This is a genomic window from Mesorhizobium sp. B2-8-9, from assembly GCF_006439475.1.
In the GTDB taxonomy this organism is placed as follows: Bacteria; Pseudomonadota; Alphaproteobacteria; order Rhizobiales; family Rhizobiaceae; genus Mesorhizobium.
Window position 1 is genome coordinate 1 of the sequence record NZ_VFTQ01000034.1, and the last position, 57,671, is coordinate 57,671.

The window sequence follows — 57,671 nt, forward strand, 5'->3', positions numbered from 1 at the left end:
CCACTTTCAAGCAGCTGTCGACCCAATGATCTGTGGTGCGCCGACTACAAGGGCGAGTTCATGCTCACCGATCGGCGCTATTGCTATCCGCTGACGATCACTGACTTCGCCAGCCGCTATCTCATTGCCTGCGAGGCGCTGTCGACCACCAAGGAAGCCTATGCCTTCACCGTGTTCGAGAGCGTTTTCAAGGAGTTCGGTCTGCCCCGCGCCATCAGGACCGACAATGGCGTTCCCTTCGCCAGCCCCAACGCGCTCTTCAACCTCAGCAAGCTGTCGGTCTGGTGGCTGCGCCTGGGCATCGACATCGAGCGCATCCAGCCGGGCTGCAAACCGTAACCTATGTGTCCGGAACGGACCCCAAGAGAGGATGGTGCCAGAGGCGGAATCCAAGTCAAGGAAATTTTGTTTTGTTTCCAGATACTTGACCATAGACCCCTGGCCGTTCTAGCCAACAAAAATACCAACAAAATATTTCTGTGGATTGGTTCGGTTCCCGAATATTAATTCGCTGGCCCGGGCTCGGCGCAGCTTGAAGCGCTCAAAAAGCGAACTTGGGCCCAAGTTCATCCTAATCACGCGGGACTTCCCACAGCAATCCATCCTTGACGTTGCCGACGCGAATTTTGCCGGGCTGATCAGCCCCCGTTGCGCACCCTTGTTTTCTTGCTATGATAAAAAGCATCATAGATGGAAATTAAATGAAAAAAAACTTCACAACAGACCGGGCGACCACACAGGATGTGGTCGATATCGCCAGCCTGCTAAGCTGGGCTTTCGGGTTCAGCAAGGCACGTTCGCACGAATACATCGCCAACATCGGCCTCGAAGCGATGCGGCTCATTCGAGGCGAGGATGGCCGTCCAGCGGTGTGCGCGGGGCTGCTTCAGACGGCGCATGTCTTCCACCGCAGATCTGTGCGCGCGGCAAACATCGTGCATGTGGCGATTGCGCCGGAGTGGCGCGGACAGGGACTCGCTGTACCTTTTGTGGATGCTCTGTGCGATGAGGCGAAGAGCAATGGGGCGACGATCGCCACGCTCTTTGCCTCGACGCGGCCGGTCTACCGCAAGGCCGGATTCGAGCTTGCCGGCCACGAGATTATCTATGAGGCAGCGACGGCGGCACTGCCTTCGGCAAGCAAGCTTGCGTTCGATCGCGTCGAGCTCGACGATCCACGCCTAGCCATAGCTTATCTCGCAAAGACGCTTCCCGAATCCGGGCTGCTTGAACGCGGTGCCGCGCACTGGAACGAGTTGCGACGCACGCCGACTGACGCTCTCGCGGCCTACCTCGCTGACGGCGAGGCCGCCTATCTGATCCTCGACATGGGCAACGAGGCCTGCCTGACGGTGCGTGACTGGTTCGCCGCGACACCTGAAGCTGCACAAGGCCTGCTCTCCTTCCTAGCCCGCTTCCGCTCGGTCTATCCGGCGGTGAGATGGCACGGCGCGCCGCAGGACGATCTGGTGGCGGCCATGCCGGACAAGGGCTGGCGGCTTGCGCATCAGGAGGAATGGCTCTTACGCATGCTCGACCCCGAGGCCGCGCTGCGCCAGCGCGGCTACCATGTCGACGCCGCGCGGCTCGCGTTGCGCATCGGCGAGACATCGCCGCTCGCGATCGACATCCGCGCCGGCGCAGTCGAAATATGCGAGGCGGCGCACGCGTCGGTGTCGATGCAGCCGGCAGCCTTCGCCCAGCTCTTCACGGGCTTTCGCAGCGCATCGAAACTGGCGCAGTATGGCCTCGTTTCCGGCGACTCGGCGGACATTCGCCTTTGCGACCAGCTCTTTGCCGGACCGCCGCCTTGGGTGGCGGAGCATTTTTGAGCATGATTCCAAAGAGTGGGAACCGGTTTTGGACAAGAACATGCTCGCACCGAAAATCTTTTTGAGGGGTCTTGCATGACACACGCGCTGATAGCCTCGCTGAGAGCGGCCGCGGGCGACATGACGCCGGCGCTGGCACGCGTCGCCGAGACGGTGCTGGCGCAGCCCGACGCAACGCTTCGCCAAAGCATCACCGAGCTTGCCGAAACGTCCGGATCGTCGGAGGCCAGCGTCATGCGGTTCTGCCGCGACCAAGGCTTTTCCGGCTTCCAGGATTTCAAGCTGGCACTGGCCAAGGAACTGGCGACCGACGAGCGGGCGCGCGACAACGGCTCGCCATCCGATGACATCCAGCGGCTGGTCGAAACCGCAATTACCTCGCTGCGCGAGACCGAGCAACTGATCGTCCGCGACGACGTTACCACCGCATCGCGAAAGCTCCTTGACGCCTCCGTCGTCGAGTGTTTCGGCATCGCCGCCTCGGCCGTCACGGCGCAGTACCTCGCCTACAAGATGACCCGCATCGGCAAGCTAAGCCGCGCGTCGGGCGACGCGCATTTGGCGGTGATGGCGGCGGGAACGGCGCAGCCGGGAACCGTGCAGGTGGTGATCTCAAGCTCCGGCTCGACCATCGATGCCGTGCGCGTGGCAGAGCTTGCCCGCTCCAAAGGCGCCTTCGTCATTGGTATCTCCAATCGCTCGAAGAGCCCGCTGATCGCCGTCTGTAACCTGGCTTTAATAGCCTCCTGGCCGGAGACGCCGCTCACCGGCGGCGCCTTCCCGTCGAAGATCAGTCAATTGCTCATCGTCGACGCATTGGTCGCCGAGATGACGAGGCAGGATCCGAAGCGGCTGGTCGAGCTCAGCCGCACGGCGGAGGTCGTGAGTGACCGCAGCTTCTGATTTGCCGGTGCTCACCATCGATGTCGGCGGCACCAAGATAGCCATCGCCGAGGTGAGCGGCGACAGGATCGCCAACCGGCGGCAGGCACCGACGCCACGCGCCGGCCGGGGCGACGATTTGGTCGCGGCCATCGCCGATCTCGCGCCGAAAACAGGTTTCGGCGCCGTCGCCCTCGCGACCACCGGTATCGTCCGCGACGGCTCGCTCACCGCGCTGAATCCCGAAACGCTGCCGATCGAGGATGGCTATGTGCTGGCCTCAGCAATCGAACGCGTCTTCGGCATGCCGCCGCTCGTCATTAACGACGCGCAAGCGGCCGCCTGGGCCGAGTTCACGCTCGGCGCCGGCACGGGTTTTCGCAATTTCGCCTTTTTCACTGTATCGACCGGCATCGGCTGCGGCCTGGTGATAGACGGCCGGCTGCAAAGCGGCGCCAACGGGCTTGCCGGCCATGTCGGGCACACACGCTCCGAGCCCGGCGGTATCCTCTGCGGCTGCGGCAGGCGCGGCTGCCTGGAGACGGTCGCCTCGGGTACAGCGCTGGCGCGGGCAGGCAGCGCGCGCCTTGGCCGCAAGGTTACGACGCCGGAACTGTTTGCGGCGGCGAAAGAAGGCAGCGGCATTGCCGCGGAAATTATCGCCGGCGCGGTCGTCGCGCTGGTCGACGCCTTTGCCGACCTGACGGCCTCCGTCGATATCGACTGCTTTGCTGTCGGTGGTGGAGTCGGCCTCGCCGGCGGCTTCATCGAGGCGCTGCAGGTGCGCTCGCTCGATCTGCCGCGCGTTTATCGGCGCCCCATTGTTGCCGCGCGGGCTGGCGCCGATGCCGGCCTGCTTGGCGCAGCTATGCTGGCACGACCAAAGAGCTCTGACGAAAATTTTCTTCAGAAATAAATTATTGACAAAAAGTTTCATCTACGCTTGGTTAGAGCGATAATGCTCTTCCAGGAGAAGCCCCGGTGCAGGCCAAGCAGGGCGATTTGCTCGCCACACTCGATCGAACGCTGGTTGTGTCTTGCCAGGCCGAGCCTGGCCTGCCGCTTGACGCTCCCGGCCACATCGCCGCGATGGCGCGCTCCGTCCTGTTGGGCGGCGCTACAGGCGTGCGCATTGAGGGCGCGGCCAACATCGCCGCCGTTCGCGCTGCGGTCGAGGTGCCGCTGATCGGCCTCATCAAGGCCAGGCGCGACGACACCGAGGTCTACATCACGCCGACGCTCGACGACGTCGCTTCCGTCGTCGAGGCCGGCGCCGACATCGTCGCTATCGACGCCACCGGTCGGCCGCGCCCGGTCGAGCTGACGGCGATGTTCTCAGCCATCGCCGCGAAAGGGCGGCTGTCGATGGGCGATGTCGCCACGCTCGACGAAGGCAGGCGCGCGCTCGATGCCGGCGCCGACGTCGTCAGCACCACTATGGCCGGCTACACGGATTACTCCAGCGAGCAGCGCGGCCCCGCCTTCGACCTGATGGAGGAATTCGCCCGCGCCGGCCTGCCTTTCGTCGCCGAAGGTCGCATCTGGACGCCGGACGAGGCAACCCGCTGCTTCGAGCTCGGCGCCCGCTTCATCGTCGTCGGCGGCGCGATCACGCGGCCCGACGCCATCACCCGCCGCTTCGCCGACGAGGTCGCCGCCTGGAGCGCCCGTCCGCAACTGAAAAGGAATCCATCATGATCAAGCGCCGTCGCGTGGCCGTCATCGGCGCAGGCTTCATGGGCTCCATGCATGCCGGCATCTTCGCCGGCATGGTGAGCTCCGAGCTCGCGGCTATCGTCGATCCCAACCGCGCGCTGGCCGAGGCCGTGGCGGCCAAGGCGCCGGGTTGCAAAGTCTACGACAGTCATCAGGCGTTGCTCGGCTCGGAGCGCGATCTCGACCTCGTCTCTATCTGCACGCCAGACAATCTGCATCTGGCGCCGGCGGTTGCGGTCGCCGAAGCCGGCATCAACGTCTTCGTCGAGAAGCCGATCTCCTCCAAGGTCGACGACGCCCGGGCCATCATCGCCACCTGCGAGACGGCGGGCGTAAAGCTCGGCGTCGGCTACCTGCTTCGCTTCGATCCGCGCTACGCCGCCGCCAAGGAGCTGATGACGTCGGGCAAGATCGGTGAGCCGATCCACATCTATGCTAGGCGCAACAGCGCCCGCACCGAAGGCCCGAAGCGCTATGGCGGCAAGCTGCCGCTGGCGCTGCATGTCACCGTCCACGACGTCGACATGGTGCTGTGGATGCTGGAGGACCAGCAGCCGGTCTCGGTTTATGCGCAGCAGACCGATAAGCTGCTTGGCGCCTCCGGCACGCAGGACAGTATCACGGCGATCGTGCGCTTTTCCGGTGGAACTGTCGTCAATTTCGAGAGCGCCTGGTCGCTGCCGTCCGGCGCGCGCCACATGATCGACGCGCGCATGGAACTTCTCGGCACAGATGGATCCTTCGAGGTCCAGTGCGGCGACAGCGGGCTCTATTTCGCTAGCAATGAGGGGTCCCGCGAGATCGACACCCAGCATTGGCCTTTGCTCAACGGCCGCGTCGACGGCGACCTCGCGCGCCAGCTCAGCGGCCTCATCGACTGGCTGGACGGCGCGGCGATGCCGATCGCCACCGGCCGGGAAGCCCTTCGTTCGCTCGAACTCACCCTTGCCATGATGCAGTCGGCGGAGAGCGGCGAAATCGTGCGCCTCGGTTGAAGACAATCAAACGAACAGCGCTGTTGCAACGAGGCCAGACGGCCCAAGAATGGGAGACGAAACATGCTGAACAGACGCAATCTACTTATGCTTGGCGCGGCCGCCGCCGCGCTGTCGCTGGCCGCGCCGGCCTCCGCCGAAGACAAGCCGTTCAACGGCGTTCAGATATCGGTGCTGCTCGAGGGTCATCCGACCACCGACGCCATCCAGAAGATGGTGCCCGAATTTAAGGACAAGACCGGCATCGACGTCGCGATCGAGGTCGTGCCCGAGCAGGACATCACCGCCAAGGAGCTGCTCGAGTTCTCCTCCAAGTCGGGCCGCTACGACGTCGTCCAGAACAACATCATCTATCTGCCGGGGTTCGTGAAATCCGGCTACATCGTGCCGCTCGACGATTTCCTGGCCAAGCACAAAGAAAATTTCGACAAGTCCGATTTCGTGCCCGGCTACTTCAACACCAATGTGCTGGACGGCAAGGTCTATGGCCTGCCGGTCTATGGCGAGAGCACCTTCGTCATGTACCGCACGGACCTGTTCGAGCAATACGGGCTGGCCGCGCCCAAGTCCTTCGAGGACATTGAGAACGCCGCGAAAACCATCTCGGAAAAGACGAACAAGCAGATCGCTGGCATCACCATGCGCGGCCAGCAGGGCATCCAGGGCGTCTATGTCTGGGCGGCCTATCTGTGGGGCTTCGGTGGCTCCTTCTTCGATGCCGACGGCAAGTCGGCGCTGGCCACGCCTGAGGGTATCGCCGCGCTCGACGCCTTCACTAGCGTATTGAAGAACTACGGGCCGGTCGGCGTCGCCAATTTCGGTTGGGAAGAGAACCGGCTGCTGTTCCAGCAGGGCAAAGCGGCGATCACTCTCGATGCCACCGTCAACGGCGCCTATAACGAAGACCCGGCCGTCTCGACGGTGGTCGGCAAGGTCGGCTACGTGCCGGTGCCGATGAAGTCGACCTCGCCCAAGGGCGGCTCGTCCTCGCTCGCGGTGCATTCGATGTACGTCTCGGCCGAGTCGAAGAACCAGGAAGCGGCAGCGCTTTTCGCCACCTGGGCGACCGCCAAGGAACAGCAGCTGAAGTCGATCGAAACCGATCCCAACTCCGGCGTGACCTCGCTGTCGGCGCTCAACAGCGACAGCTTCGGCAAGCGCTACGGCGCCTTCAAAGAAGGCATGATCGCGGCCATCAACGCCGGTAATCCCCAGTATCTGCCCACGGTCGAGAAGGCGAACGAGATCATCAACAACACCGGGATCGCCGTCTCCAAGGCGCTCGCCGGAACCGCAAGTGCGGCCGACGCCTTGAAGGAAGCCGACGACGCCAACAACGCCGCACTCGCCCGCTAGGGCGAGAGGCGTGCCCTGCCGCGTGCGCTCCCTGTGCGCGGCAGGGTGAAAATTTCAGGTTGACCCGATGAGACCCGTGGCCCCAGCGTCCGATCCGACAAGACATTTCTTCCAGCCGATCATCGTCTGCCTGACGGTGGCCTCGGTCGCGCTGACGCTGTTCGTCATCTGGATATCGCTGCACGATCTCTCGCTGATGCGGGCGGGCCGCGAAAAATTCGTCGGCCTCGACAACTATATCCGCTTCCTCGGCGATCCGCGCGCCATGTCCGCGCTCTGGCGCACGGTGCTCTTCACGGTGCTGGCGACAGTGATCGAGATCGCGCTCGGCCTTGCCGTCGTGCTCTTCCTCGATCGCGACTTCGTCATGAAGCGGCTGGTCAGGACGCTACTCTTGGTACCAATCATCATGACGCCGGTGGTCGTTGGGCTCACCTGGCGGTTCCTCTTCGATCCCGCCACCGGCATGGCGAACTATCTTCTATCGCTGGCAGGCATTTCCCAAGTCGACTGGCTGGGCAGCCCACAGATCGCGCTGTTTTCGGTGCTGATCGCCGACATTTGGCAATGGACACCTTTCGTCATCCTGCTGGTGATGGCGGCCCTTGAATCAGCGCCCACCGACCCGCTCAACGCCGCCCGCGTCGACGGCGCGCGCGAATGGCAGGTCACCTGGTATGTGCTTCTTCCCATGCTGCGCCGCGCGCTTGCCATCGTCGCGCTGATCAGGGCGATCGACAGCATCAAGGCCTTCGACCTCTTCTACATCATGACGCGCGGGGGGCCGGCGCTGTCGACCGAGACGCTGAACTATTATGGCTACATCGTGGCCTTCACCAATTTCGACATCTCGTATGCCTTGGCCATCGCCATCATTCTGACCGTGTTCACCAATGTCGCGCTGCTGACCATGTACAGCGTGCTCTTCCCCAAGACAGGAGACCGCTGATGGGCAGACGCGCGCTGTTCTGTCTCGGGTTGGGCCTGCTTCTCTTGGCGGTGCTGTTCCCGCTCTACTGGGTCGTCGTCACCTCCTTCAAGACGACCCGCGATGCCTTCGCCATTCCGCCGGTCTGGCTGTTCAGCCCGACGCTGGACAACTACCGCACGGTGTTCGCCAATCGCGGCTTCCTAAGCGCCTTCGCCAACTCCTTCATCGTCTCGCTCCTCTCCAGCGCGCTCGCCGTCGCGGTCGGTTCGCTCGCAGCTTATGGGCTTGCGCAGCAGCCAGCGGAGCTGCGCCGCGCACGGGAAAAATTCATCCTCAGCCTGCGCATCGCGCCGGCTCTGCTCTTCGTCATTCCGATGTATTATCTGGCGACCCGCATCGGCGCGCTGAACAAGCACTGGCTGCTGATCGCCGCCTATGCCTTCGTCAACGTGCCTTTCGCCATCTCACTGCTCATTACCTTCTTCGATGACATTCCGAAGGAGTTGCGCGACGCCGCGCGCGTCGACGGCGCACGCGAGTTTGCGATCTTCTGGCACGTCTATCTGCCGGCGGCGCGCGGCGGCATTGTCGCGACGCTGATCCTGTGTGTGCTCTTCACCTGGAACGAGTTCTTCGTCGCCTTGGTGCTCACCGGCCGCGACACCCAGACACTGCCGGTCTCGATCACCTCGTTCCTGACGTTCCAGGGCATCCAGTGGGGCGCGCTCACTGCGGCCGCCACGCTCATCATGCTGCCGATGATCGTCCTCGGCGTCCTGGTGCAGGGGCAGGTCGTACGCGGCATGACACTTGGCAGCGTGAAGGGCTGAACTTCAGATGGCGCAACTCTCGATAAAGTCGGTCTCGAAATCCTACGGCGCGGTCCAGGTGCTGGACGACGTGTCAGTCGAGGTGGAGGAGGGGTCTTTCGTAGTCCTGCTCGGCCCGTCCGGCTGCGGGAAATCGACGCTGCTCCATGCGGTGGCCGGCCTTAACCCGATCGATTCCGGCACCATCGTCATCGGGGACCGCAATGTCACCAACTTGCCAGCGCGGGATCGCGATGTCGCAATGGTGTTCCAGTCCTACGCGCTCTATCCGACCATGACGGTGGCGCAGAACATCGCCTTTCCGCTGAAGATGCGCGGGCTCGACCGCAGCACGTCTGATGAGAAGGTCGCCGGTGTCGCGCGCCTGCTCCAGATCCAGCCGCTGCTGTCCCGTCTGCCGCGCGAGCTTTCCGGTGGCCAGCGCCAGCGCGTCGCCATCGGCCGGGCGCTGGTGCGCGACCCGCGGCTCTTTCTGTTCGACGAGCCACTCTCCAATCTGGATGCCGCGCTGCGTACCGAGCTTCGCGCCGAGATCAAGCGCTTGCACCAGTCGATCCGCCGAACCATGGTCTATGTCACGCATGACCAGACAGAGGCGCTGACGCTGGCCGACAAGATCGTGGTGCTGAAATCTGGCCGCATTGAGCAGACCGGCACGCCGCTCTCACTCTATGACGATCCCGACAACGCTTTCGTCGCCGGCTTCATCGGAACGCCGCGCATGAACTTCCTCAAGGCGACCGTCGTGGACGATGGCAAGGCGCTGACGGCCGGCGAGGCGAGGGTGGACATCACGCATCTCAAGACGAAGCTGGAGAACGGCAAGACGGTGACGCTGGGCATCAGGCCGGAGCATCTCGACGAGAAGCAGGGCGTGACACTTTCGCTTGCCGTCGACGTCACCGAGCGCCTCGGCTCGACCTCCTACGTCCACGGCGCGCTGGCGAGCGGCGAGACCGTGGTCGCCGAGCGCCGCGAGGACCAGCCGCGCTTCGGCGAGACGATCACATTGCGCTTTCAGCCTGTCCGCGCGCGTATCTTCGACCTGGAGGGTAATCGCATTCGTTAGGGTCCTCGCCGGGTGTCTTGAGCCGCCGCAAATTCCAATTAAGAAGCGGCCCGCTGGCGGACGGCGCGCCCTATCTCACGCAACCCGGCACGCATGGTGTGCGATCGAATTCTGGCGGTTGTTACACATCATCTTGTCGGCATTGCGAGAAGTCACTTTAGATCTGTGAAATAAAAGGTTATGGCGGAGAGAGCGTCTGTCGATCTTGGGCCTATAGCGTTGAATACGTAGCTTTTTTATCTGCTTTGTTACGCAGCTTGTTACACAGCCGGGGCGACAGGTCACGATTTCCATAAGCTCGCTGCTCTGAGTTCGTCCACCCATTTTTGCGCGGCATTCGAGAGTCACGCCGCAAGGAATGTCAGTTTTGCGCCTCTTTGGGCCCAGGCAAGTCAGCCATCTGAGTACTCAGGGGAGAGCCCTTCTTGTCTGCTCCGCTGAACGGCCTTTGGAGCTTTGGTGGCGGGAAGCGTTGACTTTGTGTATGCGTCCCCCAAGGCGCAAAGCGCCTCCACCAGATCCGGCTTCAAATCGAGGGCGTACTGAATGTGCCTGATCGCAGGCGTAAATTCGCTGACCTTCAAATACGCTTCGCCGAGGCTGAGGTGGTAATAGGGGTTCTGCGGCTCCTCTCCAACCGCCCGAGCGAAATACCGCAGGGCCTTCTCGGCGTCGTGTCCGAGCCCGAGCGTTCCCAGTATATAGAATGCCAGCGGATGGTTTGGGGTCCGCGCCAGAACGCGCAGACACAGTTCCTCGGCCTCCGGCAGTCGCTCAGCCTTCTGTAGTTCGAGCGCCTGCCTCAACAGCATGTCGTCGGCCTGGTTCTGGGGCGGGCCAGACGTTCGCTGGGCTGCTGGCGGCAGAGCTTTCGGCGGCGGTGTCTTAGCCGTGGGTTTGGTTTTCAGGTGCTTTGCCTAGGCGGGCGGCAATCGGTTGCTCATGGCGCTTCGCTAGCAAATGCGGCCCACAGAATCCGGCCTTAAGGCAAGCTGCTCTCGTTGCGGGAAAGTCTGTCTGGCCTGCTGCCGGTTTCGTGGACACCGAGATAAGGTGTTTGACGGAACTGGAGAGTGGGAATGCAAAGAAGAAAGTTCAGCCACGAGTTCAAACTTGAGGCGGTGAGATTGATCAAGGATCGGGGCGTTGCGGTGGCCCAGGCTGCCCGCGACCTCGATGTCCACGAGAACGTGCTGCGCAAATGGGTGCGCGATCTGTCGACGGATCCGCAGCATGCGTTTCCCCGCCACGGGCGAATGAAGCCGGAGCAACTCGAGATTGACCGGCTGCGACTGGGCACGCATCCGCCGCCCCTGGACGTCAAAAGGCGGCTTCGAGCATTGGCTTCTCGTCCGCCGCAAGCGATCGACATCCGGAGAAAAAGCCTACTACCTGGTCTTCGCCCCGCCCGGTTCCTCCTTGGCCGAATTGGCGGCAGTGGCCGGCCTGCGCTGGGCGGTCGAGGAGTGCTTTGAGCGCGCCAAGGATGATCTCGGACTTGATCATTGCGAGGCTCGGTCCTGGCACGGATGGCATCGCCACATGAGCCTATGCATGACCGCCCTGGCGTTCCTGTCCAAACTATCGGCCGATCTTCGCCGCAGCGCAAGGAGCAAACCGAACGAAACGAGTCCAAAGGGTCAATCGCCGCCTGATTCGGATGACTGCGCTCGTTCCGAGCGTCCCCGAGATCCGCTATCTCCTCGCCCGGATCCTCATCTTCCCACCGACACAAAAGCCCTTCATCATCGCCTGGTCGCTGTGGCGACGACGACATCAGGCCGCGGCATCCATCTGTCACTACAAACGGCGCGGATATCCGCAACTGTAGTGTTAATGCCCAGATCGAGGATCTGGCCGGCTGCATTGCTACCTCAATTGTTCGGGTGGACGCGGTCATGTCGCTGTCGTACGCCCTCCACGGCCGAGTACCGCCTCGCTATACTGAAAAGACCACCCGCGTCGCGGTGTCCTGAAGACATCCCGTTGCGCCAGAAACTTGATACATCGCCATCGGTCGGAACTCGCCTTTTTTGGGTAATCGGCAAGGCAATACCCATAGCCACCAGGGGCGAACTCATTTGAGCCCTCCAGCTCTGATCCAGGGCGGCAATCTTTAACAGGGAGACAACGCAGCCGACCAGCTTCTTCCCGACACGCACCGAGGTCTACGCTCATGGCGAAAAAACCGGCGCCCTTACCCAGGTCGAAATTCGGGGCCGGAATGGACATGTCCCGCAGTTGCACCTCGTAGTACCGTCAAGGCATCGGTGCCGCGCCGCGCCGCTCGAGCGCGGTCTTGCGGATGATTTCCGCGATCTCCGGGCTGCTGCCGCATAGCATCTGGAAATCCGACGAGTGCAGCGATAGCAGTGAGACCGCCGTTGCGGCGCTGACGGTCGCCATACGCGGTTCGCCGCTGATCAGCGCCATCTCGCCGAAGAAGGCGCCAGGGCCAAGCTCCACCGGATTCGGCGTTGCGACGCTGACGCGCCCCTCCACGACGAAGAACATCTGGTCACCGCTCTCGCCATTGCGGCAGATCACGGCGCCCGCCGGCACGGTGCGAGGTCTTAACGCGCGCACGATCTCGACCAGCACGGCCGGTCCGAGCTTCTGAAACAACGGCACGGCGGCGACCAATTGCCAATTACGGACAAAGTCCCCGCGACGGACTTCTTGATAGAAGCCGGTGGCAAGAATGCCTGCCCAGAGGGCGAAGATGCCGATGCCACTCATCATGACAGCCCCAGCAAGGACACGGCCAGCGAAGCTTTGCGGAATAGCGTCGCCATAGCCGGTGGTGGACAGCGTGACCACCGCCCACCACATTGCCTGGGGGATGCTGCCGAACTTTTCCGGTTGGATATCGCGCTCGATGACATAGCCCGCGAGAGCGACACCGAACAGAACGACGCCGAAGAGCGTGGTGACGCCGATCAGGTTGCGCGCTTCGTTGGCCAGCACCCTGCCCAGCACCGGGAAGAAAGTCGAGTCGCGCAGCGGTTTCAGGAGCCAGACAGCACAGTAGAGGCTCCGGTCGGGCGTGCCAACGAGCAGAAATGCGGCGAGTGGAACCAAGACCGCGAGCACATCGATGGCGATTGCCGGCGTCCTGTCCCTAACGTCTCCCGCCTGGCGCTTGAGCAGCGTCGCGGCCATTTGCAGGAGATAGGCGCCCCAAATGACCGCGAGCACCACAGCCAGAGCCAGCCTGCTTCGTCCGGACATGTCCGGTATCGTGAGCCCAGCCACCGCCAGAAGCCCAGGCGCAGCCAGCACCGCGTTGAGCGGCGCGTAAATTCTTACAAAAGGCAGTACCGACATTTCTATGCCCGCGAGTGGCTGCTGCCCTCCAAAATAGGATGCCTTCGAGGCAAGCGTAAAGGTGCCTAGAGCCGCCACATTCGCACGCGACCTGTGCCACGCAATTCCGTTTCCCCGAGCGGCTCGCAAGCAAATTCCGGCCCAAGCAATTGATGAGTCGCATCCGAAATACGGATTTCATCGGGCTCTGCGGCTTTTTGAATGCGCGCGGCGAGATTGACGGTGTCGCCCCACAGGTCATAGACGAACCGCCTTTTGCCGATGACGCCCGCGACGATTGGCCCTGAGTGAATTCCAATTCTAAGGCTTAGCGGTTCTCCTGCGAAGCGCTCGCACCTGGCCGCCTCCCGCAGCTCGAGCGCATAATGTGCAAGGGCGTGCGCGTGATCTGGTCGCGCGACGGGCAGGCCAGCGACCGCCATGACGCAATCGCCGATGGTCTTGATCTTTTCGCAGCCATGCTGTTCCGAGAGCAGATCCGCAGCCCTGAAGAAGTAATTCAAGATAGCGAGCGTCGTCGTGGCTCCGACGCTCCGCGCTCTTTCCGTAAAACCGACGATGTCGGCAAAGAGCACACTGACCTCCGCGTGGTTGTCTGCAATTTGCTCGTCCGCCTTCAGCCGCTCCGCGATCGAGGCCGGAAGAATGTTAAGGAGCAGGGATTCGGCGCGCCGGTACTCGCGCGACAAACCCTCCTGGCTCTCCCTCAATGCCTCATTCGTCGATTGCAGCTTCGCATTGAGTTGACGCTCCCTCTCCTGCAGAAGCGTCATTTCGTATGCCTTCTGCTGAAGCCGCTGCTGGTGGTCGCGTTCGGGCGTGGCGTCGAGAAAGACCAGCCACACCGAGTCGCCATCGCCAAAGAAGTGAAGGTCCGCGACATGCCCGCCGGGCAGTTCCATCATGGGCATATGGAATGGAAGCTCGGGGCAAGGCAGCAGCCCTTCCATGAATTCAAGCTGCTGGGCAACGGGCTCGCCGAGGCGAAGCGACGAGAGCCCGTAAAAGTCGAGATTGCCGCCCTTGGCTTCTATGCATTGCCGGCTATCGATCATCAGATAAGCTGCGAAGCGCTCATTCGAGAAGAAGTCGTATATCCAGCTTCTGACTTCTTTCGGCAAACTGGACATGGTCTAGTTGGCGACCATCGAAGCAAGCTGACGAAACGCATCGTCGACATGTTCGCCCGAAAGCGCGCTCGTCAGATAGATCTGCCATCCACGTTGCTTGAGTTCGTCGATCTCGCCCTCCGGTACCGCCCACCGATCAGTCAGGTCGGACTTGTTGAACAGCAATATGAACGGCATGGCGCCGAATTCGGCCTCGCACCGTTCGCGCAGCGTGAGCGCCACCGCAAGAGTGGCTGGCCGGGTTCCATCGGCGACCAGCACGAGCCCGGTCGCGCCTCGCACATAGCTGACGCGGAACGAGCCGATATCGTCTTCGCCGGCCAGATCCCACAAGATCAGGTCCACTGTCTTGTCCGGAAACGCGACGCTCTTCTTGTCGATCTTGACGCCGACCGTGGTCAGGTAGTTTTCCGAGAAGATGCTTTGGACGAACCTGCGCACCAAGCTGGTCTTGCCGACGGCGAACCCGCCCAACATGCAGATCTTTTTTTGCAGCATCCTGGGCTCCGCGCTACTCTAGGTTCACCGTAACCGAAACCCGGCGATTGGTGGAGTTCCCAGTTCGGCTATTTTCATTTTCGGGCACCGCCGGCTCGAAGGTGCCGGCGCCCCGAACCTGCAGGAGTTCCGGAGCGACGCCGCGCTTGTTGAGAAGCGCGCGAACTGTCTCGGCGCGGGCGGCGCTGATCGACGCGTTGGCCGTCTCGCGACCCGTTATATCCGAATGGCCGGTCAACATGAACCGCGCCGTCACGCCTGCCTTGTGGGCATTTTCTGCGAATTCCTTCAGCTGATCAGCCAGTCTGTCGAGCACCGGCGTCTGCTCCGGTCCCGGGACAACTCTACCGGAAGAGAAGAAAATATCGGTCGTCTGGATGGCCTCTCTCAACTGATTAAGCTCTGCAAGGTTTAGCTCGCTCAGCTGCGAGACATCCAGAACCACTCCGTCCGCCGAAAGTTGGTCGGCGGCGGCCCGCGCTCGGCTGATCCAGCCGGCAGGTGCCTCGCCCACAACGACGATGCGACCCTGGACGATCGAAAGCCGAACCGATTTCGGCGGGGACAGCGACGCCGTCAGCCGCTTCACCACGAACTTCGGATCAAGACTCTGATAGAATTGCCACTGTGAATGAACGCGAGCGGGATCGACCTGTGTTCCGGACAGCAGAGCTTTTGGGTCGACGGCAAGAGGATCTCTCAGACCGGAAATGTAGAAATCTCCGCCCCTCGCCGATTGCTGAGCGACGATGATTCCCGGTTCGGCCTCAAGTCGCGACACATAATACTGCCAATGCTCCGCCGCGCGTGCATCGGGGCTCACATCACGAACCTTGGAGATGTCGAACTCCGGCCCGCCTTCTGAAAGCTGTCTTGCCGCTGCGCGCGCCCGATCTATCCAGGTGTCGGGAGCCTCACCCTCGGCAACAATGCGACCTTTGACGATTGAAAGTCGCACTTTATCCATCGGATACAGCGACGCCGTTAGCCGCTTCAAGACGAACTGCGGCTCAAGGCTCTGATAGAATTGCCAGCTGGCATGAACGCGCGCGGGATCGACCTGCGTCCCGGACAGCAGCGACTGCGGGTCGACGGCAAGCGGGTCTCTCAGACCGGCAATATAGAATTGGCCATCGCGCACATTCTCTTGGGCGACGATGATGCCGGGCTGCGCCTCCAGGCGCGACACATAGGCCTGCCAGCGCTCCTCGGGGCTCACATCACGGACCCCGGAAATGTCGAAGACCGGGCCGCCGGCTGAAAGCTGCTGGGCGGCCGCGCGCGCCCGGTTGATCCACGCGGTGGTGGCTACACCCGCGGCAACGATGCGATCATTGACGACTGAAAGCCGCACCGAATCCGGCGGAGCAAGCGAGGCCGTCAGCCGTTTAAGCACGAACTGCGGCTCAAGGCTCTGGTAGAATTGCCAGCTTGCATGAACACGCGCGGGATCGACCTGCGTTCCCGCCAACAGCGACCTTGGGTCGGCGGCAAGCGGGTCTCTCAGACCTGTAATGTAGAATTGGCCGTCGCGCACGTTGTGATCGGCGACGATGATGCCAGGCTGGGTCTCCAGTTGCGACACGTAGGCCTGCCAGCGCTCCTCGGCGCTCACATCGCTGACCCCGGAAATGTCGAAGACTGGGCCGCCTGCCGAAAGCTGCTGGGCAGCGGCCCGCGCCCGGTCGATCCACGTGGTGGTCGCCTCGCCCTCGGCAACGATGCGACCATCGACGACCGAGAGTCGTACCGAATCCGGCGGCGCCAGCGACGCCGACAGCCGCTTCAGCACGAATTCCGGCTCGAGGCTCTGATAGAAGTGCCAGTTTGAATGAACGCGGGCGGGATCGACCTCCGTTGCCGGCAGCAGCGACTGTGGGTCCGCGGCGAGCGGGTCTCTCAGGCCGGCGACATAGAACTCGCCGCCACGGATTTTTTGGTCCGAAACGACGATGCCCGGTTGGGCTGCCAGCCGCGACAGGTAGGTCTGCCAGCGGTGTGCGGATTGCCAGGACAGAAAGAACCAGCCGCCCCCCACGATCAATGCCAGCAGGACCGCCGTCACCACCAGCCACGGAAATCCCTCTTTCGTATCCATGTGCTGCAGCTCGACGCAGGTCTGCAACTGCGTCTCCACGCCGGGCAACTGGGAACTATCCCCGTCGAACCGCTCCAGGGCTCGCGAGGATTCTTGATGGATGCGAAGCAGTACGTCGCGGATGACTTCATGCAGTTCCTCCGGAGGATTTCCCCGGATCACCGCAACCAGGGTCGCAAACTGTCCGACTTCCGACCAGAGGCGAAGTTCCCCAAACCGGATGGTGTCGAGGCCGCTGTTTTCCTTCTCTTTGAAAGAGTCCTTCACAAAATCCTGGATGGCGCTCAGCATCGAGGAAATCAGTTGAGGGTCTTCGCTGGTTGCGTCTTGGGATGTTACATGCGCAATCAGGAGCCCAGAAGCGCGACTGATGAGAAAGACATGTTCCACGCGATAGATAAGAGAATGCTTGAGAACAACTGCCGAGAAGCTTGTCCCCGTTCGCCAGGCTTCAAACCTCCACTTCAACCCATGCCAAGTGAATATATGCCTCAGAGACTCATTCAACGACTGGAAGGTCTGGTCGATCTTTTCGCCGATCGACTTGCGAATGGCCGGCAGAAAAACCGGATACAATATATCGGTCAGCGTGTTCGGGTTCTTTTGGATGGACCGCTGCGCGGCTCTCTCGACGGCCGGGGCAAGGGCCTCGCCGAGTTGCGCATGGGACGCGCGCGCCGTTGCTTCGGGCAGAACGTTTCCCACCGCGGCGGCAAGCTGCTCGGGTTCGTCGAGCAGGTGCGTAACGCGTGACAGCTCCGAGATCTCGCCGCCGACGAGCAGTTGGCGGAGCCTTTCAAGCCGATGATCGGCGGCCGGAACGCCTTCGTAAAGGGCACGGTTGTCAGGATCGACGTTCCGGGCAATTTCCACCAAAAGGCGGGCCAAAGCCTCGCGATCAATACCGGTATCGTTCGAAGCTTGTCTTTGAGATAGGCTGATTGGTTCGACGCTCGACGTCAAGTTCCGATCAACTCACTTTCCAGCCACGCTCCGAATTGCCCTTGCTGCCGACGGGATCCTGGTTGAGACATTTCGCGACCTCGACGAACAGGCCGGCCAGAAGATTCCGGTCAGTCTTGACGCTGCTTAGATCGGAAAAGATCTTCTCCATCAGCATTTGAGCGCTTTCGTTCTTCTGCTTGATTTCCTCGCGCAGCAAATGGTCGCTTCTGCTCATGCGATCCGCGAATTCGCGCTCGAGCTCGCTCAATTGGTCCGACAAGGCGCGCACCTGCTTTTCGAGCGCCTGGTTTTGATCGCGAAGATTGCGGTCGATCTCCTTGTCGGCCTCGGCGCGCGCATCCTTTTCGTTGCGCAACTGCGTCGCCAGCGAGTCGACCTGCTTCTTGGCATTCGACTCGTAGGTTTCAAGATTGCGCTTGGTTTCGGACTCGACATCCTTGAAGCGTTGCAGGAACCGCTCTTCAAGCTTGGAGAAACGGCGGTCGTAGTCCTGCATCTGATTGCCGAACAAAAGATCGCGTATCTTGTCGACACCTGGAGCATCACCGCCGGCCCCGCCCTCGCGAGCCTGGGAGGCCATGAAGTTCAGCCCGTTTCCCTCTGCATTACCTATCAGATTTGCGTCCGCTTTACTTGCCGAAGAAGCGGCACTCGAAGATTCCTTCGCCATTTCTGTGCCCCAATTACCCACTGCAACATTAGGAGATGGTAAACTATGTCAGACAAATACCAAGCCCGCAAGACGGAATCCGTTGGTTTGACCCAGCCGAACGCCACGTCACCGACGTGGCAACGGAAGTTGGAGCGATTCCATCTTAAAAGCGGCCGCGACTTATCAGCGATCAAGCCGGCAGGCGCGGGGTCGTCGAAGCGGTGTGACGGTCCGCAATCTCTGCGCTCACGGCCGTTCAACCGCAAGGCGATCAACCGCGTAACGACGGCGGCAGCGCTCAGGGCCGGCAGCCAAAGATGGAAAATCGGGGATGATCAATACCGGCGAATGGTGCAGGTTCTTCATGATCCGTGGCAAGCGGGCAACTGAGCGGGTGCGGCTCCCGCTTCAGCATATGGACCCCTTGAGGAATACAAATTGAAAATTTTGCCCTCATGTTTCACAACAGGTCGGTGGGCTCGCGAGGGTGGTTTCGAATCCAGCGGGTCGTCCCCGGTTCTCAACGCGAGAATTCTGAAAGACGTTCAATATGACGCAGCACGTACAAGACGCTCGAATTCTCATGTATAGCCACGACACGTTCGGGCTCGGCCACTTGCAGCGCTGCCGGACGATCGCGCATTCGCTGGTCGAGGATTTCCGCGGACTTCAGGTGCTGATCATTTCAGGCGCGCCTATCGCCGGCGCCTTCGACTATCGCGCCCGTGTCGACTTCGTGAAGATCCCCAGCGTCATCAAGTTGCGCAACGGCGAATACACCTCGCTGGAAAAGGATATCGATCTGCATGAGACGCTCAGGATGCGGCAGTCGATCATCCGCCACACAGCCGAGACCTTCCGGCCGGAAATCTTCATCGTCGACAAGGAACCGCTCGGCCTGCGCGGTGAGATCGAGGACACGCTGTCCTACCTCAAGACGCGAGGTACCACGCTCGTGCTTGGCCTGCGCGAGGTGATGGATGCGCCGCATCTGCTCGAAGCCGAGTGGGCACGCAGGGATGTGATGCGCAAGATAGGCCTGTTCTACGACAAGGTCTGGGCCTATGGCCCGCCGGATTTCTACGATCCGTTGACCGGCTTGGATGTGCCGCCGGCTGTCAGGGCAAAGATGCGGTTCGTCGGCTTCCTGCAACGGAGCCTGCAGCGGAACGAGTTGCCCGGCCACCGGCCCGAGGGCGAGTATATCCTCGTTACCACGGGGGGCGGCGGTGACGGCGCGGAACTGATCCACGACGTCATCGATGCCTATCAGCAGGACCCGCAATTGCAGCATAGGGCGCTGATCGTGCTTGGGCCTTACATGCCGGCGCGCAAGCGCAACAAGCTGCTCAAGAAGGGGTCCAAGATCCCCTGCGTCAAGATGATCGAGTTCGACAACCGCATGGAAGACCTGATTGCCGGCGCCAAGGCGGTAGTGGCAATGGGTGGTTACAACACCTATTGCGAGATACTGTCTTTCGACAAGCCGGCGCTGATCGTGCCGCGCGTCGAGCCCCGCCAGGAACAACTGATCCGAGCTCGGCGCGCAGCCGAACTCGGCCTCATCGAGATGCTTTTGCCGGACGAAGCCAAGGATTCCCAGCGGTTTGCCGATGCACTGGTGGCGCTACCGGACCGGCCCCGCCCATCCCAGAGCAATCCGCATCTGAGGCTGGAAGGGCTGCCTCATATTTCCGAAATCGTTGCAGAACTGCTCGATCGGCGGGCCAGCCCTCACCTTTCGGTCATCGAGGGAATGAGCTGAGTTGCAACGTCGCAAGATCGTCGTGGTTCTGAAGGGCTATCCGCGGCTGTCGGAAACCTTCATCGCGCAGGAACTGCTCGGTCTGGAGCGCGCGGGATTCGACCTGATACTCGTCGCGCTCAGGCGGCCGACCGACGCAAAACGCCACCCCGTGCATGACGAGATCAAAGCGCCCGTCCATTATCTGCCGGAATATCTGCATCACGAGCCGCTGCGCGTGGTTCGCTCGCTGTTTGCCTATCTGCTGCGGCCGGGGTTCTGGCGCGCGCTCGGATCGCTAGCTGCCGATATCCCCCGCGACTTTACGCGCAATCGCGTGCGCCGCTTCGGGCAAGCGCTCGTGCTGGCGGCCGAATGGCCGCAAGACGCGGGATGGCTGCATGCACATTTCGCGCACACGCCGGCCTCGGTGACGCGCTATGCCAGCCTGCTTCGTAGTCTGCCCTGGAGCTGCTCAGCCCATGCCAAGGACATCTGGACTTCGGCGGACTGGGATCTGGCCGGCAAGCTTTCCTCGGCGCGCTGGACGGTCACTTGCACGAAAACCGGCTTCGACCGTCTGAACGAACTCGCCAATGGCAACTCGTCCGTGCATCTGAGCTACCATGGGCTCGACCTTGATCGCTTCGGCAGTTTCGGCGAGGCGCGAAAACAGCGGGACGGCTCGGCGCCGGACGAACCGGTCATCATTCTGAGCGTCGGGCGCGCCGTTGCAAAGAAAGGTTACGATACCTTGCTGGAGGCCCTTGCCCTCTTGCCTGGCGATTTGGCGTGGCGTTTCGAGCATATCGGCGGCGGCGAGGAACTGGAACGGCTCAAGGCGCTGGCGCAAAAGCTCGGACTGGATGAACGCGTCTCCTGGAAGGGCGCGCTTGCGCAAGAGGAGGTGCTTGAGCACTACCGGTTCGCCGACATCTTCGCCCTGGCCTGCAGGATCACCGCAAATGGCGACCGGGACGGTCTGCCGAATGTCCTGGTGGAGGCGGCCAGCCAGCGGCTTGCCTGCGTGTCGACCGATATTTCCGGCGTGCCGGAGCTTTTATCGCCGGATGAAACCGGGCTGCTGGTTCCGACGGAAAACCCAATTGCCCTGGCAGAGGCGCTGGAGCGCCTGATCCGTGATCCCGTGCTGCGCGCCCGCCTCGGCGACGCCGCGGAGCAGCGCGTGCGCTGCAATTTCGACCATATGGCTAGCATTGGACAGCTCAAGGAACTGTTCGAGCGGGAGTGGCGGGCCGCCGAATGAAGCGACTGCGCGCTTTCTTCTATGTCCAGCACCTCCTCGGCATCGGCCATCTCGCGCGCGCCAGCCGCATTGCGGCGGCGCTGGTCGATGACGGGTTTGACGTAACCGTGGTGACTGGCGGAGCGTCGATCGCGGGGTTTCCAGGACTGGGTGTAAAATCTGTGTCCCTGCCACCCGTCACCTCCGGTGATGAAGGATTTTCCGGACTTGTCGACCTGCAGGGCAAACCCATCGACGATGATTTCAAGAAACGGCGTTCAGGAATGCTGCTGCAGGCATTCCTGGATTGCAGGCCTGATATCGTCATTGTCGAGGCGTTTCCATTTGGACGCCGGCAGATGCGTTTCGAACTCTTGCCGCTGATCGAGGCCATCGACGCGACGTCGCCCAGGCCGCTGCTGGTGACGTCCGTCCGTGATATCCTTCAGGAGCGCGTCAAGCCGGGCCGAAATGAGGAAACGGTTGATCTCATCAACAGGCATTTCGACCTTGTCATGGTCCACGGCGATCCGGCTTTCGCAACCATCGACAAGACATTTCCGCTGGCTGGGGCAATCAGGGCCGAGGTCACCTACACAGGGCTCGTTGCCGCGCCGCCATCGCCCGCGGCCACCGAGCGCTTCGACATTCTGGTGTCGGTTGGCGGCGGGGCTGCCGGAAGGGGCCTTGTCGGTTCCACCATCGCAGCGGCGCGGAATGCCAACAATGGCTGGAAATGGTGTTTGATCACCGGCCCCAACCTGCCGAAAGACGAGTTTGACGCGATCGCACGCGATGCCCCGCCGGGCCTGTCCATCTTCCGCTTCCGCGAGGATTTTGCCAGCTTGCTGACCGGCGCCCGCCTGTCGGTCTCGCAGGCGGGTTACAACACGGTCTGCGATGTCCTGCGCGCGGGTTGTCGCTCCCTGCTCGTGCCGTTTGCAGCCGGCGGGGAAACCGAACAAACAGTTCGCGCCCTGATGCTCGAAGAACTCGGGCTTGCAACGGTGCTGATGGAAAAGGACCTGACGCCTGAAGGTTTGGCGCAGGCGATCGAACAGGCGCTTGTGGCACCGAGGCCGTCCGCGCATCGTCTCGATCTGGAAGGGGCGCGTCACTCGGCGCAAATCCTGTGCGAGCGGCATCGAACACGGTCCCTAAAATGGGGCCCGGTCTCGGAATAGGACATCATCAAGCAGATGGCGGGGCCTAAAGCTCGTCGCGCTGAACCGGATTCAGGCGCCGCGCTTTAAGTCTTTGTTTTGATGCATGTCGTTGTCCTAAAACCGCTACGCGCTTTTGGGCGAAATGCATCAAACAGTTCCAATTAGCATGAAGCGCGAATAATTTTTTGTCGGTAGTTCGCCAGAGAATCGTATCTCCCGCAGCGCCGCCATTGCTTCGAGAGCTGCAAGTGAAGCCACGCAGTTGATGTGCGTCGGCTCGCTGAAATAGTCATTTGATTGCAGCAGTACATTCGTGCCCCGCGGAAGCAGGGCAAGCCAGGCACGCAGATCGGCTATGTGCTCGCAGCTCGTATTGACTATCAGATCGGACGGCCCGGCCGCATAGTCGAGTGCGTACATATCTGCTGTTAGCGCCCGGAACCGGCCGCCGGCTTCCCGGTTGAGGGTCCGGGCAACTGGCGCGACTTCGGGATCGATGTCGATGCTATCGACTGCCGCAATATCGAAGCGGGGGTCGTTGAAAAGCATTGCCGGCAATATGCCGTACCATCCGCCCAGAACCCATATGCGCCCGAAGCGCCCGCCGCAGCTTTCGAACAGCCTGTCAAGCGCCCACATCTTGCAGGCCACCTGCTTGTGGTTGAAGGCGTTGGCGATGTCGGCCTTCGGATGTTTGGCGATGACGCGCGCCAGCCCTGCCACGAGAGGGTGGTTGACATAGGCAGCAATTCCCCGCGTGAGGTCCAAGGCCTGCTCGTGCCCGTCCATGCCGGCATTGCGCGGTTGCGTGACATCCATCATATTCGCCTTGTACGTTGGGATTTCGGGCGACACAACGCAATCTTGCCCCGCCAAGCCGCCTCGCAGGCTTCGAACATGTCGCCGGTGATGATTGCCGATGCGCCGTCCACCAGCTGATGCTTTTACTTTGTTCTTTAAACTGAAGGTCCACAGTCGCATATGGAACCCAGCCTGGCTCGCTATATCTGGACGCACACCAAGAAGCAGCAGCTCTGGATATTGGTTATCGTCTTGCTTTCGATGATCCCGTATTTCATGTCCTTTGACCTGCCGAAGTTGATTGTCAACGGCCCGATCCAAGGTCGCGGCTTCGAGCAGCCGGGCGCGACCCAGCCATTCATGAGGCTACACTATAACCTGCCGTTCATCGGAGAGGTCCAGTTCTTTCCTGGCTTTCAGCTCGACCGCACGACGACGCTGCTTGCCCTGAGCCTTGTGTTCCTCCTGCTGGTCATCATCAACGGCCTGTTCAAATTCTACATCAACACCTACAAGGGCCGCCTCGGTGAACGGATGCTGCGCCGTATCCGCTTCGAACTGGTCGATCGTGTGCTGCGGTTTCCGCCGCGTTATTTCAAGCGCGTGAAATCCGCCGAGGTGGCAACCATGGTGAAGGACGAGGTGGAGCCGCTGGGCGGTTTCATCGGCGATGCTTTCCTGCAGCCGGTGCTGCTCGGCGGCCAGGCGGTGACGGCCATGCTGTTCATCGTGGTCCAGAACTTCTGGCTCGGAATGATCGCCGCCGTGATCGTCTTGATCCAGATCGTGCTGATCCCGCGAATGCGGCGGCGGTTGATCGTGCTCGGGCGCAAACGGCAGTTGACGGCGCGCGCGCTATCGGGCCGCGTCGGCGAAATCGTCGACGGCATCGGCGCGGTTCACGTCCATGATACGTCAAACTACGAGCGCGCCGACATAGCTGCCCGGCTCGGGCTCATCTTCAAGATCCGCTTCGATCTTTACCAATGGAAATTCATGGTGAAGTTCCTCAACAATTTTCTCGCGCAGATCACGCCCTTTCTGTTCTACATGGTCGGCGGGTATCTGGTCATTCGGGGGCGGCTGGACGTCGGTCAGCTCGTGGCCGTGATCGGCGCCTACAAGGACCTGCCCGGACCGATGAAGGAACTGATCGACTGGGATCAGGACCGGCAGGATGTCCAGGTCAAATACCAGCAGGTCGTCGAACAATTCACCGTCGAGGGTCTCATTGCGCCGCGAATCGGGGCACTGACGATCGACGATCCCGGTCCGATGACCAACCCCCTGTCGGCGATCGGCCTGTCCATGGCAGACGATGGCGGTGCAATGCTCCTCGACCGTATCTCTCTCCAGGTCAAGCCCGGTGAGACGGTGGCGCTGGTCAGCACCTCAACAGGTGGAGCGGAGGCGCTTGCAGAGGCCTTCGCGCGGCTGAACTGGCCGGAAAGCGGAAAGGTCGCTTCGGGTGCCGACGACCTGCTTGAACTCCCCGAAGCAGTGACCGGCCGGCGCATGTCCTATGCCTCGTCGGACGTTTTCCTGTTCCAGGCAAGCCTCCGCGACAATCTGCTCTACGGGTTGAAGCATGCGCCGCTGACATCGGTGACTTATGACGGTGCCGCGGCGGACCAGCACCGCTGGAACATCCACGAGGCGCGCCGGTCGGGCAACCCAGACCTTGATATCCACAGCGACTGGATCGACTACGCTTCCGTCGGCGCTACGGGCCCGCACGACCTCTTTGAAGCCGTGCGCCAGGTGCTCGACGCGGTTCTTCTGTCGCGCGACATTCTGGATCTAGGCTTGCGTTCTTCGGCCGACCTCACGCGTCACACGGAGCTTGCTGGGCGGATCGTCGAACTGCGTGCGGCGCTGCGAACCCGGCTGGAACACGAAGGATTGAACGGACTGGTGGTTCCTTTCGAACCGGGCGCCTACAATAAGGAAGCAACGATCGGCCAGAACCTGCTCTTCGGCGCTGCCGCCGGCCCGGAGCTGGCCGACAGGGCTCTGGCGGCAAATCCCTATTTTGCTTCCGTGCTGAGGCAAGCCGGCCTCGATCGCACGCTCTACGAAATGGGCATGGATATCGCCAAACAAGCGATCGAGCTGTTTGCCGACCTGCCGCCCGATCACCAGTTCTTCCAGCAGCTCGCCTTCATGAGCGCCGAGGAGATACCAGCCTACGAAACCTTGCTGCAACGGCTCAAGAACCGTCCCTACGAGACGGTCTCGGAGAACGACCGCGCCATGATCGTCACCCTGAGCTTTGCCTATATCGAGCCCCGGCATCGCTTCGGCCTGCTCAGCGACGAATTGATGAACAAGATCGTCGCCGCACGCAACCAGTTCTATGAAGACCTGCCGCCCGAGCTGCAAAACGCCGTCGAACGCTACGATCCTGCCAAATACATTGCTGCGGCTACTGTCATGGACAATGTCCTGTTCGGGCGTCTGGGCAGCAACCATCCCGATGCGCCGGACCGCATACGCTCCATTGTCTATGATATTCTTGATGAACTGGGGCTTTATGCCGAACTGCTGGATGTCGGCTTGGACTTCAACGTCGGCGCCGGCGGCAGGCGGTTGACCAGTGGACAGCGACAGAAGCTCGATGTTGCCCGGGCCCTGCTCAAGCGTCCCGATTTTCTCATTTTCAACCGGCCGCTGTCGGCGCTCGACCAGCGCGTACAAGAAAAGGTGCTGCAAAACGTGCTCGAGGAAGCCAGACGCGACGGCCGTTCGCCGGCAATTGTGTGGGTCGTGACGAATCCGGCAATGGCGATGATGTTCGATCGCGTTGTCGTCTTCGACTCGGGTCGTTTGGTGGAAGACGGACCACACGAGACGCTTTTGGCGGGGAGCGGTATTTTCAAGGAACTGCTGTCATAGAGCCCGGACATTCAGATGGGATCGTTCCGCCGATGGGAACTTGCTGCAAGCTCAAGAGATTAAGGTTTCCAACTGATCGGGCCGCCACGTTCGCGCGGTTCGTCCCGCTATCCGCAAGCAGAATTGATTCCATCTGGATGTCGGTTGTTCTAGTCTGGCAAACGTGAATTTTGGGAGGTTTGCGACAATGCTGCTCAAGGATGAGGTCGGAATGCTGCAACGCGTTCCCTTGTTCTCTGGCATCGAGCCGGCAAAGCTCAAGCTGCTTGCGTTCACATCTGATCGCGTAAGCTACAGCGCCGGCCAGATCCTTTTCCGGCAGGGCGACGAGGGAGACGCCGCCTATGTCATCCTTTCAGGCAAGGCCGATATTCTGGTCGATTCCGAGAGCGGACCGATAAAAGTTGCCGAACTGCTGCCAAATTCGATCGTTGGCGAGATTGCCATATTGTGCAACAGCTCCCGCACGGCCACCGTCAGAGCCGCAAGTCCGGTGGAAGCCTTGAGAATTCGCAAGGATCATTTCCTGAGGCTTATGAAGGAGTTCCCGGAAATGACCGTCGAGATGGTTCGGGTTCTCGCCGATCGCCTAAGCCATACGACCGCGGATCTGATCGACGCACGAAGCGCCAAATAACGAATGATTTGCGCCGATCCTTGCCGTCGTGATGGCACTGACCTCTCACGGACAAGGTCATCAGGAGGAAAACCTGGGTAGTGTCTCAGTTTGAAATTTGACGGCGCGAAAGCCGTTGTCGCGAGCCGGCGCGAACTCCTATATGCTTAGCGGAAAGCATGGGATGGAACAGCCACAATGACGCTTCAAGAGAAACGATTTTGGAACGCCGGCCTTCGCGGCGGCGGTCGCGAGGTTTATGCGTTAGGCATCGACACGGAAACCTGGGAACTTAAGGTCCGCTATCTCAAATTCTGGCGTGGCGATCTTAAAGAGTTTGCCATTTTCAGCATCGCCAGATTTTTCGAGCGGGTTGGCGACCCAGGGCCAAAGAATATCCTGCGCAAAGAGTTGGAAAAACTCCCGGCGATAATTGGCTTGGAAGCCGCAAGGGATAGCGTCTAGATGCCGACCGGACCTAAAGGCCAGAAGCGCCCCGCCGACGTGATCGGCAATGCCGTCCGCGTCATGCGCATTGCCACTGGCGAGGAAGCCGACGAAGTGACGGACGACGGCAAGAGCGCCGCCGCCAAAGAGCTTGGATCCAAGGGCGGAAAGAAGCGCGCCGCCAACATGACGCCAGAGCGGCGCGCCGAGATTGCGAAGAAAGCCGCCGCAAAACGCTGGGGAAAATAGCAGCAAGCATTTTGCTGTGAAAAATGGTGCGTTGGTGCTTGCTATCGTCAGCAAGCATCTTTATTGGCATTTCATGCAGCAAGCATGAGGTGATTCCAATGATAGACACTCCCCAGAGCAAGGGCGGTACAGCCCGTGCAAACCAACTCTCCCCTGAAGAACGAAGCGAAATAGCAAAGCAGGGCGCGCAGGCTCGCTGGCGGTCCGCTGCGGCTCCGCCAGATCCTTCGCTTCCGCTCGCCACTCACCAAGGGAAAATGACGGTCGGTTCCCTGGATCTCGATTGCTATGTCTTGGAGGACGGTCGCCGTCTTTTCCATAAGCGCGGGATGGCGAGAGCGCTGGATATGAAGTCTGGCGGCGGCAATGTGTTCATGCGAGCAATGCGCCGAAAAGGACTAGGATCCGAACTCGACCAAAAACTGATCGAAAAGATCGAAAATCCTATAAATTTCAAGCCTTTGACACAGGATCTGGGGCATGGGTACGATGCGGAAGTTTTGGTCGAAGTTTGCAAGGCAATAATTCGGGCGGACGACGCCGGCAAACTGTCGCCATCGCAAATTCCGTTGGCGTCGCAGGCAAGGGTCTTGCTCAACGCATTTGCGAAGGTCGGCGTCACAGCCCTAATCGATGAAGCGACCGGATTTCAACAAATCCGTCGGCCAGATGCGCTTCGGATTCTCGTTCAGCAATATATCGAGGTCGAGAAACGTGAATGGGAAAAGCAGTTCCCGGATGACTATTACGATGAATTGAACCGCATGTACGGAAGCCGCAAGCTGACGACCACCGCGAACGGCGCGGTAATTCAGAACCGCCCGCAGCACTTTGCAAAATTCACCAGATCCTATGTCTATCATCCTCTGGAGAATGGCGCTGTTCTTGAAGAGCTGGACAGGATCAATCCTCAGATCAACGCCAAGGGCACCAGGCGTGATCGCTTCCACCAGCATCTGACCAAGGGCTACGGCATCGAGAAGCTTAAACGCCAAGTTCAGGAAGTTCTCACCCTTATGAAGGTGTCCGATACGACAAGTCAGTTCAAAAAGCTGTTCGGCAAACGGTTCCCGCAAGCTGGAACCCAATTCAGCCTATTCGACGATTAATCTGAATGTTTATGCTTGACACTAAGCATGAAAGTTCAGATATTAGGGGCATGAACAAGCTGCCCCTGAAAACCCGCGTCCAGATCCTCACCATGCTTTGCGAGGGTTCTTCCATGCGGTCGATCTCACGCGTTGCCGATGTGTCGATCAACACGGTTTCGAAGCTACTTGTCGATGCCGGCAAATTCTGCGCCGAGCTGCACGACCGCGAAGTTCGTAACGTGAAGTCCAAGCGCGTCCAGTGCGATGAAATTTGGTCGTTCACTGGCGCGAAGCAGAAGAACGTTGCCGGCATGAAAAAGCCCGTTGATGGCGCTGGCGACACATGGACCTGGACCGCTCTGGACAGCGACAGCAAGCATATCATTTCGTGGCTGGTCGGTGGCCGTGATGGCGAATATGCGCTCGCCTTCATGGACGACGTGAAGGACCGTCTTGCCAATCGCGTCCAGCTTACGACCGATGGTCACAAAGCCTATCTCAATGCGGTCGAGGAAGCCTTTGGGGCGGACATCGATTACGCAATGCTGGTCAAGATGTATGGCGAGCCGGAAGGCAAGGCAGTGCCGCAGGAACGCCGCTACAGCCCCGCCGTTTGCACTGGCGCGAAGAAGACCCGCATCGAAGGCGAGCCCGATCTGGCGCACGTCAGCACGTCGCACGTCGAACGCCAAAACCTCACGATGCGGATGCAGATGCGCCGCTTCACGCGGTTGACCAATGCCTTTTCGAAGAAGTTCGAAAACCACGTTCACATGGTCGCGCTGTACACTGTCTGGTACAACTTCATCCGCGTTCACAAGACGCTGAAAACGTCGCCGGCAATGGCGGCTGGCGTGTCGGCAACGTTGTGGTCGATGGACGATCTTTGCGGCATGATGGACGCCGTTGCGCCGAAGCCCGGCAAGCGCGGACCTTACAAAAAGTCACCCGCCGAAATTTCAAACTGAGACACTACCAAAACCTGTCTCGCCTAGCAGCAGTTGTTTGGCTACGATGGCCTAGGGGACTATGAAGGGCTTGCATGGACGACGACGTTTTCCTGGTCAGGTTTTGGGGCGTCCGCGGCAGCATTTCGGTATCGGGGCCAGACTTCTCCCGCTATGGCGGCAACACGATCTGCATTGAGATGCGATGCGGCAAGCATACGCTTCTGTTCGACGCCGGCTCCGGCTTGCGGCCTGCCGGCTGGGCGCTTCGGGCGTCGGGCGTGACCGATTTCGACCTGTTTTTCACCCACTGCCATTATGACCACATCATCGGGCTGCCGGCATTTAAGCCGATCTATGACCGCAGCGTCAAAGTCAGGCTTTGGTCCGGGCATCTTGCAGGACGCATGACGACCCGACAGATGGTCGATGAGTTCATGCGGCCGCCTTGGTTTCCGGTGAGACTGGACGTCTGCAAGGCAAGCCTCGACTATTGCGATTTCGTGTCAGGAGACGTGCTTCGGCCGCGTGAAGGGGTGGTGATCCGAACCGGCAGTCTCACCCATCCCGGTGGCTGTATAGGCTATCGGGTCGAATGGGGTGGCCGCGTCGTGGCGGTGATCACAGACACCGAACATGAGTCGGGTAAACTCGATCAGGCGGTGCTCGGCCTAATCGAAGATGCCGACCTCGTCATTTACGATTGCGCCTACACCGAGGAGGAAATGGAACGCTACCGCGGGAACGGGCACTCGACATGGCAACAGGGGGTCAAGCTCTGCGAGGCGGCCCGTGCGCGGGAGCTTGCGCTGGTTCACCACGATCCGGCGCGCACCGACGAGGAACTGGACGAGATCGAGAAACTGGCCAAGAACAGGTTTGCCGGCTCTTTTGCCGCGCGGGATGGTCAGACGCTCGAATTTCCAGTCTTATCGCACAAAGCGGGCTGAGCTATTTTCCTCTGCTGGCGCTGCGCCCGATCAATGTCCTGATCGGATGCCATGCACAGGCTGCATTGCGTGCGGTGACGGCGAACAGCCGTTCGAGGAAAAGCCAGGCCGATTCATCATGCACGAGATGATGGGTGAGCAGGCCGACCGGTTCGCCGCCGTCGAATGCATGCCGCAATTGCGCGGCGACGGCCTGAACCAATAGGCCATGATCGCGGCAGCCGCGCGTGCCATGCCAATCCATGATGTCGACATTGCTGTTGATGACCGCCAGCGAAGCCGGCTTCGGCGGCCCAAAGACCGACAGTGCCAAAAATCCTATCGACCCAAGGTCGGATACCAAGCCGGCGTCGATCCTGTTCCAGGGTGGCACCAGCATCGGAACGGCACGTGCGCCGTGCAAGCCGGTTATGCGAGAGAGCCCGCGAGCCAGATCATCGAGCACCGCCTCGGGTGGCCGATGCGGCCCGAGTTCCTGCTTTTTCTGGTCCTCGGGCGCATGATTTCGGTGCGCCCAGCCATGGATGGCGACCGTGGCATGCGGCGCCTCGTCAAGCCGGACGACAAGCTTCTCATCAGTTAGGGCTGGAATGACGGCCAGAGCGACCGGAACCCCGAATTCACTGGTGAGGTCGAGCAGCCGATCAAGCGCAAGCGTCGGATCCACGGCGTCATCGTCGCGCAGCCAGAATTCTGCCTTGCGGTCCGCCCGTTGCCAGCGCGCCAGTTCTTCCACCAAGGGTTGCCAGATCGGATCGGATGTCATGAGACCGGGATCTTCGCAAGAAGTTCGGCCAGACGCGCCGCCGCCGTATCGAGCGAGCGCTCCTCGAGGATGAAACGTCTGGCTTCTGCGGCCATGATGGTTCTTTCGTCGTTACGGGCCAGAAGCCTTTCAATGGCAGAAGCGAACGCCGTCACATCGCCCGGCGGGGTGAGGAACCCGGCCTGGCCATCCCGCACGACCTCCGGCACGCCGGCGATGTCCTGAGCCACCACCGGAAGGCCGGCGGCCTGTGCTTCAAGATAGGCAACGCCATAGGCCTCGCCGAAACCCGGCCAGACGTAAATTCCCCCACTGTAGAGGACATCCGGCACGGCGGCCGGCTCAATCGCGCCGAGCCATTCGATACGGTCGGCGGGCAAGCCGGCGAATTGCGCTTTGACCTGTTCGCGGGCAGGCCCGTCCCCGACGACCGACATGGTCCAGCGCAGGTGACCGATCGAACCGAGTGCTTGCGCCAGCATGCGATAGCTTTCGAGTTTGTCGCCCCGGCGCATCATGGCGACGGTAACGAGGCGCGTCGGACAACCCCGTGCCGGCATTTCACGGAATGCCGATGTGTCGATGAAGGGCGAAAGCGTGCCGAAAGTGGCGCCGGGTACCGCATCCGCCAGTCCCTGGCGGTCCCTTTGCGTGAAGCAGATGTTCAGTGCCGCCTGTTCGACGGCTCGCGTTACCAACGCTTGCGTATCGGCCCACAAACCGGCGTTGCGCCGTCTCGAATAGGAGGCTTCCGCCGTCACATAGGGGACAGCGAAGGCCGACGCCAGCTCGGGCCCGATCAGGTCGGGCGCCTTGTAATAGGGATGATAGGAGAACCAGAGATCGGGCTTGCCGTCACGATCCCAAAGCCTTGTCAGCCTCGCGGCTTCCTCTCGGGCCTCGATCTTGAGCGCATCGAAACTTTTCGGCTCCGGTTCGCGTAGGTAGAAGCGCAATTCGGATGCCAGTTCGACGCTATGCCCTCCATGCTCCAGCGCCTTGATCAGCGTCCGTGCCATCTGGCGATCGCCTGAGGCAACGGGATCATTGGGTGACTTCAGCGGCGCGTAGAAGGCAATTCGCATTGCCGGACCCTATCATCGGAAAGCCGGCGCAAGTCAATTTCGCAGCATGATCGACTTCACCCTTCAAACAGTGGAATGTGCTATCTGATGCCCATGGAAACACCTGCCGCGTCCGACCCGTTTGTAGCTTCTCTGCCGGTTTTCGCAAAGTTCGAAAGCGTTGCCGATATCGACAACTATCGGCCTCTCCCCGATGGCTGGGCGCTGGCCACCGCCGACATTGTCGGCTCGACCAAGGCGATCGAGGCTGGGCGCTATAAAACCGTGAATATGGCCGGGGCCAGTGTCATTTCGGCGCTGCTCAATGCGCTGGGTCGGCAAGATTTTCCCTTTGTTTTCGGCGGCGACGGCGCGCTCGTGGCGTTTCCCGGCTCAGCGCTGGAGATCACCCGCAACGCGCTGGCGGCTGTCCAGAGATGGGTGGCGGACGAACTGGACCTGACCTTGCGTGCCGCAATCGTGCCGATAATAGATATAAGAGCGCAAGGTCTCGACGTTCGCGTGGCGAGGTTCCAAGCCTCCGAAGCGGTCTTCTATGCCATGTTCGCCGGCGGTGGTGGCAGTTGGGCGGAAGCCGAGATGAAAGCGGGGCGCTACCGCGTCGATCCTGCGCCGGCCGGCGCGCGGCCGGATCTGACCGGCCTCTCCTGCCGCTGGAACCCGATCGAAGCACGGCATGGCGACATCGTCTCGATCATAGCCATACCGGGTCCGTCGCGCGACTTGCGCGGTTTTCAGTCTCTGGTTTCCGACATCATTGCCCTTGCCGGCAGGCAGGAACGCGATGGCCATCCAGTGCCGGTGAACGGGCCGGCCTACAGTTTTTCGCCCGCCGGCTTCGATCTCGAGGCGAGGGCCGTGGCGCCGGCAGGACGGCGGTGGTTGTCGAAGCTGTGGATATTGTTCCTGCTGACGCTAGCGGCCGTTGCCGATCGATTCGGGTGGACGATCGGTCGTTTCGATCCGAAGGTCTACAAACGCGACGTGGCCAGCAATTCGGATTTCCGGAAGTTCGACGACGGCTTGAAGATGACCATCGACGTTGACTCGGACGTCTTGCAACGGATCGAGAACCGGCTGAAACAGGCGGAAGAGGCGGGCATCTGCACCTATGGCCTGCACCGCCAGAAATCGGCCTTGATGACATGCCTCGTCGCTTCGCCGCTGCAGCGCGACCACCTTCATTTCATCGATGGCGCGGCCGGCGGCTATGCGAGGGCTGCCGCAAGCCTGAAGGCGAAGGTGCCGGTTTGATGACGGCTTGCGGAAACCGATCTTCCGCAATATGCCTCGGCCATGGTCCTTGAGACCAAGTGAGCCTCGCCACGGGAACGGACAGCCTGTCCGAATTGACGGGAAAGCAGATTTTTGGACGCCTCACGATCGATATATGACCATCTTCTAAACCGGATTTCGACGCGCGCTGCACAAGTCGGCGTGATCGGACTGGGCTATGTCGGATTGCCGCTGGCGGTTGCGGTCGCACGCGCCGGCTTCCCGATTTCGGGCTTCGACATCGAAGCCCACAAGGTCGAGAGCCTGAACAACGGCCAATCCTACATCGAGGCGGTGGCGTCGACAGCCCTTGCCGGCCAGGTGGCGAGCGGACGGTTCCGCGCCACTGCGGATTTTGCGGAACTGGCCGTCTGCGAGGTCATCATCATCTGCGTTCCGACACCGCTGACGAAAAACCGTGAGCCGGATCTCTCCTTTGTCAGGAAAACGGCAGGCACCATTGCGAAGCATCTGCGTCCCGGCCAGCTGGTCGTGCTGGAATCGACCACCTATCCCGGCACCACCGATGACGTGATCAAGCCCATACTGGAAGAAACCGGCTTGCGGTCGAAGATAGACTTCTTCCTCGGCTTCTCGCCCGAACGCGAGGATCCCGGCAACCGCAGCTTCGAAGTCGCGACGATCCCTAAGGTCGTGGCAGGCGACGGCATTGAAGCGGCGACGCTCGTGCAGGCTTTCTACCAGGGCGTGGTCAAGACCGTCGTTCCGGTTTCCACCACGGCGACCGCCGAGGCGGTCAAGCTGACGGAAAACATCTTCCGCTCGGTCAACATAGCACTCGTCAACGAGTTGAAGGTCGTGCTCGGTGCGATGGACATCGACATCTGGGAGGTGATCGAGGCGGCAAAGAGCAAGCCCTTCGGCTACATGCCGTTCTATCCTGGCCCCGGACTTGGCGGGCACTGCGTTCCGATCGATCCCTTCTACCTGACGTGGAAGGCGCGCGAATACGAACTGCCGACCCGCTTCATCGAGCTGGCGGCAGAGATCAACACGGCCATGCCACGTCATGTGGTCGATGAACTGGCGAAGGCGCTGGACCGGCGCTGTGGTAAGGCGCTCAGCCGCTCGCGCATTCTCATCGTCGGGCTCGCCTATAAGAAGAATGTGCCCGATATCCGCGAAAGCCCCTCATTGCGGCTCATTGAACTCATCGAGGAATGGGGCGGCAAGGCGGAGTTCCACGATCCGCATGTTACCGAGATACCGACCACGCGGGAGCATATGGCGATCAAGGGGCGCCGCTCGGTCGAATTGACCGAGGCGGCTCTGAAGGATTTCGATGCTGTCGTCGTTGCAACCGACCACGACGCGATCGACTATCAGACGATCGCCGATCACGCCCCTCTAATCGTCGACACACGCAATGTTTTTGGCCGCCTCGGGCTGGACCGAGAGACAGTGCTAAAGGCCTGACGGCATCTGAGCCGGCGAATTTCTTGTGCGGTGTCAGGATCGTGGTTGCACTCCGTCGGCTGACTCGCCACATAACGCCACCGAATACAGATGCATTTATGCCTTCCCCTTGGCCGCAAGGATAGTCATCCGGGATATTCTTCGCCGCTTTTGCCGCCGAGGCCGGCCTTGTTGACTTCGGGTGTCTTATCGTTGGGTCGTTGACGGACTGTGTTATGGCAGATCAGAGGATAATGGTTCCGTCTTCCGACGGGTTTCGAGATAGCATGAGCACATCGTACGCAGAAATTTCCACCATTCTCATGGATAAGGTTGCCGATTGGCTGAACGAATCGGCGCTGGCGGGCAACGACCTGGAAACATTGGTAAATGGCTTTTGCGAACGGCTGGCTGCTGCCGGCCTGCCGCTGAAGCGGGTGCATTTGAGCTTCTCGATGCTTCACCCGCTCTATGACGCGCTTGGCTTCACCTGGGTTCGCGGCCAGGGCATGGAAGTGGAAGGCTTCCGCAAGGAGGCCGGTGTGCCGTCTGAGAGATTCCTGACCAGCCCATACTACCATCTGCTCAGCAATAAGCTCGACCATCTGCGACGCCGGCTCGACCCGTCGGTGGTGTCGGAGTTTCCTGTTTTCGATGACCTCCGGCTTATGGGCATCACCGATTACATGGCTTTCGTCCATCCCTTCAGCGGCAACGCCAGTCAGGGCATGATGGGATCTTGGTCGACCGACAGCGCCGCGGGCTTCAGCGACAGCATGATTTCGGCGCTGCTGCGCATCCAGAGCCATCTCGCTATCGCCACCAAGATGGCGGTGCTCACCAAGCTCGCCGACAACATGATGACCACCTATCTCGGCGGCGACGCTGGCAGGCGCGTTCTTGACGGCCAGATCAAGCGCGGCGAGGGCGATACAATCCGGGCCGCACTGGTAATGGGAGATATGCGCGGGTCGTCGAGGCTCGCCGAAACCTCCGGCCGCGAAGTCTATATCGATACGCTGAACCAGTTTTTCGACGCCGTTGCCGCACCTTTCAATCGCAACGGCGGGCAGATCATGAGTTTCATCGGTGATGGCTTCATTGCCGTCTACCCTTGCGAAAGGCACCGTTCGCAGTCCGAGATCGCCTGCCAGGCTGCGCTTGCGGCCGCGCACAAGGCCAGCGCGCGCATGATGGATCTCAACCTGCGCCGAAAGGAGCAGGGGTTGTCAGACATCAAATTCGGTATCGGCCTGCATGTCGGCAATGTGATGTTTGGCAATGTCGGGCTTAAAGACCGGCTCACATTCTCTGTCTTCGGCTCGGCTGTGAACGAGGTCCAGCGCCTGCAGACCCTGACCAAGAAATATCCGCACAGCGTTCTGGCCAGCAAAGACTTCGCCGGCTATTGCGGCGCCAACAGCTGGCTGACGCTCGGCCACGAGGAACTGGCTGGCATCAAGCAGAAGCTGATGGTGCTTTCACCCGATCTGTCGGGAGCCCTCGTACCCGATGAAGACGGTGCGCCGGAGCCGATTCACGACCGAAGATCGGACGCCGAGCAGGTCATGCTGCTTCATCGCGATGCCGCGCGGATGGCGGCGGGCGACCCGAGTAAGCTCCAGTAAACCGCCGCGATCTGGCCCGATCGCCTTTGGTAGCCAGTTTGGTCGTCGGTTTCGCCACTGGCGACCGCTTCGAATCCAAGTTGCTCTGCGCTGACAATGCGCTAGTCTCGCTTTCTGGAGAGCTGCCAGAGTGGGGCTGGTGTGAGAATGAATTCGAGTGTCGATCTGCTGCGGATCGAAGACGTTGGCATCTCTTTTGCCATCATGGGGGGGCCGTTGCATGCCGTCAGGCGTGCAAATCTTCGCGTCCTGCCCGGTAAGGTTACCGCGCTTGTGGGCGAGTCAGGTTCCGGTAAATCGGTTCTCAGCCAAGCCGTGATGGGCATTTTGCCGAACACAGCCCATGTTCGCGGCCGGATCCTGTTCTCCGATCCTGAAAAGCCCGGCACGACGCAGGATATTCTCAAGATGTCGCGTGATGGGCCCGAAATCCGGGCGTTGAGAGGCAGCCGCATCGGCAAGATCTTTCAGGAGCCGATGACATCGCTGTCGCCGCTCCACACGATCGGCAACCAAGTCAGCGAATCCCTGCAGATTCATACGCCCATGGCTCGGGCGGAGCGCAAGGCGCGGACCGAGGAAATGCTCAGCCTCGTCGGCTTTCCCAATCCCAAGCGCGCCTATGACATGTATCCCTTCGAACTTTCTGGAGGATTGCGTCAGCGCGCCATGATCGCCATGGCGCTTATCTGCCGGCCCGCCCTGTTGATCGCCGATGAGCCGACGACGGCGTTGGACGTCACCATCCAGGCGCAAATCCTGCAATTGCTGCGCGGGCTTCAGACCAAGCTGAACATGGCGATGCTGCTGATCACGCACGACCTCGGCGTGGTCGCCAATGTCGCCGACGAGGTGGTGGTCATGTACCATGGCGAGATCATGGAGGCGGGACCTGTCGAGGCGATATTCCGCCGGCCAGGCCATCCTTACCTTAAGGGCCTGATGGCAGCCGTTCCGCATTTCGACCTGAAGCCTGGCGAAAGGCTAAAGGCGCTACGCGAGGTGCCGGTGAATGTCGGAAACCTGCTCGGCAAGCAGACCGCGCCGGCATCGGAGGGGCCGGACGACATCCTGCTGTCGGTCAGGGATCTGACAAAGACCTTCACCATCCGCAAGTCCGGATGGTTCGGCGGGGATCATCAAACCTCTGTTCGCGCCGTCGACGGTGTGAGCTTCGACATCAGGCGAGGTGAATGCCTGGGTCTGGTCGGCGAAAGCGGTTCCGGCAAAACCACCGTCAGCAAGATCCTCATGCGGGCCGTCACTCCCAGCGGTGGTTCTGTGATCTTCAACAGCCGCGAGGGACCGATCGACGTCCTGGCAGGCGAGGGAGAGGCCTTGCACATGCTGCGCGCGAAAATCCAGATGGTCTTTCAGGATCCGGTTTCGTCGCTTTCACCTCGCATGACGGTGGAGAACATCTTGAGCGAGCCGCTGGAAATCCATCAGCGCGGCAATGCCGCGTCCCGGTTAGCCATGGTCAAGAACCTGATGCAGGCAATCGGGCTCGATCCGCGCTTTATCAAACGTTACCCGCACAGTTTCTCCGGCGGGCAGCGTCAGCGTATCGGCATCGCGCGCGCGCTAGCGCTGGGGCCTGAACTGCTAATCTGCGACGAGCCGGTTTCGGCGCTCGACGTCTCCGTCCAGGCGCAGATCCTGAACCTTCTGAAGGATCTGCAGAAGGAACTGGGACTGACCTACCTGTTCATATCCCACAACCTGGCGGTGGTGGACTACATGGCAGACCGCATCGCCGTGATGTGCGGCGGGCGTATCGTCGAGCTTGCGCCGCGCGAAATCCTGCTCAGGAAACCGATCCATCCCTACACGCGCTCACTGGTCGCCGCAGTGCCTTTCCCCGATCTCGACAGGCCGATGGATTTCAAGACGCTGAAGCTCAGCGGCGCTTCCGACAGTAGCGCCTGGGGACCGCAATTCCGCGACGAGGGCAGCGACGATATGCTATCGCCGCTCGATCTTGGCGGCGGCCACCTCGTGCTGGCCCGGCGTTCGGCCGATGTCAGCGAGCTGCGCCATTGATCAGCCGGCGCACCGTCCTCGGACTCTTGGCTTCGGCATTTGTGCCGAGCACGTTGCACGCCGGCGATCTGGAGCCAGAATTTCTTCAGCCGCTGCTGAAGGCCCTGGCGCTGCCGGCACTCGCCAAACGCCTGCCCAAGAGCCCGCGCGTGGTGAACCTCGCTGCAATGGGCCGGCAGCCCGGCCAGTATGGCGGCACGCTGCGCACGATCATCGGCAGCCAGAAAGATATCCGGTTGATGACCATCTACGGATATGCTCGCCTGGTCGGCTATGACGAAAAGCTCAACCTGCAACCCGACATTCTCGAAAGTTTCGACGTGGCGGACGATCGCGTCTTCACTTTCAAGATACGGGAAGGACATAAATGGTCTAACGGCAGCCTGCTGACGCCGGAGGATTTTCGCTATTGCTGGGAAGATGTCTGGCTGAACGATGAGCTTACGCAAGGCGGGCTCCCCCCGACGCTGCTGGCGGACGGCAAGCCGCCACGCTTCGAGATCGTCGATCCGCTGACGGTCCGCTATAGCTGGGATGCGCCAAATCCCGACTTCCTGCCCAAGCTCGCTGCCTCTTCGCCGCTATCGCTTGTTCTGCCGGCCGCCTATCTCAAGCAGTTCCACAAGAAATACCAGGATCCATTCCGGCTCGCCGGCCTGATGGAGGAGAACAGGGCCAAGAAATGGACGCTCCTGCATATCCGCATGTCTCGGCAGTATCGCCCGGAGAACCCGGAACTGCCGACGCTCGATCCCTGGCAGAACCGGACCAAGCCGCCGGCCGAGCAGTTTGTCTTCGAGCGAAACCCGTTCTTTCATCGAATAGACGAGAATGGCCGGCAACTGCCCTATGTTGACCGGGTAATCATGAATGTGAGCTCGTCGGCGATCATCTCCGCCAAGACCGGTGCCGGCGAGAGCGACCTGCAATGTATGGGAATTGACTTTGCCGATTACTCCTTCCTGAAGGATGCGGAGAAGCGCTACCCGGTGAAGATGCATCTGTGGAAACGCACACAGGGTTCGCGGCTGGCGCTGCTGCCCAATCTGAATTGTGCCGACCAGGTGTGGCGTGGCCTTTTTCGTGACGTGCGCATGCGTCGCGCACTTTCGCTTGCTGTGGACAGGCGCGAGATCAATTTGGCGGTGTTCTACGGATTGGCGCAGGAAAGTGCCGATACGGTCCTGCCAGAGAGCCCGCTCTACCGGCCGGAATTCGCGAAAGCCTGGGTAGCCCATGATCCCGACCAGGCCAATGCGCTGCTCGATGAGGTCGGGCTTCAGACGCGTGACGGTGACGGCTTGCGGATACTTCCCGACGGACGCCCGGCGCAAATCATCGTGGAAACGGCCGGCGAAAGCACACTGGAAACCGACGCGCTCGAACTCATCACCGATCACTGGCGCGAGATCGGCCTCGCCCTGTTCGTCCGGACTTCGCAGCGCGACATCTTCCGCAGCCGCGCGCTTGGCGGCGAGATCATGATGTCGATATGGTCGGGCATCGACAATGGCGTGCCGACCGCCGATATGAATCCGTACCAGTTGGCTCCCACCATGGACGACCAGCTGCAATGGCCGCTCTGGGGTGCTCACTACCTGTCCCATGGCACGCTCGGTGAGGCGCCCGATCTTCCGTCTGTCGTCGAGTTGATGGCTTTGCTCAAGCGCTGGAACGCTTCGACCGGAGCCGCTGAGCGCGCCGAAATCTGGAATTCAATGCTGTCGATCTACACCGATCAGGTGTTTTCGATCGGCACGGTGAACGGAACGCATCAGCCGATTCTGGCGTCCTCGCGGCTGCGCAATCTGCCTGACAAGGCGCTCTACAGTTACGACCCGACCGCCTATTTCGGTGTCTATATGATGGACACATTCTGGCTTGGAGAGTCCTGAGCGTGCTTCGATATATTGTCTGGCGCATTGCTGTGATGGTTCCGACGCTGCTGATCATATCGGCGCTGGTGTTCACGATCATCGAACTTCCCCCGGGCGACTATTTCGACAGCTATGTTTCCGAGCTTCGGGCTCAGGGCGAAGCGGTGGATTCCGATCGCATCCAGATGATGCGCAAGGAGTATGGTTTCGACAAGCCGCCGGTCATTCGCTACTTCTACTGGGTCGGCGGAATGCTGCACGGCGATTTCGGCTATTCCTTCGAATATGAGCTGCCGGTTCGCGACGTCATCGGGGACCGAATGTGGCTGACCGTGCTGGTTTCCTTCGTCACGATCATCTTCACCTGGCTCATCGCCTTTCCGATCGGCATGTACTCAGCCACCCATCAATACAGCTGGGGCGACTACGGCCTGACTTTCTTCGGCCTTCTCGGCCTTGCCATTCCGAATTTCATGCTGGCGCTGATCCTGATGTATTTCGCCAACATCTGGTTCGGCACGTCCATCGGCCATCTCATGGACCAGCAATATCTCGGCGAGCCGATGAGCTGGGCCAAGGCGAAGTCGATCCTCGCCCATCTCTGGATCCCGGTCTTGATCATCGGCACCGGTGGCACGGCAAGCATGATCCGGCGGCTGCGCGCCAATCTGCTCGATGAGCTACACAAGCAATATGTCGTGACCGCGCGCGCCAAAGGCCTTCATCCCTTCAAGGCGCTGGTCAAATATCCGCTGCGCATGGCGCTCAATTTCTTCATTTCAGACATCGGCTCTATTCTGCCGGCCATCATTTCCGGCGCCGAAATCACGGCGATCGTGCTGTCTTTGGAAACGACCGGGCCGATGCTGATCAAGGCGCTGCAAAGCCAGGACATGTATCTGGCAGGGTCGTTCCTGATGTTCCTCGCCTTCCTTACAGTCATCGGCGTCCTGATTTCCGACCTCGCGCTGGCGCTGCTTGATCCGCGAATTCGTTTGCAGGGCGGGAGCACCAAATGAATACGCAATCGCCGCTGCCCGCTCCGGGTGCTCCACTACAACACTACGTTTCCATTGCGCCCTTTGACCTGCAGTCGGTCGAGGCGATGACGCCTGAGCAGTCGAAAGTCTTCCAGGCGTCGCAGTTGCGGCTGATGTGGTGGAAATTCCGACGGCACCGGCTTGCCCTCATATCCGGCATATTCCTGGCAGCGCTTTATCTTGGGATACTGATCTGCGAGTTCCTGGCGCCCTACAATCTGCACACGCGCAACATGGACTACATCTATTCGCCGCCGCAGTGGGTGCACCTGTTCCACAACGGCCAGTTTGTCGGGCCGTTCGTGTATGGCCGCGAGATGACGCTGGATATGGACACGCTCAAGCGGAACTATATGGACAAGCAGGATGATGTTCAGCGGATCCGTTTCTTCTGCAAGGGCGACAGCTACCTATTCTGGGGTCTGATCGAAGGTGACAGGCATCTTGTCTGCCCTGCCGAAAACGGCCAGCTCTTTCTGGCCGGCACCGACAGGCTGGGGCGCGATGTGCTCTCGCGCATCATCTATGGCGCGCGCATTTCACTGACGATCGGCCTTGTCGGCATCGGTTTCAGCTTCCTGCTCGGCATCGTCATCGGCGGGCTGGCCGGCTATCATGGCGGTATGTTCGACCTGATCGTTCAACGGATAATCGAAGTTCTGCAATCTATCCCCAGCATTCCGTTATGGCTGGCTCTGGCGGCGATCATGCCGATAACCTGGAGTCCGATCCTGATCTATTTCGGCATCACCGTCATCCTCGGGCTGCTCCACTGGACCGGACTGGCGCGGGCCGTGCGCTCAAAACTTCTAGCCTTGCGTGAGGAGGATTACGTTCTGGCCGCGCAATTGATGGGCGCCTCGAGCAGCCGCATTATCCGGCGGCACCTCATTCCGGGCTTCATGTCGCATCTGATCGCGACGGCGACGATCTCCATACCCGGCATGATCCTGGGTGAGACGGCGCTGAGCTTCCTGGGGCTCGGCTTGCGGGCGCCGATAACCAGCTGGGGCATCCTGCTCACCGAGGCGCGCAGCGTCAGCGTGATCGCGTTCTATCCATGGCTGCTTTTGCCGATCCTCCCCGTCATTCTCGTCATCCTGGCGTTCAACTTCCTCGGCGACGGCCTGCGGGACGCCGCAGACCCCTACAAGTGACATCGTTGTATTCCGCCGCGCGGCCTGCCGACGGCTCCACCCGGAATGACGCTTGTCGGCGGCCGGTGCGTTATTGCAGGGTTCGTCATTCGCCTCTATATGCGGCAAGCCTCGATCGGGGCTGCTGGTTCAGGACATACAATCGCATATGAGTCGCCTCGACAATTTCATCAGCCGGATGACCGCACAGCGCGACATTCTCAACCAAATCTGCCCCGAGGTGGCGAAGATGGAGGGGCTTGTGCTCGAACTTGGCCTCGGCAATGGCCGGACGTTCCACCATCTGCGCGAGCGCCTGCCCGGACGCCGGATCGTGGTGTTCGACCGCGAAGTTGGCGCACACGCCAGCTCAATTCCCGAAGCTGAAAATCTCGTGCTCGGCGATATACGCGAGACGGCGAGGAGGTTCATCGGCATCGACGCCGCTCTCGTCCATGCCGACATAGGCACCGGCTATGACGATCGCGATGCAGTGACTGCCACCTGGCTTCCCGATCTGATTGCGCGCATGCTTCGCGTCGGCGGCTTCGCGGTGAGCGGCACGCCGCTCGATCACCCGCAGCTGCAACGCCTGCCGGCGCCGACTCCGGAGCCCGCCGATCGTTATTTTCTCTGCAAGCGCGTGTGAGGGTGGAGACGGGTCTTTAGGGACCAAGTCTTCAAGGGATCGTATAGACTGCTATCTCCCGCTCAATGCCGCGCAGCGAGACCTCATGAGGCACGGGCGTCAGCGCCTTCCTTTGCAACAGATCGGCGGTGAGATTGTCGTCGACCACCGCACGAGTGGCGAAGATCGCCTGTGCATTGGCAAGATTCTGGACCCGCGATGCAATGTTGACCGTCTGGCCGAAATAGTCCTGTCGCTCGTTCATAGACACGGCGATGCAGGGGCCGGAATGGATTCCGATCTTGAGCAGCAGATCCTCGCGCCCGCTCTCGTCGTTGAGCGCACGCATGGCATCGCGCATCCTGAGGGCCGCGGCAATCGCACGATCAGGCGTCGCGAAGGTCGCCATCACCGCATCGCCGATCGTCTTCACCACCGCGCCAGCCTCCGCCGCGACGATCTCGTGCAGAACCTGAAAATGCGCGCGCACGAGATCGAAGGCCGAAAGATCGCCCACCCGCTCGTAAAGCGCGGTCGATCCGCGCAGGTCGGTGAACAGGAAGGTCAGGCTGGTGATCTTCAGGCGCTGGTTGATGTCGAGCGTATCCGTGCGATAGAGATCGCGGAACGTCTGATTGGTGAGCAGGCGCTTGGCTGTGAGGAAGGGCCGGCGCCTGCCCAGCAGATCGTGCAAGCCCTGACTGGCGATGAAAACCGTCGGCAGCACGCGTGTGTCGGTCCTGTTCTCCAGCGAAATGCGCAACGGCCCGGGTTGCATCTCCAGCGTCTGGCTCTGGACATGGTCGCGGTCGAAGACCAACGAAAGGCTTCGGCGCTCCTTTGTCGGCTCACCCTTCACGTCGATGAACTGCACCGAATGGGTAACCGGCTCGAAGACGATGATGAAATCGGACGGAAGCTGTACGGTCAGAACCGCCTTTTCACCGGGCGCAAGCTCGATGTCCTCCAGCGAGATCTCTTCCATCCTTTTCGCGAAGTCTTCATCCGGCAGATCGACGCCGGACGCCCAGTAGATCTGCCGGAAATACTCCATCAACGGCAGCTCATGCGGATTGTGGGCGGCGATCCTGCGTATGCGGGGACTGACGGTGAACGTCACCTCGACCATCTCGTCGAGGGTCGGTGCATAACCCTCGGCGCACAGCGTGCAGGTGTATTCGTCCTTCTGCACCGTTTTCAGCGTGGCGTTGGTGTCGAGCACGCCGCCACAGCCGGGGCACAGAACATTCCACGAAATGTCGAAGATGCCGACCCGCGCCGCATGGAGAAAGGCGCCTATGGTGCGCTCCTCGTCGAGGCCATGCTTGCTGGCGAAGGCCGGCGCATTGATGCGGCAAAGCTCACGGTCCCCGCCTTCCGCGATGGTTCGCTGGATCGCGTCGATTGTCAGTGGATCGACATCTGGTGATTGCCGCAAAAGCGAGAACAGATCCTGAACTTCGTTCATCGTGCAGGCTCCGAAAATGCGCCCAAGCCGTGTTGACCGGACCGCTCCTTGGTCCGGCCGCTGCATTTTACTTCGAAACGGACCGTGCGACCATTCGAATAGACAAACCTGATGACGGTTCAATTCCATTCGGCAGATTTTCACCGGCCGCAAGCGGCACTATGATGGTCCACGGGCATTCACCCTGGGGAGTCTCTCCCATGCCGACACCCGACAATCCGCCATTTCCCGCGGCCCTGCGCCTTTTTTCGGTGGCGGTCATCATCGTCCTGATCGTGGGCGCGGGCCTGTTTTTCGCGCCTGTGCTGGTCAAGCCGAGGTGGCCTTGGGCCGTCACCCCGTTCAATGCCCGCTTCCTCGGAGGCTTCTACACCGCCGAAATGGTCGTGATGGCGGCGCTGCTGTTCTGGAACCGCTGGTCGCCCGGCAGGCTCGTGCTGGTCATGGCCTTCATCTTCACGGTCATCGTCTCGGCGGCTTCGTTCATCAATCTCGGCTATTTCAACTTCGAGCGCAAAGCGCCGTGGCTGTGGTTTTTGGTCTATCTTGCCTCGGCCGCGGTATCCGGGCTGTTCCTGTGGCGGGCCAGGGCCCGTCCTTCGGTAAAAGGCGTGGCCTTAACCCCCGCATGGCGCGGCTACATGTCAGCGGAAACGGCGATCGTTGGGCTATACGGCGTCGGCATGTTGCTGTTTCCCCGGGTGGTCAGCAGCAGTTGGCCATGGCCGGTCGATCCCTTCCACGCCCAGGTCTACAGCGCCATCTTCCTCGCCGGCGCCGGCGGCGTATATCTCCTCTGGAAAAACGCGCCGCGCGAGGAACTGCTGGTGCTAGGCCTGGCGCAGTTCCTGGTTGGCTTTCTTGCCATCCTTGGCCTCGTCATCACCGACGCTGCGGTGCACCGGATCGACTGGACGGCGATCGGGACGTTGTGCTGGCTCGCCCTTTTCGGCTGGATCTGCATGAGCGGCGCCTTCAAGCTCTACACCGCCTCCCAATATTTCAGCTCGCAACCGGCATCGTAGGTCGAAGAGACGGCTGGATTTCCAGGTGAGGTCCGGTGCATCGTGCCGGACCGATTGCCTTCGCCGGGAACGCCATGACCAGCACGACCTCGCCATCGTCCGAGAAGATCCGGCCACAGCTCCGACCCATCCGGTCAAGCGATGCGGAGGCGCTTTGCGCTATCTTCAACATGCCGGGTTTCCGCTGGGGCACGTTCAGGATGCCTTTCGAGAGGGTGGAGCAGGTGGAGCGGCGTATCGCCAAGTCCGGCCAGGAAACCACCTGGATCGTTGCGGAGGTGGACGGCAAGATCGTCGGCCATGGCAGCCTGATCGTACAGGGCTCGCCGCGCCGTTCGCATATCGGCGAGATCAACATCGGCCTTCACGACGCCTTTGTCGGCAAGGGGATCGGCTCCGCCATACTTGGCGCGCTGCTTGACGTGGCCGACAACTGGCGGGCCCTGAAGCGGGTCGAATTGACCGTCTATGCCGACAACGAACCGGCTATCCGTCTTTACACGAGCCACGGCTTCGAGATCGAAGGTCGGCATGTGAAGGCCGGTTTTACCGACGGGCGGTACCACGACCTCCTGAGCATGGCCCGGCTGCGGTTCTGAGATCCGCTGTTGGCCTTGGCCGTGCAGCCGATCTGACATTTTGTGCCGAGTCGGCGAACGGGTGATTGCTGATGGAGAACTCCGTGGGATACGGTCAATTTCGTCTTACACCATTTGATCGCGTTGCGTGGGCCGAGCGCGTCCAGCAAGTCTGGTTCCCTTGGCCTCTGCACCGCAAGCGGCTGACGGGAACCAATGACCGCCGTCTTTGACCCGACCCCTACGCCTCCGGTGGAAATTCTGGCTTTGCTGTCGCCACTCTGCCCGGAAGTCGTGCATGACATCGAGCAGAACTGGAATGCACCGGTTTCCGACTACGCCCGCCATCTGTGGCGGCCGGTGGCAAGGCCCACATCCGGCCCCGCGATCGCTGCCCGCTCGATCCTGCGCGAAGTCCTGCATCAGCGCCTCGGTGTGATTATGCAGCATGAGGAGATCGGCAAGGCCCTCGAAGAGTTCGAGCACAGACCGGTGATTCAGTCCGGCCTGCACTGCCTGCTTCTGATGGACCGGATCACCTTCGATGCCCTCCTGCTTGCTTGGCTCGGCGCGGTCGAAAACAGGCTGTCGGCCTTCGTCGGCTTCATGGGAACGACGATGACCATGGAAACAATTGGCCGGGAGGGGCCGGGATGGCTCGATGTCGGCGACGACAAGATCAACCTGTTCGGCATGGGGCGCCACAAACTGTGCCGCAAAAGTGTCTGCGTGGCCGGTCCCGTCTCCCTCAACAAGCGCGCGCTCGAAGCGGTGGGCGATGAAACGGATGCCAGCCGCTGGCTGGGCACACTGCTTGCCAGTCAAGACAAGGCGTTTGGAACCGCTGCCGATGCGCTGACAGCCTTCAACCAGGATCTGGTCGCCAATTGGGATCGATCCGGCATGGCCCTGCCGGTTTTCATCGATGATCGGCTCGCCGCGGCTGCCATGGCTCGGCATCTGGAATATGACGACAGCCTTCTGTCCAGGCTGCTCGTTGAGCCCGCAAGGCGCCAGCGTCTCGAACGTGCCTTGCAAGAGGCCGCATCGAGCCCATTTGGCAGATTCCTGCCCAATACCACGGCCTATTTCTGGGGCATCCGCGAGGAGCGCGTGCGCAAGCTCGTCCTCGAGAACGGGCACCTGGTCGAGCCCGACAGGCCGCATGGTCTTTCCATCCCGTTCGAGCGGCCGTATCTCAAGCAGGCGCTGCTGGACGGCGTGCTGCTGCCGAACTTGTTCCTGATGTTCCTCGTTCTTGCCATACTGCCGCGCGTGCGGGCTGTGGGCGGTTTGAGACAGATTGGCTATGTAGCGCTTTTCCACTCGATCCTGCTGGCTGCGCTAGACGAAAACGCGCCGGAAGAGCGCGATCTGGCTGCCGAGCTGCAGGTCCGGGAAAATGCCTGGGGAATGCGGGTCATCGATGAAAAGATCTCGGTCCGCGAGCAGCTTGCCGGCCTACCCGAGGGGGCGCTCTTCCCGGAACTGCTCCGGCAATATCGTTTGCGGACATTTGCCGAGACGACCGACGATCTGAAACTGGTTCGCGAAGACGCCCGGTGGCGCAAGGTCGGCCAGGCAGAGATCAAGGCGACCTGAGCCTCACTTCAGCCCTTATCTCAGGCTGTTTTTCTAGGGTGCAACCGCAAGCGACGGCGATTTATCGGTGAGCCTCTGGCGTCTGATCCGGCCGCTTCCTTGAGGGTAAGCAGCAGTCAAACGGAAACAAAACGGTTACGGAGGCTCCATCGCGATCGGCTGCAGTTCAAGGCCAGACCTGACTTGGCCTCACCTGTCATTGCACGATACCGGCCTTGCGGAGCCCGTCCACGACGAGTTCGAAATCGGCAGGGTTCTTGTAGGGCAAGACTTTGCGTCGGTAGTCCAGCGAATAGTCCGGATTGACGCGCAGCACCTCCTGCCATGCCCCACGGGCCTCGTCGAAACGGCCCAGATGGCCGTAGCTGGCGGCCAGAAGCGCGCGCGAGACATCGGTGGCAGCGTTGCGAGCCAGCCGTTGCAGCAAGAGGTCAACGGCCTCTTCGTACCTTCCGAGTTGAAACGATGCCAAAGCCTGGAAATGCAGAAGCACATCGGGAAAGTATGGATTCAAGGTCTTGCCCCGGGCGAAACTCTCGAGCGCCTCTTCGGACCTGCCCGAATAGTGCAGCGCCTCGCCGAGGATCACGTGCCCTTCGGCGAAGTTCGGATTGAGGGCTATCGCGTGCTCGGCTTCGTTGATGGCCTTATCGTGCCGTCGTGTATACAGCTTGACGATAGCCAACGCCCAGTGCGCCCAGGGATCGCTCTCATCCAGCGTTACCGCTCGCGTCGCAGCCTCTTCCGCTTGCGCCATCGATTCCGGCGGCGACCCACTCCACCTGTTCAGGTAATCGAGCCCGTGCGTCAGGGCGAGGAAGGCGTGGGCAGAGGCAAATTTCGGGTCAAGTTCGATGGCACGTTGCAAGAGGTCGCGGGCTGCGACGTTCGTCTCCTTCGTCAGCCGGTGCCACAGCTCTCGGCCCCGTAGGAAATAGTCATACGCCTCCGTGTTGCGCGCATACTCGGGCGCTAGCCGCTGACGGTCGCCCTCAGTCAGATTGAGCGCCAACGCACCGACGATCTGCTGCGTCACGTCGTCCTGCACGGCGAATATGTCGGTCAGGTCGCGATCGAACCGCTCCGCCCAAAGATGGCCGCCCGAGGCTGCATCGATGAGCTGCGCGGTAATGCGCACCCTGTTCCCCGACTTGCGTACGCTGCCCTCAAGCACATGCCGCACGCCGAGCTTCGTGCCCACCTCCTGCACACGGACATTCTGGCCCTTGAAGGTGAACGACGAATTGCGTGCGATGACGAAGAGCTGCGACAGTTTGGACAGCGCCGTGATGATGTCTTCAGAGATGCCGTCGGCGAAGTAATCCTGTTCGGCGTCACCGCTCATGTTGGCGAACGGCAGGACGGCAATCGACAATTTCGGCGGCGCTGCCGTCGCGGGCCGGCTCGGCGCGGTTTCCGGGGTCGCGGCCGCCTTGGTCCCGGCGCCGACTTGCAGCGAATAGACCCGGATCGGCTCGGCGATGTTCTTGAGCTGTGTGCTGCCGAGATCGCTGACCGAGAGGTCGAGCCTCGCCTTGACCTGGCGATAGGCATCCTCGGACAGGCAGATGGCACCGGGCGCCGCGACGCCCTCCAAACGCGAGGCGATGTTGACGCCGTCGCCCATCAGGTCGCCGTCGCTCTCTTCGACCACATCGCCCAGATGGATGCCGATCCTGAACTCGATGCGGCGGTCCTGCGGCACGCCGGCATTGCGCTCGACCATACCATTCTGAACCTCAACGGCGCAGCGCACGGCATCCACCACGCTGCGGAACTCGACCAGCGCCCCATCCCCGGTGCGTTTGATCACCCGCCCGTGGTGCACTTCGATGGTCGGATCGATCAGGTCGCTGCGCAGCGCCCGCAACCTCGCCAAAGTACGATCTTCGTCCGCGCTCGCGAGCCGGCTGTATCCGACCACATCGGCAGCCAGGATTGCCGCTAGCTTACGATTCTCGCTCATGGGTCGTCTCCTCATCTCCAGGATAGCAGGAAGACGGAGGGTAAGAGGGAACTTTCGCAAGGGACGGCCAGGCAGCCGCCCGAATCGACAGCGCTCTGCCACAGAACCCACACTAATCGCTTGATGCCCATTTGCGTTGCCGCTTGCTGGTCGACGGCTATCGGTTCATCCTTGTGTGAATACCCGGCCGTGAAGTGCGTAGCTAGATCACGCCGTCACGGCCCCTGGTGAGGTCTTGTTCGATGGACTGCGCGGGCTGCGGTTTCGAGGTTGAGGACGGTTACGCTTTCTGTCCGAGGTGTGGCAGGCGCCAGCCCGTGCCATGCTCCAGTTGTGGCTACGTCTGCGCACCTGATTTCGAGTTCTGTCCGAAATGTGGGACAAGCGTCGGTGCGCCGGCAAAAGCCGTCGAACGGCCTGATCCGACACCAAGCCGGACCATTGTGCCGCCTTCTCGAACTCCGTCGCTGCTTGCAAACATCGAAAGCGAAGACGGGCTGCATCCCGTCTCTGACGCCGATCGCAGGACGGTAACGGTCTTGTTCGCCGACCTTTGCGGCTTCACCACACTCAGCGAGCAGCTCGACCCAGAGGTCATGCAAACGCTGCAGAACGAACTGTTCAAGGAATTGACAGCGGCAGTGCGAAACTTTGGCGGTTTCGTCGACAAGTTCATCGGCGATGCACTGCTTGCCTTGTTTGGTGCACCGGTCGCGCATGAGGACGATCCGGAACGTGCGCTTCGCGCCGCTCTCGACATGATGGCCCGGACGGCACGGCTCGGCGAAAGCGCTCCCCACTCCGGCTCGCCTCTGTTGCTTCACATCGGCATAAACACTGGTCCGGTCGTTACTGGGGGATTGGGCATCGGTACCGCCAAATCCTATTCGGTGACCGGCGATACGGTGAATACGGCGCAACGCCTGCAATCGCTGGCCGCACCGGGTGAGGTGCTGGTTGGCGAGCTCACTCACAGGCTGACCCGGCATGCCTTTGCTTACGAGTCGCTGGGTGATGTCGTGCTTCGCGGCAAGGCTGGCAGCGTGCTCGTCCACCGACTGGATGGACCGCTTGCGGCGCCGCGTGCAGCGCGCGGGCTCGAGGCGCTCGGCCTCAGCGCGACGATAATAGGCCGCGGTGCGGAGCTCAATAGAATGCTGGCCAGCCTTGATCAGGCGTGCGGCGGCTCGGCCCAGCTTGTCCGCCTCGTCGGAGAAGCCGGTATCGGGAAATCGCGGCTGGTGAGGGAGTTCGTCGCCCGCGTCGGCGACGAGGATCGTTTTCGCAACGTCGCCGTGCGGCAGGCCACGTGCTCGCCGCTTGGCGAACAATCATTCGGCGCTTTGGGTGCAGTGGTGCGCAGCGCTGCCGGGATGATGCAAAACGACGGTGGGGAGGAAATGCGGGGCAAGCTCGCAGACTTGCTTACCGATCTCGGCCTGCAGGGCGAGGAGGTGAAGCGGCTGATGCCTTTGCTCTACCATGTGCTTGGGCTTGGCGACCCCGACGCCACCTTGCAGTATGTCGAGCCCGAGCAACTGCGGCGGCAAATTCTCTACGCGGTCCGCACGATCATCGAACGGCGGCTTGCGTTGTCGCCGCTGTTGATTGTCGTCGAAGACCTCCACTGGGCCGACGCCGTGTCGCTCGAGGCACTGCGTTTCGTGATGGACAGGTTGGAACGCACGCGGTTGATGTTGCTGGTCACGCATCGTCCGGCGCCGCACAACGACCAGCTCGACTCAAGTCGAGTCAGTCACACGGCGCTCAGGCTTTCGCCGCTCAACGGTGATGACGGTCGTAGCCTGCTGGCGGCGCTTTTCGGCGAGAGCTGGGTAAACACCGCAGGAGGGCTTCCCGACCAGATCCTCGAGCGCGCGGGCGGCAACCCGCTTTTCATAGAGGAGATTGTTCGTGGCCTTATCGATCGCGGTATTCTGGTGCGCGAGGGCCAGCGATGGCGGACTGTGGCAGGCGAAGTCGCAACCGGCATTCCCGCCACTATCCAGGCAATGTTGCTTGCCCGCGTCGACCGGCTGCCCCAAGAGGTGCGGCGGTTGGCCCAGGAAGCCGCGGTAATCGGCCCACGCTTCGATGCCACACTTCTAAAAGCCGTGACAGCCGACCCCGGCCGCCTGGAAGCCGGCTGCGAACTGCTTTGCGATGCGGAAATCATCGAGGAAGTTGCCGGATCAGGTTCGGTCTCATCGCAAAGCTACCGCTTTACGCAAACGCTGCTGCAGGACGTGATCTATCAGAATCTGCTCCTGCAACGCCGGACCGACATCCACGGGCGGGTCGGTGCCGCCTTGGAGCAACTGTGCGGCGACAAGCCGGAACGGCTCGAGGATTTGACCGTGCTCGGCCATCATTTCGCACAGAGCGCCGAGCGGGAAAGGGGCGCGCAATACCTGCAGGCGGCGGGCGATCGCGCTCGCATGATATATGCCAACGACGACGCCCTTCGTTTCTACGAGCGAGCCATGACTGCGTTGGGCGCGGTCGGGCAAACACCGCTCAAACTGGCAATTGCAGAGCGCATTGCCGATTTGAGCGGTCCGCTAGGCCGCCGCGAGATCGCGCACCAGCACTACGAGACGGTCTTGCAGGCATATCGCGAGTCGGGCGATCGCGTCGCTTCGGCGCGAGTTTTGCGCAAGATCGGTCGGCTGTTCTGGGACGTCGGCAAGCGGGACAACGCAGAATCCCGTTATGCCGAAGCGGCAGCGCTTCTCGATGGCGCGGATGCCCCGGTCGAGCAGGCGCATCTCTGGCAAGAACGTGGCCGACAGGCGTTTCGTGGCGGAGATCACGCTCTCGCGGCAAAATGGGCAGACGCGGCGCTGGATTGCGTACGCACTCTGACAGCCGAGCATGCCTCAGAGATGGGGCGTGATGCCACTCTTGTGACCGCCGAGGCACTCAATACCAAGGCTGTTGCGCTGGCTCGCCTTGGGCGAGACCATGAAGCCGTGCGTCAGATTGAGCGCAGCATCGAATTGGCCGAAGCCGCCGGTCTGCTGGGCGCGGCCTGCCGCGGCTACACCAATCTCGGCGTGCTCTACACGACCATCGATCCGGCACAGGCCATAAAGGTCTGTCGCCGCGGTCTTGAAGTGGCGCGCCATATTGGTGATTTGGGCTTCCAGGCGCGCCTCCTCGCCAACCTGGCGGTTGCTTGTTGCACTTTCACGGATCGCTGCCCAACGGAGGGCGTGCCTGCTGCCGAGAAGGCCATCGAGATCGACCGGGCGCTCGACCAGCGCGAGCACCTGCCGGTGCCGTTGATCGTGCTTGGGCAGATCCACCAGTGCAACGGTCGTCCGGAACTGGCGGTTGGCTTGTTCCAAGAAGCACTGGACGTAGCGCGCGAAACGAGTGAGCCCCAACTGCTGTTTCCGTGCTATGATGGCCTTGCAACGCTTAACCTCGACCTCGACAATCTGGCCGAGGCTGAACGCTACTTTTCCCTGGCGCAGGGAATATGCGCCCAGCACGGGCTCGACCCGGAAGCGCTTGTGGTGCTGCCTTTTCTCGATTAGCCGGTGGGAGGTTGAAAAATGTCCGCGCGTATTGACTTGGTACCGCTTCAACCGGGCGATCGTGCGCCGAACGTGGTGCTCGACGCCATCACCCAGGAAGGCAAGATCGCGCTTGACGACTTCCGCGGACAAAAACCGGTGCTGGTCGGCCTGTTTCGAGGTCTCCATTGTGCGTTCTGCCGGCGCCATATCGCAGCCCAGGCGCGGCTTGATCCGGAACTGCGCGAAAAGGGGGTGGAAAGCCTGACGGTGGTCAACACGCCGATTGAGCGGGCGCGTCTCTATTTCCGCTACCACCCGATGCCGAATCTGCTTGCGGCTTCCGACCCCGAACGCGCTTCACATCGTGCCTTTGGACTGCCCAACCTCGAATTCACCCAAGACGAAACGAACTGGCCGTACAAGGTCTCGATGACAGCGGCAAAGGATATGCGGGTCGACATACCAGGCGAGTTGCCCGCTCCCATGGATCCTTTTGCGGCCAGCGAATTCCTCGACAAGAAGGACCATTACGAAGTGACCGAGGCCGACGAGCAGATGATGGCAACGGGTCACGGACAGCTGATCGGTCAGTTCCTGCTGGACCGTCAGGGGGTCGTCCGCTGGAGCTTCACTGAAGTCCCAGAGGGTGGGCGATACATGTTTGGGGCGCCGAACCCGCAGGAGCTGATGTCAGCCGTGTCCCAGGTCGCCCAATAGACTTGCGACCAAGGTAGTAGGCGGACACCGACAAAAAAGCAGAAGAGGTTTGTTCACCGTTCATTCGAGTACGGCCTCGACAGTGGCAACAAAGTCGTCGAGCGAGCGATCCCCGCGAACCTCGATGCGCGGAAGGTCGATGGGGTCGCAATCGAGGTCCGCCGGCCCGTGTTTGCCGCCGAAGCCGATCCGATAGCCGCACTCTTTGGCCAGCCGGCCAAGCCGTCGGTCGGTGACAGAGAAGGGTGCCGCGAACGTCGTGGTTGGACGACCGGTCCACCGTTCGATGAACATACGAGAACGCAGGAGCTCGGCGGCCAAGTCAGAACTCGACAGACCATCGATCGCGCGATGCGTCGCCAGATGGCTTCCGAAGAACGCACCTTCGCCGGCGAGGCGTCGCACCATCCCGGCGTCCATAAGCTGCGTCGGCGGACCACTGTGGGCGTCCCACTGGGCACTTTTGCCCACCAAGTCCGTCACCAGGAATACTTCCGCGGTCAGGTCGTTCTTGCGCAAGGTCGGCCAGGCATGGTCGGCAAAGTTCTGGAAGCCGTCATCGAAAGTGATGAGCACTGGGCGGCCAACGAAAGGGTGGCGGTTGGCAATGGACCATTCCAGCTGCTCGGACATAATCGCGTGAAAGCCATTGGAACGCAGCCATGCCATCTGGCCTTCGAATGCGGCGGGCGTGCACCGAAAACGGGCGAGCGCGGCCGGACCATCATCGGCGACGCTGTGATACATAAGGACAGGGATACGCTGCCGCCGCTCGCTACGTGCGACGTCGCGGCGCAAGGCCCGTGCCCCGCCCCAAACGATATTTCGCGCGACCCCAATACCGATGGGTGCGCGGATCGGCACATGATCAATCATCGGTTCCGTCGCCACGTCGTCTGGTGACAGGCGGTGGAAGCGGTCTATGCGATAGAGCTCGGTCTGGATCGATTGCTCGAGGACGAGGCCTTCAGTCGCTGCCAGCGTCTCTGAGATCGCTTGTGCGCCGAAAGTGTTCCAGTCGAAGCCCGTCCTTTCAACATTGTCACGGAGTACGAATGCGTGTGCGCTGATGAAACTGCCGCCAGGCGCCAACGCCTCAACAAATTTCTTGGCGATACGCCGCAACTCGGCGAGATCATCCAGGTAGTAGAGCACTTCCGAACAGACGATCAGATCCATCCCACCTGGCAGCGTGTCCGCCGAGAAATCCAGCACACCGAATTCAACATTCGGCTGATCGCTGCATCGCGCGCGCGCCCGCCCGATGGCTATGGCGGAGATGTCAGTTGCGGTCAAATGGCCCACTCGCGGCGCCAGCTGCCGCGTGAAGTGGCCCTCCGCGCAGGCCAGCTCAAGCGCCCGTCCGATAGGACCGGCAGGCAGAATTTCGAGCTGCCGCTCATATTTTTCCTGCTCATAGGGTGAACTGTAGTTCCAGGGGTCCTCCGTCGCGAAATAACGATTCCAGAAAGACGTGCGATCATTGTCGTGGTCATCCGCGGCCCGTGGACGGCGCGGCACTGCAAGAGACTCTGTAATTTCGGCGCTCGACCGAACCAGCCCCTGCGCTTCAGCGACCAATCGGGCGAGTTCGCCGAAGTGGCTGTCCGGATCAGACGGATGCTCCGCCATGGGCAACGACGCCTCGGCTGCAGACAGGTTTGAATCGTCGGCAACGCCGCTCTGCGAGGCCAGCTTAATCCAATGGCTCCTTGTCACTTTCCCGAGCGCGCCGAACTGCACGCGGGCCCCGATCCGGCCGTCCACCATCAGATAGGCATAAATTTGGTCGATTCCTTCCGGCAATTCTATCGAGATCGGATTTCGAGCGTCGACGCGAATTCCCAGTGTCCGTGCCAGTCTGCGCGGCGCGGCGAGATCGTCGAAGTCGAGAAGCATTTGCTCAAGGTGATACTGGACGCGGCGACCCGCAGCGGGATCGTCCCAGATCTTGCCGAGTTCGATGATCAGCTCGGTGAGAGAGCCGCCGAACCTCTCCCATCTGGCAGCCAGTTGCGTTGGCACCGATAGGCTTCCTACCAAAAGGCCATCGAAGACCACCTTGGCGACCTCACGCGCCCACTTACGTCCTGCCGGGAGCGCGCGCAGGGACTGGGGGTTGATCGAGTGCGAGCCGCCGCCGCAATCCGACGCGGCGTTCCACAGTGCGAACCACGCGAGTGCCTGGGAAGCGGTGCGGCCGTTCGCCTCGATCGCTCCATTGGCGTGAGCCGATGCTGGGTGTTTGACCCTGGGATCAGGAGAAAAGCCGCGGGCGATCACGATTTCCGCATCTGCCAGCATCTGCGTCGAATTGCGGGAGAGCGAGTTGGGGCTGACGCTATAGAAAGCGAGCGGCTCGTCGACCATCACCCAACGTTTGCCTAGACGTGCGAGGCGCTGCCACAGATCCCAGTCCTCGCAGGTGCGCAGCGACACATCGAAACCGCCCAACTCGACAATTGTCTCCCGGTCGACCAGCAGCGCGTGAGTGCGAATGGCACACCGGCGGGCGAAAGTTTCGAAGGGCTGGATCGCAACCTCAGTTGAGATGCTCGACGGGGTGAGTTCGCCATCGGGCATCACGCGCCGAGAACCGCAATAGGCGGCCACTGCATCGGGCGTGGTTTTCAATGCGGCCAGCATTTTCGCAAGGAAGCTGGCATCCACCCAATCGTCCGCGTCCAGAAACATGAGCCATTGGCCGCGCGCTGTCGAAATCCCGCTATTGCGCGCGCCGGCGGCGCTATACGCGCAAGACCTCAACGCCCGAAATCGGGCATCGTGCTCCGCATAACCGGCAATGATAGCGGGGGTGCGGTCCGTGGAGGCGTCGTCGACGATGATCGCCTCCCAATCCACTATTTCCTGATCGAGAAGGCAATCGAGCGCGCGCGCCAGCGTTACCTCCGCGTTGTGCGCAGGAACCACGATTGAAACCAAAGGATTAGACGCCACGCCGTCCTACCCGCGCCTAGTTCGAAGGTGGAACAGGATGCGTTGGTCTTTCTCGGCGCAGGCCGTCACAATCGACGCCGATCCGTCCGTCGACCCATCATCCATCACCACTATATCCAGTACCTGGTAGGTCTTCCGGCGGATGCCGGCAAGCGTTGCGCCGATGGTTTTCTTGGCATCGAACATCGGTATCACACCGCCTGCGGTAGCATTGTCCTGGATCATCGAGCTTTCGTTTTCTTCGGCAAGAGTCGGCGAATGTCAAAAACGTGCCCTAGCTCGGAACGATGAAGTCTTGCACCACAACTTCGGCTTCTTCAAGGTAGGAGTAATGGGGGACATAGACGTCGTTGCCTGCCGATTTGAGGGAAGGTTAAACCACGATGCCACTCATGAATCGACGATTGGGAGCCGGGTATCTGGCGCGCCCGGCACGACATTTCGGAGATCTGACGGCACTGCTGGCGGTGATTGCCGGGCCGCTCGTCCTTGGGATCGCCCTCTT

Annotated in this window: 47 protein-coding genes and 3 pseudogenes (1 of these 50 running past the window's edge); 37 read left to right on the forward strand and 13 right to left on the reverse strand. The window is 61.1% G+C overall.

Going from position 1 to position 57,671, the window contains the following annotated elements:
* The 10 genes and pseudogenes from FJ423_RS28460 to FJ423_RS28505 form a co-directional block, all read left to right on the forward strand.
* Positions 1–327 (forward strand): annotated as a pseudogene (locus FJ423_RS28460) (DDE-type integrase/transposase/recombinase); the annotation flags it as partial.
* A 374-nt stretch (positions 328–701) separates the two neighbouring features.
* The gene (locus FJ423_RS28465; protein ID WP_140846234.1) at positions 702–1,832 is read left to right on the forward strand and encodes a GNAT family N-acetyltransferase; all 1,131 of its coding nucleotides are present in this window, start codon (positions 702–704) and stop codon (positions 1,830–1,832) included.
* A 75-nt stretch (positions 1,833–1,907) separates the two neighbouring features.
* Complete coding sequence (locus tag FJ423_RS28470; RefSeq protein ID WP_140846235.1) at positions 1,908–2,735, forward strand: MurR/RpiR family transcriptional regulator; 828 nt, start codon at positions 1,908–1,910, stop codon at positions 2,733–2,735.
* Positions 2,719–3,630 carry an N-acetylmannosamine kinase gene (locus tag FJ423_RS28475; protein ID WP_140846236.1) on the forward strand — a complete coding sequence of 304 codons (912 nt, stop codon included), beginning with the start codon at positions 2,719–2,721 and terminating at the stop codon, positions 3,628–3,630. The genes FJ423_RS28470 and FJ423_RS28475 overlap by 17 nt, the downstream gene beginning before the upstream one ends.
* A gap of 65 nt (positions 3,631–3,695) precedes the next feature.
* A complete protein-coding gene (locus FJ423_RS28480; RefSeq protein ID WP_140846237.1) occupies positions 3,696–4,412 on the forward strand; it encodes an N-acetylmannosamine-6-phosphate 2-epimerase in 717 nt (238 codons plus the stop codon).
* A complete protein-coding gene (locus FJ423_RS28485) occupies positions 4,409–5,425 on the forward strand; it encodes a Gfo/Idh/MocA family oxidoreductase (protein WP_140846238.1) in 1,017 nt (338 codons plus the stop codon). Before FJ423_RS28480 ends, FJ423_RS28485 begins: the two co-directional genes overlap by 4 nt.
* A gap of 63 nt (positions 5,426–5,488) precedes the next feature.
* On the forward strand, positions 5,489–6,781 hold the full coding sequence (locus tag FJ423_RS28490) for a sugar ABC transporter substrate-binding protein (protein ID WP_140846239.1): 1,293 nt from the start codon (positions 5,489–5,491) through the stop codon (positions 6,779–6,781).
* A 67-nt stretch (positions 6,782–6,848) separates the two neighbouring features.
* Entirely contained in the window at positions 6,849–7,730 is an 882-nt protein-coding gene (locus FJ423_RS28495) for a sugar ABC transporter permease (protein WP_140846240.1), read from the forward strand.
* Positions 7,730–8,542, forward strand: a complete 813-nt coding sequence (locus FJ423_RS28500) for a carbohydrate ABC transporter permease (RefSeq protein ID WP_140846241.1) — start codon at positions 7,730–7,732, stop codon at positions 8,540–8,542. Before FJ423_RS28495 ends, FJ423_RS28500 begins: the two co-directional genes overlap by 1 nt.
* A gap of 7 nt (positions 8,543–8,549) precedes the next feature.
* Positions 8,550–9,611 (forward strand): ABC transporter ATP-binding protein, encoded by a 1,062-nt coding sequence (locus tag FJ423_RS28505; protein ID WP_140846242.1) that lies wholly within the window; start codon positions 8,550–8,552, stop codon positions 9,609–9,611.
* 479 nt (positions 9,612–10,090) lie between these two features.
* Here FJ423_RS28505 and FJ423_RS28510 read toward each other — a convergent pair.
* Positions 10,091–10,423: pseudogene (locus tag FJ423_RS28510) on the reverse strand (tetratricopeptide repeat protein); the annotation flags it as partial.
* A gap of 267 nt (positions 10,424–10,690) precedes the next feature.
* Between FJ423_RS28510 and FJ423_RS28515 the strand changes: the two are divergent.
* Together FJ423_RS28515 and FJ423_RS33915 are read left to right on the forward strand one after the other, a co-directional pair.
* Positions 10,691–10,903 (forward strand): annotated as a pseudogene (locus tag FJ423_RS28515) (transposase); the annotation flags it as partial.
* 145 nt (positions 10,904–11,048) lie between these two features.
* Complete coding sequence (locus FJ423_RS33915) at positions 11,049–11,696, forward strand: hypothetical protein (RefSeq protein WP_246680347.1); 648 nt, start codon at positions 11,049–11,051, stop codon at positions 11,694–11,696.
* A gap of 174 nt (positions 11,697–11,870) precedes the next feature.
* On the opposite strand, the gene FJ423_RS28525 is transcribed toward FJ423_RS33915, so the two are convergent.
* The 5 genes from FJ423_RS28525 to FJ423_RS28545 all read right to left on the reverse strand — a co-directional run bounded on the left by FJ423_RS28525 (position 11,871) and on the right by FJ423_RS28545 (position 18,210).
* Positions 11,871–12,938 carry a cyclic nucleotide-gated potassium channel gene (locus tag FJ423_RS28525; RefSeq protein ID WP_140846243.1) on the reverse strand — a complete coding sequence of 356 codons (1,068 nt, stop codon included), beginning with the start codon at positions 12,936–12,938 and terminating at the stop codon, positions 11,871–11,873.
* A gap of 65 nt (positions 12,939–13,003) precedes the next feature.
* Positions 13,004–14,068, reverse strand: a complete 1,065-nt coding sequence (locus tag FJ423_RS28530) for an adenylate/guanylate cyclase domain-containing protein (protein WP_140846244.1) — start codon at positions 14,066–14,068, stop codon at positions 13,004–13,006.
* Between the two features lie 3 nt (positions 14,069–14,071).
* Complete coding sequence (locus FJ423_RS28535) at positions 14,072–14,566, reverse strand: Rab family GTPase (protein ID WP_095765774.1); 495 nt, start codon at positions 14,564–14,566, stop codon at positions 14,072–14,074.
* Between the two features lie 13 nt (positions 14,567–14,579).
* Positions 14,580–17,627: an OmpA family protein gene (locus FJ423_RS28540; RefSeq protein ID WP_140846245.1), complete on the reverse strand. Its 3,048-nt coding sequence runs from the start codon at positions 17,625–17,627 to the stop codon at positions 14,580–14,582.
* Positions 17,628–17,634: 7 nt separating this feature from the next.
* Positions 17,635–18,210: a hypothetical protein gene (locus tag FJ423_RS28545; RefSeq protein WP_246680343.1), complete on the reverse strand. Its 576-nt coding sequence runs from the start codon at positions 18,208–18,210 to the stop codon at positions 17,635–17,637.
* A gap of 135 nt (positions 18,211–18,345) precedes the next feature.
* Here FJ423_RS28545 and FJ423_RS28550 point away from each other — a divergent pair, with 135 nt between their 5' ends.
* The 4 genes from FJ423_RS28550 (at position 18,346) to FJ423_RS28565 (ending at position 22,456) form a co-directional block, all read left to right on the forward strand.
* Entirely contained in the window at positions 18,346–18,672 is a 327-nt protein-coding gene (locus tag FJ423_RS28550; RefSeq protein ID WP_140846247.1) for a hypothetical protein, read from the forward strand.
* Positions 18,673–18,832: 160 nt separating this feature from the next.
* Entirely contained in the window at positions 18,833–20,047 is a 1,215-nt protein-coding gene (locus FJ423_RS28555; protein WP_095765770.1) for a glycosyltransferase family protein, read from the forward strand.
* Between the two features lies 1 nt (position 20,048).
* Entirely contained in the window at positions 20,049–21,293 is a 1,245-nt protein-coding gene (locus FJ423_RS28560; protein WP_140846248.1) for a glycosyltransferase, read from the forward strand.
* Complete coding sequence (locus FJ423_RS28565) at positions 21,290–22,456, forward strand: glycosyltransferase family protein (RefSeq protein WP_140846249.1); 1,167 nt, start codon at positions 21,290–21,292, stop codon at positions 22,454–22,456. Before FJ423_RS28560 ends, FJ423_RS28565 begins: the two co-directional genes overlap by 4 nt.
* A gap of 129 nt (positions 22,457–22,585) precedes the next feature.
* On the opposite strand, the gene FJ423_RS28570 is transcribed toward FJ423_RS28565, so the two are convergent.
* Positions 22,586–23,257, reverse strand: coding sequence for a class I SAM-dependent methyltransferase (locus tag FJ423_RS28570; RefSeq protein ID WP_095766170.1), 672 nt, complete (start codon positions 23,255–23,257; stop codon positions 22,586–22,588).
* 162 nt (positions 23,258–23,419) lie between these two features.
* Between FJ423_RS28570 and FJ423_RS28575 the strand changes: the two genes are divergently transcribed.
* The 7 genes from FJ423_RS28575 (at position 23,420) to FJ423_RS28605 (ending at position 30,434) form a co-directional block, all read left to right on the forward strand.
* A complete protein-coding gene (locus FJ423_RS28575) occupies positions 23,420–26,134 on the forward strand; it encodes an ABC transporter ATP-binding protein (protein WP_140846250.1) in 2,715 nt (904 codons plus the stop codon).
* 187 nt (positions 26,135–26,321) lie between these two features.
* Entirely contained in the window at positions 26,322–26,771 is a 450-nt protein-coding gene (locus FJ423_RS28580; RefSeq protein ID WP_095765767.1) for a cyclic nucleotide-binding domain-containing protein, read from the forward strand.
* 177 nt (positions 26,772–26,948) lie between these two features.
* The gene (locus FJ423_RS28585) at positions 26,949–27,215 is read left to right on the forward strand and encodes a hypothetical protein (RefSeq protein ID WP_140846251.1); all 267 of its coding nucleotides are present in this window, start codon (positions 26,949–26,951) and stop codon (positions 27,213–27,215) included.
* Positions 27,216–27,446 (forward strand): RNA-binding protein, encoded by a 231-nt coding sequence (locus tag FJ423_RS28590; protein WP_140846252.1) that lies wholly within the window; start codon positions 27,216–27,218, stop codon positions 27,444–27,446. It abuts the gene before it with no gap.
* A 98-nt stretch (positions 27,447–27,544) separates the two neighbouring features.
* Entirely contained in the window at positions 27,545–28,555 is a 1,011-nt protein-coding gene (locus FJ423_RS28595) for a P63C domain-containing protein (RefSeq protein ID WP_181174935.1), read from the forward strand.
* Between the two features lie 50 nt (positions 28,556–28,605).
* Positions 28,606–29,505, forward strand: coding sequence for a DDE-type integrase/transposase/recombinase (locus FJ423_RS28600; RefSeq protein ID WP_210239581.1), 900 nt, complete (start codon positions 28,606–28,608; stop codon positions 29,503–29,505).
* Between the two features lie 74 nt (positions 29,506–29,579).
* On the forward strand, positions 29,580–30,434 hold the full coding sequence (locus FJ423_RS28605) for an MBL fold metallo-hydrolase (RefSeq protein WP_140846255.1): 855 nt from the start codon (positions 29,580–29,582) through the stop codon (positions 30,432–30,434).
* Between the two features lies 1 nt (position 30,435).
* Here FJ423_RS28605 and FJ423_RS28610 read toward each other — a convergent pair whose 3' ends face one another.
* Both FJ423_RS28610 and FJ423_RS28615 read right to left on the reverse strand, forming a co-directional pair.
* The gene (locus FJ423_RS28610) at positions 30,436–31,200 is read right to left on the reverse strand and encodes a polysaccharide deacetylase family protein (RefSeq protein ID WP_140846256.1); all 765 of its coding nucleotides are present in this window, start codon (positions 31,198–31,200) and stop codon (positions 30,436–30,438) included.
* Positions 31,197–32,285 carry a glycosyltransferase family 4 protein gene (locus FJ423_RS28615; protein ID WP_140846257.1) on the reverse strand — a complete coding sequence of 363 codons (1,089 nt, stop codon included), beginning with the start codon at positions 32,283–32,285 and terminating at the stop codon, positions 31,197–31,199. The genes FJ423_RS28610 and FJ423_RS28615 overlap by 4 nt, the downstream gene beginning before the upstream one ends.
* A gap of 75 nt (positions 32,286–32,360) precedes the next feature.
* On the opposite strand from FJ423_RS28615, the gene FJ423_RS28620 reads away from it, so the two are divergent.
* From FJ423_RS28620 to FJ423_RS28655, 8 genes are all read left to right on the forward strand, one after another.
* Positions 32,361–33,539 carry a DUF3095 domain-containing protein gene (locus FJ423_RS28620; protein ID WP_140846258.1) on the forward strand — a complete coding sequence of 393 codons (1,179 nt, stop codon included), beginning with the start codon at positions 32,361–32,363 and terminating at the stop codon, positions 33,537–33,539.
* Between the two features lie 114 nt (positions 33,540–33,653).
* Positions 33,654–34,997 carry a nucleotide sugar dehydrogenase gene (locus FJ423_RS28625; RefSeq protein WP_140846259.1) on the forward strand — a complete coding sequence of 448 codons (1,344 nt, stop codon included), beginning with the start codon at positions 33,654–33,656 and terminating at the stop codon, positions 34,995–34,997.
* Between the two features lie 266 nt (positions 34,998–35,263).
* A complete protein-coding gene (locus tag FJ423_RS28630) occupies positions 35,264–36,604 on the forward strand; it encodes an adenylate/guanylate cyclase domain-containing protein (protein WP_095765761.1) in 1,341 nt (446 codons plus the stop codon).
* A 147-nt stretch (positions 36,605–36,751) separates the two neighbouring features.
* Positions 36,752–38,647 (forward strand): ABC transporter ATP-binding protein, encoded by a 1,896-nt coding sequence (locus tag FJ423_RS28635; RefSeq protein ID WP_095765760.1) that lies wholly within the window; start codon positions 36,752–36,754, stop codon positions 38,645–38,647.
* Positions 38,644–40,542, forward strand: coding sequence for an ABC transporter substrate-binding protein (locus FJ423_RS28640; protein WP_140846260.1), 1,899 nt, complete (start codon positions 38,644–38,646; stop codon positions 40,540–40,542). The genes FJ423_RS28635 and FJ423_RS28640 overlap by 4 nt, the downstream gene beginning before the upstream one ends.
* A gap of 2 nt (positions 40,543–40,544) precedes the next feature.
* On the forward strand, positions 40,545–41,543 hold the full coding sequence (locus FJ423_RS28645; protein ID WP_095765758.1) for an ABC transporter permease: 999 nt from the start codon (positions 40,545–40,547) through the stop codon (positions 41,541–41,543).
* Positions 41,540–42,721, forward strand: a complete 1,182-nt coding sequence (locus FJ423_RS28650) for an ABC transporter permease (protein ID WP_140846261.1) — start codon at positions 41,540–41,542, stop codon at positions 42,719–42,721. Before FJ423_RS28645 ends, FJ423_RS28650 begins: the two co-directional genes overlap by 4 nt.
* A gap of 148 nt (positions 42,722–42,869) precedes the next feature.
* Positions 42,870–43,349 (forward strand): class I SAM-dependent methyltransferase, encoded by a 480-nt coding sequence (locus FJ423_RS28655; RefSeq protein ID WP_140846271.1) that lies wholly within the window; start codon positions 42,870–42,872, stop codon positions 43,347–43,349.
* A 31-nt stretch (positions 43,350–43,380) separates the two neighbouring features.
* Here the strand turns inward: FJ423_RS28655 and FJ423_RS28660 are convergent, their stop codons facing one another.
* Positions 43,381–44,796: an adenylate/guanylate cyclase domain-containing protein gene (locus FJ423_RS28660; protein ID WP_140846262.1), complete on the reverse strand. Its 1,416-nt coding sequence runs from the start codon at positions 44,794–44,796 to the stop codon at positions 43,381–43,383.
* A gap of 32 nt (positions 44,797–44,828) precedes the next feature.
* On the opposite strand from FJ423_RS28660, the gene FJ423_RS28665 reads away from it, so the two are divergent.
* The 3 genes from FJ423_RS28665 (at position 44,829) to FJ423_RS28675 (ending at position 48,001) form a co-directional block, all read left to right on the forward strand.
* Positions 44,829–45,821, forward strand: coding sequence for a hypothetical protein (locus FJ423_RS28665; protein WP_246680344.1), 993 nt, complete (start codon positions 44,829–44,831; stop codon positions 45,819–45,821).
* A 74-nt stretch (positions 45,822–45,895) separates the two neighbouring features.
* Positions 45,896–46,420: a GNAT family N-acetyltransferase gene (locus FJ423_RS28670; RefSeq protein WP_140846263.1), complete on the forward strand. Its 525-nt coding sequence runs from the start codon at positions 45,896–45,898 to the stop codon at positions 46,418–46,420.
* 195 nt (positions 46,421–46,615) lie between these two features.
* Positions 46,616–48,001, forward strand: coding sequence for a hypothetical protein (locus FJ423_RS28675; RefSeq protein WP_140846264.1), 1,386 nt, complete (start codon positions 46,616–46,618; stop codon positions 47,999–48,001).
* A 196-nt stretch (positions 48,002–48,197) separates the two neighbouring features.
* Here the strand turns inward: FJ423_RS28675 and FJ423_RS28680 are convergent, their stop codons facing one another.
* Positions 48,198–49,967, reverse strand: a complete 1,770-nt coding sequence (locus FJ423_RS28680) for an adenylate/guanylate cyclase domain-containing protein (protein ID WP_140846265.1) — start codon at positions 49,965–49,967, stop codon at positions 48,198–48,200.
* Positions 49,968–50,209: 242 nt separating this feature from the next.
* Between FJ423_RS28680 and FJ423_RS28685 the strand changes: the two genes are divergently transcribed.
* Entirely contained in the window at positions 50,210–53,509 is a 3,300-nt protein-coding gene (locus FJ423_RS28685; RefSeq protein ID WP_140846266.1) for an adenylate/guanylate cyclase domain-containing protein, read from the forward strand.
* Positions 53,510–53,527: 18 nt separating this feature from the next.
* On the forward strand, positions 53,528–54,208 hold the full coding sequence (locus FJ423_RS28690; protein WP_140846267.1) for a redoxin domain-containing protein: 681 nt from the start codon (positions 53,528–53,530) through the stop codon (positions 54,206–54,208).
* A 60-nt stretch (positions 54,209–54,268) separates the two neighbouring features.
* On the opposite strand, the gene FJ423_RS28695 is transcribed toward FJ423_RS28690, so the two are convergent.
* Together FJ423_RS28695 and FJ423_RS28700 are read right to left on the reverse strand one after the other, a co-directional pair.
* Positions 54,269–57,151: a trifunctional glycosyltransferase/class I SAM-dependent methyltransferase/polysaccharide deacetylase gene (locus FJ423_RS28695; protein ID WP_246680345.1), complete on the reverse strand. Its 2,883-nt coding sequence runs from the start codon at positions 57,149–57,151 to the stop codon at positions 54,269–54,271.
* A gap of 21 nt (positions 57,152–57,172) precedes the next feature.
* On the reverse strand, positions 57,173–57,391 hold the full coding sequence (locus tag FJ423_RS28700) for a glycosyltransferase (RefSeq protein WP_140846269.1): 219 nt from the start codon (positions 57,389–57,391) through the stop codon (positions 57,173–57,175).
* A gap of 167 nt (positions 57,392–57,558) precedes the next feature.
* On the opposite strand from FJ423_RS28700, the gene FJ423_RS28705 reads away from it, so the two are divergent.
* Positions 57,559–57,671, forward strand: partial view of a mechanosensitive ion channel family protein gene (locus FJ423_RS28705; RefSeq protein ID WP_246680346.1) — the start only. 2,173 nt of this gene lie beyond the right edge of the window; only the first 113 of its 2,286 coding nucleotides appear in the window; it begins with the start codon at positions 57,559–57,561; its stop codon lies beyond the right edge, outside the window.

Coding starts and splice junctions, on each gene's coding strand:
- FJ423_RS28470 (WP_140846235.1), top strand. CDS start 1,908: ATGACACACGCGCTGATAGCCTCGCTGAGAGCGGCCGCGGGCGACATG.
- FJ423_RS28490 (WP_140846239.1), top strand. CDS start 5,489: ATGCTGAACAGACGCAATCTACTTATGCTTGGCGCGGCCGCCGCCGCG.
- FJ423_RS28585 (WP_140846251.1), top strand. CDS start 26,949: ATGACGCTTCAAGAGAAACGATTTTGGAACGCCGGCCTTCGCGGCGGC.
- FJ423_RS28680 (WP_140846265.1), bottom strand. CDS start 49,967: ATGAGCGAGAATCGTAAGCTAGCGGCAATCCTGGCTGCCGATGTGGTC.
- FJ423_RS28565 (WP_140846249.1), top strand. CDS start 21,290: ATGAAGCGACTGCGCGCTTTCTTCTATGTCCAGCACCTCCTCGGCATC.
- FJ423_RS28690 (WP_140846267.1), top strand. CDS start 53,528: ATGTCCGCGCGTATTGACTTGGTACCGCTTCAACCGGGCGATCGTGCG.
- FJ423_RS28670 (WP_140846263.1), top strand. CDS start 45,896: ATGACCAGCACGACCTCGCCATCGTCCGAGAAGATCCGGCCACAGCTC.
- FJ423_RS28545 (WP_246680343.1), bottom strand. CDS start 18,210: ATGGCCTCCCAGGCTCGCGAGGGCGGGGCCGGCGGTGATGCTCCAGGT.
- FJ423_RS28580 (WP_095765767.1), top strand. CDS start 26,322: ATGCTGCTCAAGGATGAGGTCGGAATGCTGCAACGCGTTCCCTTGTTC.
- FJ423_RS28700 (WP_140846269.1), bottom strand. CDS start 57,391: ATGATCCAGGACAATGCTACCGCAGGCGGTGTGATACCGATGTTCGAT.
- FJ423_RS28610 (WP_140846256.1), bottom strand. CDS start 31,200: ATGACATCCGATCCGATCTGGCAACCCTTGGTGGAAGAACTGGCGCGC.
- FJ423_RS28675 (WP_140846264.1), top strand. CDS start 46,616: ATGACCGCCGTCTTTGACCCGACCCCTACGCCTCCGGTGGAAATTCTG.
- FJ423_RS28600 (WP_210239581.1), top strand. CDS start 28,606: ATGAACAAGCTGCCCCTGAAAACCCGCGTCCAGATCCTCACCATGCTT.
- FJ423_RS28570 (WP_095766170.1), bottom strand. CDS start 23,257: ATGGATGTCACGCAACCGCGCAATGCCGGCATGGACGGGCACGAGCAG.
- FJ423_RS28650 (WP_140846261.1), top strand. CDS start 41,540: ATGAATACGCAATCGCCGCTGCCCGCTCCGGGTGCTCCACTACAACAC.
- FJ423_RS28555 (WP_095765770.1), top strand. CDS start 18,833: ATGACGCAGCACGTACAAGACGCTCGAATTCTCATGTATAGCCACGAC.
- FJ423_RS28485 (WP_140846238.1), top strand. CDS start 4,409: ATGATCAAGCGCCGTCGCGTGGCCGTCATCGGCGCAGGCTTCATGGGC.
- FJ423_RS28620 (WP_140846258.1), top strand. CDS start 32,361: ATGTGCTATCTGATGCCCATGGAAACACCTGCCGCGTCCGACCCGTTT.
- FJ423_RS28660 (WP_140846262.1), bottom strand. CDS start 44,796: ATGAACGAAGTTCAGGATCTGTTCTCGCTTTTGCGGCAATCACCAGAT.
- FJ423_RS28590 (WP_140846252.1), top strand. CDS start 27,216: ATGCCGACCGGACCTAAAGGCCAGAAGCGCCCCGCCGACGTGATCGGC.
- FJ423_RS28535 (WP_095765774.1), bottom strand. CDS start 14,566: ATGCTGCAAAAAAAGATCTGCATGTTGGGCGGGTTCGCCGTCGGCAAG.
- FJ423_RS28635 (WP_095765760.1), top strand. CDS start 36,752: ATGAATTCGAGTGTCGATCTGCTGCGGATCGAAGACGTTGGCATCTCT.
- FJ423_RS28575 (WP_140846250.1), top strand. CDS start 23,420: ATGGAACCCAGCCTGGCTCGCTATATCTGGACGCACACCAAGAAGCAG.
- FJ423_RS28550 (WP_140846247.1), top strand. CDS start 18,346: ATGTCAGACAAATACCAAGCCCGCAAGACGGAATCCGTTGGTTTGACC.
- FJ423_RS28525 (WP_140846243.1), bottom strand. CDS start 12,938: ATGTCGGTACTGCCTTTTGTAAGAATTTACGCGCCGCTCAACGCGGTG.
- FJ423_RS28685 (WP_140846266.1), top strand. CDS start 50,210: ATGGACTGCGCGGGCTGCGGTTTCGAGGTTGAGGACGGTTACGCTTTC.
- FJ423_RS28595 (WP_181174935.1), top strand. CDS start 27,545: ATGATAGACACTCCCCAGAGCAAGGGCGGTACAGCCCGTGCAAACCAA.
- FJ423_RS28505 (WP_140846242.1), top strand. CDS start 8,550: ATGGCGCAACTCTCGATAAAGTCGGTCTCGAAATCCTACGGCGCGGTC.
- FJ423_RS28530 (WP_140846244.1), bottom strand. CDS start 14,068: ATGTCCAGTTTGCCGAAAGAAGTCAGAAGCTGGATATACGACTTCTTC.
- FJ423_RS28495 (WP_140846240.1), top strand. CDS start 6,849: ATGAGACCCGTGGCCCCAGCGTCCGATCCGACAAGACATTTCTTCCAG.
- FJ423_RS28465 (WP_140846234.1), top strand. CDS start 702: ATGAAAAAAAACTTCACAACAGACCGGGCGACCACACAGGATGTGGTC.
- FJ423_RS28630 (WP_095765761.1), top strand. CDS start 35,264: ATGAGCACATCGTACGCAGAAATTTCCACCATTCTCATGGATAAGGTT.
- FJ423_RS28615 (WP_140846257.1), bottom strand. CDS start 32,285: ATGCGAATTGCCTTCTACGCGCCGCTGAAGTCACCCAATGATCCCGTT.
- FJ423_RS28655 (WP_140846271.1), top strand. CDS start 42,870: ATGAGTCGCCTCGACAATTTCATCAGCCGGATGACCGCACAGCGCGAC.
- FJ423_RS28500 (WP_140846241.1), top strand. CDS start 7,730: ATGGGCAGACGCGCGCTGTTCTGTCTCGGGTTGGGCCTGCTTCTCTTG.
- FJ423_RS28605 (WP_140846255.1), top strand. CDS start 29,580: ATGGACGACGACGTTTTCCTGGTCAGGTTTTGGGGCGTCCGCGGCAGC.